Below are 57,671 nucleotides of genomic sequence, written 5' to 3' on the forward strand. Positions count from 1 at the left end.
GCCTTTGTGAGGGCCGTAGTGATCAAACGTATGGTAAAGAAGACCTGAACCTGAAGTCAGTGTCATGAATTCCGTTTGGAAACCGATCAGACCACGTGATGGCATAACGAAGTCCATACGCACACGACCTTTACCGTCTGGAGACATGTCTTTCAGCTCACCTTTACGTAAGCCGATGTTCTCCATGATGCCGCCTTGGTGCTCTTCCATTACGTCGATAGTTACCGTTTCGAACGGTTCCATCAACTGACCATCTTCTTCTTTGATGATTACTTCTGGACGAGATACTGCTAGCTCGAAGCCTTCACGACGCATGTTTTCGATCAGGATAGAAAGGTGAAGTTCACCACGACCTGATACGCGGAATTTATCTGGATCGTCTGTTTGCTCAACGCGTAGTGCAACGTTGTGTACCAGTTCCTTCTCAAGACGCTCAAGGATGTTACGTGACGTTACGAACTTACCTTCTTTACCCGCGAATGGAGACGTGTTTACTTGGAACGTCATTGTTACTGTTGGTTCATCAACAGACAATGGTGGTAATGCTTCTACTGCGTTTTGTGCACAGATAGTGTCAGAAATTTTCAGCTCGCCAAGACCAGTGATTGCGATGATATCACCCGCGTTAGCTTGTTCCACTTCGTGACGCTCTAGGCCAAGGTAGCCCATTACTGTACCCACTTTACCGTTGCGAGTTTTACCGTCAGCACCAATAATGGTTACCTGCTGGTTTGGTTTAACGCTACCACGAGTTACGCGAGCCACGCCGATAACACCAACGTAAGAGCTGTAGTCTAGCTGAGAAACTTGCATCTGTAGTGGACCATCAAGGTCAACATTTGGCGCGTCAACAACATCAACGATAGTTTGGAATAGTGGTTCCATGTTCTCGCCAGTTTCGCCTTCTTCTAGAGAAGCCCAACCGTTAAGTGCAGATGCGTAAACTACTTTAAAGTCTAGCTGGTCATCAGTTGCACCTAGGTTGTCAAATAGATCGAACACTTGGTCCATAACCCAATCAGGACGTGCACCAGGGCGGTCAATCTTGTTGATTACAACGATTGGTTTTAAACCGTGAGCAAATGCTTTTTGTGTTACGAAACGCGTTTGAGGCATTGGACCATCAACTGCGTCAACGATAAGTAGTACAGAGTCTACCATCGACATGATACGCTCAACTTCACCACCGAAGTCCGCGTGTCCCGGAGTATCTACGATGTTGATACGGTAATCGTTCCAGTCGATTGCTGTGTTTTTAGCAAGAATGGTAATACCGCGCTCTTTCTCGATGTCGTTCGAGTCCATGACTCGCTCTTCAGCTTCACCGCGAGACTCAAGCGTGCCTGATTGTTGTAGCAGCTTGTCAACCAACGTGGTTTTACCGTGGTCAACGTGCGCGATGATCGCGATATTTCTTAATTTATCAATCTGTGGAGTAGCCATGGATATTGATTCACTTAGATAGATGAAATGCCCCCACGCTGAGAACGGGTGCTCTCTGGCGACATTTGCTGATTAAAAAAACGGCCATAATGTACCAGATTTTAGCAAAAAGCCTAGAAATATGTGATCTACTCCCGAGCATTTCTGCGATTTTTACGCTTAATGCCCATTTTCTTCCTCAGAACGAATTGATTAAACGCAACTTTATTCTAATCGATGCATAATTCAAATTGACTCTTGCTCAAAAACTGGGCTGAATACGCAATGTACCTGTCACATTATGGTGCAACAATGATTTTTAGCACCATAATAGTGCAATCAAAGATCATTTTGGTGCAAGCAACTGCACCAAACTAGCATTCAAAAACACAATTGCTTGAAATTAATGGAATATTTTTTTTGGCACGGTTTTGGCTTTAGTTAAAACAGCATCGGTTAATGAAAAGTCAAATTGATTAATCAATGCCAGGTTTCATGAATAATTCATAAATCGAGCTTTTACCGCTTATTAACACTGGAGGTTATCCAAGATGTCAGTAGAAAACGTTCTATCGCTGATCCAAGAAAACGAAGTTAAGTTTGTTGACCTACGCTTCACTGATACAAAAGGTAAAGAGCAGCACATTTCGATCCCTGCTCACCAAATCGACGCAGACTTCTTCGAAGAAGGTAAAATGTTCGATGGTTCATCAGTTGCTGGCTGGAAAGGTATCAACGAATCAGACATGGTAATGATGCCTGACGCATCTTCTGCTGTGCTTGACCCATTCACGGAAGACGCAACACTAAATATCCGTTGTGACATCTTAGAGCCTGCAACAATGCAAGGCTACGACCGTGACCCACGCTCTATCGCAAAACGCGCTGAAGACTTCATGCGTTCTACTGGTGTTGCAGATACTGTACTTATCGGTCCTGAGCCAGAATTCTTCCTATTTGATGACGTGAAGTTCTCGACAGACATGTCAGGCTCTTTCTTCAAAATCGACGACGTAGAAGCGGCATGGAACACAGGTTCTGACTACGAAGAAGGTAACAAAGGTCACCGTCCAGGCGTTAAAGGTGGTTACTTCCCAGTAGCTCCAGTAGATTCATCTCAAGACATCCGTTCTGCTATGTGTCTAGTAATGGAAGAAATGGGTCTTGTTGTTGAAGCGCACCACCACGAAGTGGCAACGGCGGGTCAAAACGAAATCGCAACTCGTTTCAACACGCTAACAACCAAAGCTGACGAAATCCAAATCTACAAGTACGTTGTACACAACGTTGCTCACGCGTTTGGTAAAACAGCGACGTTTATGCCTAAACCACTTGTTGGCGACAACGGCAGCGGTATGCACGTTCACCAGTCTCTAGCAAAAGATGGCGTAAACCTATTTGCTGGTGACAAGTACGGCGGTCTATCTGAAATGGCGCTTTACTACATCGGTGGTATCATCAAACACGCTCGTGCAATCAACGCATTCGCTAACCCATCAACCAACTCGTACAAACGTCTTGTACCAGGCTTCGAAGCACCAGTAATGCTAGCTTACTCAGCGCGTAACCGCTCTGCTTCAATCCGTATCCCAGTGGTACCAAGCCCGAAAGCACGTCGTATCGAAGTTCGTTTCGGTGACCCAGCGGCGAACCCATACCTATGTTTCGCAGCAATGCTTATGGCTGGTCTTGACGGTATCAAGAATAAGATCCACCCAGGCGAAGCGATGGATAAAGACCTTTACGATCTTCCAGCTGAAGAAGCAGCAGAAATCCCAACTGTTGCATACTCACTAAAAGACGCGCTAGCAGAGCTAGATGCTGATCGTGAGTTCTTAACAGCGGGCGGCGTATTCTCTGACGACTTCATCGATTCATACATCGACCTTAAGTCTCAGGACGTAGAGCGTGTGAACATGACAACTCACCCTGTTGAGTTCGAACTTTACTACTCTGTGTAAGGTCGACACTGTGTAAAATGTAAACACAGCAATAAAATATTAGGCTCGCCTCGCAGGCGGGCCTTTTTTGTATTCGCCAGTCAAGCTTCGACGTTTAACATGAGAGGATAATAAAAATACACTTAGAATTTTTCCTTACAGGTCAAAGAGCTAAGCCATTGAAACGTGAAATCATCGAACAAGAGAAGGTGAGCAATGAAAGTTCAGCTTATTCCATCACTGTGTGCACTCAGCGGATTGTTAATCGCCTCTATCGCCTTCGCGCAGGTCGCGTATACGTGGGTAGATGAAAATGGCGTGGTTCACTTTAGTGATACGCCAAACAAAGGAGCAAAAGCGATCGCACTGCCAAACCTTGAAGCCAGCGCACCAGCTCCTGAGGTAGAAAGTACTGAATCGCTCGCACCTCAGACTACGCCATCTACTGCATCACAAAACAAGCCAGAGAAAACAACCGAGAAGCCTCTCCCATTACAACTCTCGATGCTGACTCCCAAGCACAACGAGACCATCCGCAGCAATCGAGGCATCATCAATATTCAATTAGAAACCAATCGCAAGCTTGGTATCGGTGAGCAATTGCAATTGTTACTCGATGGAAAACCTTATGGTGCACCACAAAACCATATAGTGTGGCAGTTAAACAATATTGACCGAGGCACTCACACACTTGCTGTGCACGCGAAAAGAAGCGGCAAGCTTATTGCATCTACTAGCCCTATAACGGTGCATTTACATAGAGCAAGTGTTAAGCCGACCGTAAAAGGGGCAAAATAGAATATCTGGTGAAAAAAATCACATCACAGCGATGCTTTTCACTTTTTCTTCTAAGATTTATTCGCCATACTTAACGTTCAATTGCACCATTATTGTGCATCGCACAATCTTAAAGCAAAACAAGGACGTAATGTGGATACCAGTCTTCCTAGTGCCATTCTCAACAATATGGTGACAGCAACGCTGATTCTTGATGATGGATTGGCCATCCGTTATGCCAATCCGGCTGCCGAATTGCTGTTTTCTCAAAGCGCCAAACGAATTATTGAACAATCACTTTCTCAATTGATTCAGCATGCGTCGCTGGATCTCGCGCTGCTCACTCAACCGTTGCAAAGTGGCCAAAGCATCACCGACAGTGACGTCACTTTCGTTGTTGATGGCCGCCCTTTAATGCTAGAGGTGACGGTTAGCCCTATCACTTGGCAAAAGCAGTTGATGCTTCTGGTCGAGATGCGCAAAATTGATCAGCAGCGCCGACTCTCTCAAGAACTGAACCAACACGCCCAACAACAAGCAGCGAAGCTGTTAGTCCGAGGGCTTGCACATGAGATTAAAAATCCGCTTGGCGGCTTACGCGGTGCGGCGCAATTGCTAGAAAAAATGCTGCCAGAGCCCTCTCTCACCGAATATACACACATCATCATTGAGCAAGCAGACCGTTTAAGGGCGCTCGTGGATCGATTACTAGGACCGCAAAAGCCAGGTAAGAAGACACAAGAGAATCTGCACCAAATTCTTGAAAAGGTTCGTCAACTGGTTGAATTAGAGTCACAACGCTCAATCATCATTGAACGAGATTATGACCCAAGCTTGCCAGAGATTTTGATGGATACAGACCAAATCGAGCAGGCAATGCTTAATATCGTCAGCAACGCCGCACAAATTCTTAGCCATCAAGAGCACGGGAAAATAACCATTCGCACCAGAACGGTGCATCAAGCCAATATTCACGGCAAACGCTGTAAACTCGCTGCTCGTGTCGAAATCACAGACAACGGCCCAGGTATTCCACCGGAACTACAAGACACGCTGTTCTATCCCATGGTCAGTGGCCGCGAGGGAGGAACTGGATTAGGGCTATCTATTTCGCAAAATTTGATCGACCAGCACAATGGAAAAATAGACGTAGAAAGCTGGCCTGGTCACACAACATTTACTATTTATCTGCCGATCTGAGTGCGCTAATGGACTTCAAGTCGCGTCAGTTTTTCGGTTTGCTGCAAGGATTACTACATGAGTAAAGGATATGTTTGGGTCGTTGATGACGACAGTTCAATTCGCTGGGTAATGGAGAAAACACTCTCCTCTGCCAACATCAAATGTGAAACCTATGCCGATGGAGAAAGCGTGTTAATGGCGCTCGAACGCGAAGTGCCGGATGTTCTAGTATCAGACATTCGCATGCCAGGTATTGATGGGTTGGAGCTACTAAAGCAAGTACAGCGCGATTACCCAGACCTTCCCGTGATTATCATGACCGCGCATTCAGATTTAGATGCGGCAGTGAATGCGTACCAAAAAGGTGCTTTTGAATATTTACCAAAACCTTTTGATATTGATGAAACTTTAACTCTGGTTGAACGAGCCATTGCACACAGCCACGAAAACAAACGCGAGCAGCTCTCTCCAGAAGACATTCCAGCAGAAACGCCTGAAATTATCGGTGAAGCACCAGCGATGCAAGAGGTGTTTCGCGCCATTGGTCGTCTTTCTCGCTCCTCTATTTCAGTCTTGATTAACGGTGAATCGGGCACGGGTAAAGAACTCGTTGCTCATGCACTGCACCGTCACAGTCCACGTGCTAACAAACCTTTCATTGCGCTCAATATGGCGGCAATTCCCAAAGACTTGATTGAATCAGAACTGTTTGGCCACGAAAAAGGCGCGTTTACGGGGGCAAACAATGTTCGTCAAGGACGATTCGAACAAGCCAATGGCGGCACTCTATTTTTAGACGAAATCGGCGACATGCCATTGGACATTCAAACTCGTTTGCTACGCGTTCTAGCTGACGGGCAGTTTTATCGAGTGGGCGGTCACTCTCCGATCAGTGTCGATGTACGAATTGTCGCGGCAACACACCAGAACTTAGAAAAGCTGGTGCAAGAAGGTGACTTCCGTGAGGACCTCTTTCATCGCTTAAACGTGATTCGCGTGCAGATCCCGGCACTGCGTGAGCGTAAGCAAGACATTGAAAAGCTTACACAGCATTTTCTTATCCGTGCGGCTGATGAGCTTGGTGTGGAAACAAAAACTCTCCACCCATCGACCGTGGAGATTCTTAACCGCCTTGATTGGCCTGGCAACGTTCGTCAATTAGAGAATATTTGCCGTTGGTTAACCGTTATGGCCAGTGGTAGCGAAGTGTTACCAAATGACTTGCCAAGCGAACTACTCGAAGAGAAAAAATCCATTTCAGACTCTGCACATGGTAGTTGGCAAGAACAATTGGCGGATTGGGCACGGCATTCACTCGCAGCAGGAGATAAAGAACTACTTTCTTACGCTTTACCAGAATTTGAACGCATTTTATTAGAAGCAGCCTTAGAGCACACTAAAGGTCATAAGCAAGATGCCGCTAAAGTATTAGGCTGGGGGCGAAATACACTCACCAGAAAATTAAAAGAATTGTACTGACAATCACTTACGTGGTGCGTTAACAACGAGCGTCGTTTGTCACTCGATATTAATAAAAACATCAGTACAATTGTGGCGCACCACCATCTATGTGATTAGGCGATGTCTACTGCTACGACTCAAATTACACTGCGTACTGCTGTTCTGATTCCATTTGTCATGATCTTCTTACTGGCGATCGGTGTCATTGTCTACGTCCAAAAACAAAGTTACGAAGAAGTGGTCACGGATATCAGTGACAAGCAACTTTCCGTGTTAACCGAAAGTGTCCACGACCACCTCAATAGCTATCTACGTAAGCCTTTTACTGCGGTTATGGCTCTCGCGCACAACGTCAGCTATCACAACCTTTATCGCCCTCACGATACCTCAGACATTCAAAACTACCTGCTAAGTGCATTCAAAAATCTTTACCAATCGATACCGCAGTTGGATGTAATCGCATTTGGTTCAGAAAACGGCGACTTTGCAGGCTTTCGCCGCGAACTTTCCGACGATTACACCTTAATGGTGCAAGATCGCCACACCGATGGTGATCTGGTTATTTATGGAACCAACCATGTGAGTAACAACATTCGAACGGTTATCTCCCAATACGATCCTCGCACTCGCCCATGGTATAAGCCCGTTGCAGAGAGCCAAAACGCCACTTGGTCTGAAATTTATACCAACGCTGATGAACGCCAGGATATTACGCTATCAGCCATGACGCCGGTGTACAAACACGACCAATTTGCTGGTGTTTTGGTGACAGACATTCGTATCAATACATTCAACGAATTCCTGCGCGAGTTAAAATACAACACTAAAGCGTCGGTCTACATCATGGACCCAGATCATCGTTTAATCGCTCACTCAGGCCCGGGAAGCGTCATCTCATGGGGCACAAAATTTTCGGATAAAGGGCAGCGTTTGCTTGCCGCTGAAAACGCAGACCCGATCATCAAAATCAGTGCGAGCCGCGTCCGGTCTTTCGATCTCAACAACACCAAGCAACCTTATACTTTTTCATTTGAACATGATGGACAACGTATTTTCAGTCGGCTAACCCCGTATCGAGACCAAGATGGCTTAACATGGTTTATTGGCACCTCCATTTCGGAGTCCGAGCTTCTCGGCCTGTTACCAAAAAGCCAGCAAGAGAGTTGGCTCGTTGGCATTATTGTAAGCCTATTTGGGATCGCCATCAGTTGGATCATTTTCAACCGAGTTACCAGACCAATTAACGCGACGGCCGCCGCCGCTCAGCACCTGGCAAATGGGGATTGGGATAGCGGCATGCCAAAGCCTGGTTATGTGTATGAGACAACCGTACTGGTTCATGCTTTTAATGAAATGGCGAACAATCTAAGAGCTTCATTCAAAGCATTGCGTGAACAGTTAGTTTATGACTCTCTAACACGCTTATATAGCCGTCAGGGTTTGGTCGAAATCTGTGAAAATCAGTCTCATCTTTGTCACGGCAGTTTATTTTTACTTGGTATCAACAAATTTAGAGATATCAACGACAGTGTGGGTCATCACAACGGCGACCAGTTGTTGGTCAGCATCGCTGAAAGGCTAAAACAGCAGTTTCGTGACAACGCATTATTGGCTCGGATTGGTGGTGATGAGTTCGCGGTGTTTCTCTCAAATGTCGACACTGAAACCAAAATTAAACAAACCGAGCGTCGATTACAGCAACTCTTTTCCACCCCATTTATGGTGGAAGGCGAGAATGTAGTGATGAAGATTTCACTTGGTATTGTACAAACCCAGCCAAACGAAACCATGCCTTTATGGTTACGCAACGCCAGCATCGCATTAAGTTACGCTAAACAAGACTCACTGACTGGTGTTTGTCACTACAGCCCAGAACTAGCGAGCGCTTCAAAGTTTCGTACGCAAATGCTGACCAAGATCCAAACTGGCATTGAAAACCGAGAGTTTATTCCTCATTACCAACCGATTGTGGATCTCGTCAGTGGCACAGTGTGTGGCGCCGAAGCACTTGCGCGTTGGCATAGTGACTCAGGTATGGTGTCACCATTAGATTTTATCCCAATCGCGGAAGAAAGCGGCATGATCAAAGCCATCGGCCAACAGATTCTGTTACAAGCTTGTCGCGACACTTACCAAGCGATCGAAAGCAAACAGTGGCCGTCGGACTTCCAACTGCATGTGAATATCTCCGTTAATCAACTATCTTGCCCAAGTTTTGTTGATACGGTGATAAGCGTATTGGATATCACGAAATTACCAGCAAGTAACCTCACACTAGAGATCACAGAATCACGTATCATTGATAGCGCACCGACCACACTAGAAAATATGACTAAACTGCGTGAAATGGGTATTGGTATCGCGATAGATGACTTTGGCACCGGCTACTCATCACTGGGTTACCTCCACTCTCTGCCGTTTACCTGCTTGAAGATTGATCGCACCTTCATCAATCAACTCACACAAGAAAACTTAAACAGTTCAGTCGTCGCTGCCGTCATCAATATCACAGCAGGTCTCAAAACTAATGTCGTCGCGGAAGGTGTCGAGGATAGCAATCAAGCACAATTACTGCGCTCTTTAGGCTGTAATCAGGTGCAAGGCTTCTACTACAGCCGCCCTATGCCACTAGAAGAATGGCCAACACATTTGGTGAACATGAAGTAGAAAAGAGCGAGAATCGTTGATTTCCTAGTCATCCTCTACTGACAATCTACCCAACTGTTATTTATACTTAACTGCAAATCTTACCCATGTATTGTCACAGATGATGTTTGGGCCCTGTTCCAGTTCATAACTATCGGATCGACAAAATGATAACGAAGAACCTTCCTCTTACTGATTTGCACCGTCACCTCGACGGTAACATTCGTACTAAAACGATTCTTGAGCTAGGCCAAAAGTTTGGCATTGCCCTACCAGCGTACGATATTGAGTCTCTCACTCCTCACGTTCAAATTGTCGAAGCGGAACCCTCTCTTGTTGCTTTCCTTTCTAAGCTCGACTGGGGTGTTGCTGTACTGGGCGATCTAGATGCGTGTCGTCGTGTCGCGTACGAAAACGTAGAAGACGCGCTAAACGCACAAATCGATTACGCAGAGCTGCGTTTCTCTCCTTACTACATGGCGATGAAACACAAACTACCAGTAGCGGGGGTTGTTGAAGCCGTCGTGGACGGTGTGCAAGCGGGTATGCGCGATTTTGGCGTGAAAGCCAACCTGATCGGTATCATGAGTCGCACATTTGGCACTGACGCATGTCAACAAGAACTGGACGGCATTCTGAGCCAGAAAGATCACATCGTTGCCGTCGACCTTGCGGGGGACGAGCTAGGCCAACCGGGTGATCGCTTTGTGTCTCACTTCAAGCAAGTACGCGATGCTGGCCTTGGGGTAACGGTCCATGCTGGTGAAGCAGCAGGTGCAGAGAGCATGTGGCAAGCAATCAATGAGCTGGGCGCAACTCGTATCGGTCACGGCGTAAAAGCGATTCACGATCCAAAACTGATGGATTACCTAGCAGAAAACCGCATTGGTATTGAATCTTGCCTGACGTCAAACTACCAAACAAGTACAGTAGAAACGCTAGAAAACCACCCTCTCAAGCAGTTCCTAGAGCATGGCGTTCTTGCGTGTCTGAACACTGACGATCCAGCGGTTGAAGGCATCGAACTGCCATACGAATACGAAGTAGCAGCACCAGCCGCTGGTCTGAGCCAAGACCAGATTCGCCAAGCGCAAATCAATGGCCTTGAGATTGCGTTCCTTTCAGAAGCAGAAAAAGCGGAACTGAGAGAAAAAGTAAAAGATCGCGCTTAAATCCAGCGAAAACATAAAAAATGCCAGCATCTGCTGGCATTTTTTATATCTTGAATCTGTATCTCTGATTAAATAACACGAGAGAATTGTTGCTGACGCGCCTTCGCTCGCAGGTACTTATCGAAGCTCATACAAATATTACGGATCAGCAAACGACCTCGCAGCGTCACACGAATTTCATTGTCATCCACTTCCACCAGCTCATCGTTAATAAAGGTCTGAAGTAGCTGTAAGTCTTCTTTAAAGTACTGATCAAACTTCACTTTAAACTCAGACTCAATGGCTTTCTTGTCTAACTTGAAGTTACAAATCAGCTGCTTAATCACTTCACGACGGAGCAAATCATCGGAGTCCAGCGAGACCCCTTTCCATAGAGCGTGACGAAGTTCGTTGACTTGAGCGTAGTATTTCTTCAGCTCTTTCTGGTTTTGCGCGTAAGCATCGCCGATCATCGAGATTGCAGAAACACCAAAGCCAACCAAGTCACATTCACCTTGTGTGGTGTAGCCTTGGAAATTGCGATGCAAAATACCTTCGCGCTGGGCAACAGCAAGTTCATCGTCCGGCAAAGCAAAGTGGTCCATACCGATAAATTGGTAGCCAGCACCAGTCAGTGTCGCGATGGTGTCTTGCAGAATCGCCATCTTCTCCTCTGCTTTTGGCAGGTCTTCGTCTTTAATCTTACGCTGTGCTGCAAATAGCTGTGGCATGTGCGCGTAGTTAAACACGGATAGACGGCCCGGCTGCATCTCTAGCACTTGTTCTAGAGTCTTGGCAAAAGATTCTTTGGTCTGCTTCGGTAAACCGTAAATCAAATCTAGGTTCGTCGAACGAAAGCCTAACTCTTTTGCGCGCGCAACCATCGCAACGATGAACTCTTCATCTTGCTCACGATTCACCAGTTTTTGCACTTCTTTGTTGAAGTCCTGCACACCGATGCTCAAGCGATTGAAGCCTTCACTACGCAGATGATCCAGCATGGTCAGCTCGATTTCACGCGGGTCAACCTCGATACTGATTTCAGCATCGCTACTAAAAGTAAACTCTTGGCGTAGCAGGCTCATTACACGCGTGATTTGCTTTTCAGAGAGAAACGTCGGTGTACCACCACCAAAATGCAATTGCGTCACAGTGCGACCAACAAGTAATGCAGCACGTTGACGAATTTCGTGTTCAAGCACGTCGAGGTATTCATCCGCTTTGTGCGAGTGGCGTGTAATGACTTTATTACATCCACAGTAGTAACAAAGCTTGTGACAGAACGGAATGTGTACGTACAGCGATAATGGGCGTTCTGGGTATTGAGTGCATGCCATATCATAATCAGAAATGGTGAACGCTTCATGAAACTCCAGCGCCGTTGGGTACGACGTATAACGAGGCCCGGAATAGTTGTACTTATCCAATACCGCTTGATCCCAGACGATTTGCTGTTTCGATTCAGTGTGTTGATTCGACATGGTGGTACTTTCCGTTAAATGCTAGGGCAACGAAAGCCGTCACCCGATATTCAGAGCCGCTATTTTGCCATACGACGATGACAAGCGTGGCAACGCCGACTGGCTTTTTAAGTATAAAACTAAAGAAGTGCTAGCGTGATCACGATACCCCCATTAGCCATAAGGAGACTATTGGGGGTCGCGCTTAAATCATCTGAATATTGATTTGATTATTCAGTGGCTGGACGTTTTTCTGCAACACTTTGAGCTCCTCAATAATCGCATCAGTGAGGCGGCTTTCCGCTTTATGACGCGTCAAGTTCTGTTGCATACGCTCTTTCTTGGCAAGTTGTTGGCGTTCTTCGCCACGCGCCATATCTTTCACGATGTGGTAAAGCTCAGAAATCGCAGGGTACGTTTTATCGAAATCAACGCGGTCTTCACCTTGTACATAATCCATGATGTTATACACACGGATACTGATTTCAGATAAATCGCACTGGCCTTGAATGCCCGCCTGACACAAGGTATGCACATTCTCAAAAATGTTGGCGTTACGTTTGTCTATCGCCAATTTTTGATGCTTCAGCTGCAATTCCTTTTGCTTTTTCAATTGAAGCAGAAGGTAACCTGCATAAGAAGCGAGTGCGATGATAATCACAACACCAGCAATAGCTAATAAGGTTACATTCATAGCTTAATTATCCTTTATAGTCGTCGAAATTAATGTCGTCGAAATCTGCCAGCAAGTCATCATCGTTGCGCGTGCTTTTCTCAGCAGGTGCAGTGAAGTCTTCCTCTTCTTCAGGTTCCAACAAACCTAGTTGGTCCATTAGCTTCTCAATGCGATCGAGCTTCTCATCGACGAATTTCTGTAGACCTGTGCCCAGGTTTTCACCCGCTTCAATACGGTCTAGCAACACGTTCAATTGCGCGTCATTTTCTAGCATCTCTAGTTCTTGCTCTGCCGACAAACGACGCTCTTGCTTCGTCATTTTCTTCGCAGGTTCAACAATCAGAGGTATTTTCTTTTTGCTGCCTAAGCGCGGGTCGCGATTTTGTGCAGCAGCTTGCTTTTTCTGCTCGTTAACTTCTGAGTTACGGTTACCCGTTTTCAGACCTTTACGCTTTTTAGCACGCTTGCGTAAGCGGCCTTCCACATCAGATTCTGTACGGTTACGAGTTACAACAAACTCAGGTGCACCAGCGGCACCCGGTTTTCTAGATTTTTTACTACGGCTCATTACTGGGCTTTCCTCAGTAAAATTACATCATTACCAATAAATTCGAGTTCGAGCTTATCCCGCTCAGCTAGGAACTGGAACGTTTCACGGCTAAAGAACACCACATGAGTTGGATCGTTCTTGTAGTGCCATGATTGAAAGGCTTCAACATCGATGACCATTTTCGTCATCAGGCCTATCCAGCCCCCTGGCTTAACTAAATTCAACCATTGCTTCCACACCAAATCTGGGTGGTAGAGGTGCTCTATCACCTCTGTTGCTGTCATGAAGTCGTACGTTTTTTCTAAAACCGACGTATCAGGGTGGTAGTAGAGATCGTACAACGCCATGTTGTGCCCCGCCTCTTCCAGCATCAAGGAGAGCGTTGGGCCAGGACCACAACCAAAGTCGATACCATTTGATTGTGGAGAAATTCGCTCTGTGATCGGGTCAGCAATACGCGACAAAAAGCTTCGGTAACCCAAATCATCGGGGTTGTTCTCATGCAAATCATAGTGAGCTTTTTCGCTTTCCGCATCCAAACGTTGGTCTGGATTTACGAATACCAAGCTGCACTGCTCACATTGAAGATATTCACGACGCTTATCTTCAAAATAATGGTGAGTGCGCTGATTTTGGCATAAAGGACAGGTATGCATGCTGACTTCCTCAAACAGGGATGCGAAACATACCAGAAAGTGAACTCGGATTGGAGTGTTGTTGAGTATTTTTTCAGCAATTTTTATTAAAAAACTTTGTTTACAACCTATAAAGCTAAATAAGTGCAGTAATCTCAATTCAAGTTACGACTGAGCAAGTCAACGGATATAAAAAAAGCGACAGTCAGACTGTCGCTTTCTAAGTGCCATCAATTGGCGAAACTGTGTTGCACACATTTGGTGCACCAATGATCCCTTTGTTTTTAGAGCTTTCCCTGCCAAAAAGAGTTGTTTTTCATCTTCCTGATGAGTTTTGGCTATCCGTTTACTTCCTGTCTACTGAGCAACTTCCTGTGCCTGATCCGTTTCACTGTCTTAACCGTCAGACGAGATGACCATCCTTATCTGATAGGCTCCCTACCTATCTAAATCCCTTTCTAAATCACCAAGCATCCGAGCTACATCCTTGGAGACCTAAACCGTGGTCTTAAATCCTTACATTCACTCCCTGTGAACGACTTCTACTTTACGCCATCCCGTTATGCTCACAAGTAATGGGTTGAAAAAATAATCCGCCTATTTTTCTAAAAAATCAAAATTATCATTTAATCAAAAGCTTAAAAACACTAACAAGAAAAAGCCAACATCAAGTATGGCAAATGTCTCACAAACTGCCGAGCCAACTATCGCTTTCGCATCCAAACTCGACTGTGATATCTGTCACGAACAAAAATGCCCTAGTGGATTCACTAGGGCATTTTTGTACAAGTTGCTCGAACGATGTAGGGACATCTACCCAACCAGCTCAAGATGCAGGATCTTGAGCGATTTAGGTATATTAGTGCAGACCGCCAACGTATTTAGACAGCACTTCGATATCTTCGTCTGTCATTTTCTTCGCGATGTCGCGCATCATGGCATTCATATCATTGCCACGGTCGCCATCACGGAATTTTTCTAGCTGAGCTTTGATGTAGTCAGCATGCTGACCAGAAATTTTCGGGAAACCTGAAAGCTCAGTACCGTTGCCACGAGGACCATGACATGCAATACATGCGGTTAGGCCACGCTCGGCATCACCAGCGGTATAAAGCGTTTTGCCTTTTGCTACTACATCTTCAGGTGTTGAGTTTTCTGAAACTGGTAGCGAAGCGTAGTAAGCAGATAGGTCTGCGATATCTTCATCGCTCAGTGGCATTGCCATACCACTCATTACAGGATCGTAACGACCTTGTTTACCACCACTTGTCATGCCTAGCTTAAGTTCTTTTAACTGCTTCTCAAGATACTTAGCGTGTTGGCCTGCGAGTTTCGGGTACGTTGTTATTGCACTGTTGCCATCTGCTCCGTGACAGGCGACACAGGTTTGTGATTTTGCTTTACCAGCCTCAATATTACCTTGGGCCCATACTGAGCAACTGGCTAAAAGACTCAAAATTAGCGCTAATTTCTTCATGACATTCCATTATAATTATCAAGCTTCCAGTACCACGGAATGTGAACATACCGCGTACACTCATGGTACAATAGGCGACCTTATGCCGAGCACGGTTATTTTACACATTTTCACAAAAAAGTAATCAATCGACTACACAAAGTCGAGATGGAGTTAACAGTGAGCGTAAAAATTCATTACCAAAATACGCATTTCATCACCAGCGCACCCGATATTCGTCACCTGCCGGAAGACGAAGGTGTCGAAATTGCGTTTGCAGGACGCTCAAACGCTGGTAAATCGAGTGCACTTAACCGTCTAACTAATCAAAAAAGCTTAGCCAAGACATCAAAGACACCTGGTCGTACGCAATTAATCAACCTTTTCAAAGTAGAAGAAGGTTGTCACATTGTCGATCTACCTGGATACGGTTTTGCTCAAGTACCGGTAGAGATGAAAAACAAATGGCAGAAATCTTTGGGTGAATACCTACAGAAACGCGAGTGCCTAAAAGGCTTAGTGGTTCTAATGGACATTCGTCATCCAATGAAAGATCTCGACCAACAAATGATTTTCTGGGCCATCGATAGCCACATTCCTGTGCAGGTTTTGCTAACCAAAGCAGATAAACTAAAAAGTGGTGCACGCAAACAAACTCTACTGAAAGTTCGTAAGCAAGTAGAAACTTTCGGTGGTGACGTTTCTGTTGATGTGTTCTCTTCACTTAAAGGATTAGGTGTCGATCAGCTACGTGCAAAACTGGATACCTGGTTTGCACCAGCACTAGCGCACCTGATAGAAGAAGACGAACAAGAGACACCAGCGAGCGATGAAGAATAATTAACAATATTTGTTAAATTTCTTCGACACGGCCCTGCCATTTGGTGGGGCTTTTGTTTATCTGAACTAAATAACAGGCAATAAAAATCCCCGCCTTCCTGGCAGGGATAACGGGAGAGAAAAATTGGTAATTATTGTTATGTGACGAAGCATTGCTGAACTGAGATTCGATTTCAATAGGTTAAAAAGCGCTCTTGTTTCCTGTGTATCACCAAACATTCACTCCAAAAACACCCAATAGCGTTACAATTCAGACAGTTAAGCCAAGCAAATCTTCAAAAAGATGTAACTTAGTTTCTTTCAAGAAAAAATAATAGTGTGACTGGCGTAAATTTACAGGATGAATAACGCAATAAATTTGAAGGAAAAATCGAGATTTTGCAGTGACTTAGAAAGGTCAAAAAAGAAGGTTTTTGAAGGCTAACTTTAAGCTGCTGATCCAAAAGAATAATTTTCTTTCGCCCAATAAAAAACGCCCCAGTCAAAAACTGACTGGGGCGGCTGAATCAGCCTAATCCAATAACGTGAAACAAAAGGTCTGAAAGATAGAACATCTTACCTCTGTACCCTACGAGTATTAATGTACAACAATTGGTCAGAATTGCAAAGAATTTTTGTAGTTTTTTTTCATGAAATTTTTATTAAGCAACATCAAAGTTAACTTTGCGCTAGCTTTTTTAATCTCAAAAAAAAGCCAGCGTTTGTGCGCTGGCTCATAATTAATTGGTTATTTTGGTCTAAAAGTGACTAATGAGCTTGATCCCAGTTATCACCGTGACCTGCTTCTGCAACCAACGGTACTTTTAGCTCTGCTGCAGATTCCATCAATTTCTGTACTTTACTTTCAATTTCGGACAATGATGACTCTTCAACTTCAAAGACCAATTCATCGTGTACTTGCATTAATAACTTCACACGACCATTGCCTTCTTCCTGAATCCACTGATCAACCAACAGCATCGCTTTCTTAATGATGTCCGCAGCCGTACCTTGCATTGGTGCGTTGATTGCCGCACGTTCAGCAGCTTTACGACGCATCCCGTTGCGCGATTTGATTTCTGGTAAATGCAAACGTCGACCAAAAATCGTTTCAACATACCCTTTATCTGCTGCCGTGCTGCGTGTGTCTTCCATGTACTGCATCACGCCTGGGTAACGTTCAAAGTATGTATCCATGTACGCTTGAGCCTCACCACGAGGAATGCCTAATTGCTTCGCCAAACCAAACGCACTCATGCCGTAAATAAGACCGAAATTAACCGCTTTCGCACGACGACGTTGCTCACTTGAAACGTCCTCAATAGAAACACCCATGATTTCTGCTGCGGTTGCCGCGTGGATATCTTTGCCATCACGGAATGCATTCAATAAAGCTTGGTCGCCAGAAAGGTGCGCCATGATGCGCAGTTCGATTTGCGAGTAGTCGACCGCTAAGATTTTATGCCCTGATGGCGCGACAAACGCTTGACGAATACGACGGCCAGCTTCGTTACGAATTGGAATGTTCTGTAAGTTCGGATCAGTAGAAGATAGACGACCCGTTGCAGTCACTGCTTGGTGGTAAGAAGTATGCACGCGACCCGTTGATGGGTTGATCATCTTCGGCAGTTTGTCGGTGTAAGTTGATTTTAGCTTCGCCAGACCACGGTATTCCAAAATCAGTTTTGGTAGTGGGTAGTCTAGCGCGAGTTCTTGCAGAACTTCTTCATTCGTCGATGGTGTGCCTGATGGCGTTTTCTTCACAACCGGTAAACCCATTTTTTCAAATAGGATGGCTTGTAATTGCTTTGGCGAGTTCATATTAAACTCTTGCTCAGCAATTTCGTACGCTTTCTTTTCAAGCTCATCAAGGCGAGCGGTAATCTCGACCGACTGCGCACTCAGCTTCATTTCATCGATAAAGACCCCAGTGCGTTCAATGCGCGAAAGAACTGGCACTAACGGCATTTCAATCTCTTCGTAAACTGTCTTCAGGCTTTCATCCTGCTCGATATTAGCAAACAAGCGATTGTGCAGACGAAGGGTCACATCCGCATCTTCTGCCGCGTATGGCGATGCTTGTTCCAGTTCGATTTGGTTAAACGTAAGCTGATTTTTGCCTTTACCTGCAATTTGCTCAAAAGAAATGCAGCTGTGCTGTAGGAAGCGAAGCGCCAAGCTGTCCATATCGTGTTTACCGCCGACACTGTTGTAGATATACGATTCCAACATCGTGTCGTGCTTGATACCTTTTAGCTCAATGTCGTAACGAGCGAGTACAGACGCATCATACTTTAAGTTTTGACCGACTTTTGCTTTCGCTGCATCTTCAAGAATTGGCTTCAGCTGTTCTAGTACCCAATCACGATCAAGCTGTTCAGGCGCATCTAAATAGTCATGTGCAACTGGCACATAAGCCGCAATACCTTCATCGACAGCGAATGACAAACCAACTAGATTCGCTAGCATGTAATCTAGGTTATCGGTCTCCGTATCAAATGCAAACAGCTCAGCCGTTTGAAGTTTATCTAGCCAAGCATTGAAGGTTTCTTTATCCAGAATTGTTTCATATTGGCTGCGATCGATTGTTACCGCAGAAGTTTCCATCTCGGCTTGAGAAGAAGAAGCTTGTGAAGATCCTGCAAGCTCTACGGCCTCCACAGATCCAGAACCGCCTTCAAGTAGTTCATTCAACCAAGATTTAAACGTCAGTTGACCATACAGCTTCACTAATTCGTCTTTATTTGGTTCCGCTTTCAGCAATGATTCTGGCGTTTCCTCAAGCTCAACATCCAATTTGATGGTCGCGAGCTCATACGAAAGCATGGCATTTTCTTTGTTGTCGATGAGCTTTTTCGCCATGGTTTTAGAACCACGGAAACCAAGCCCTGCAATATCATCGAGGTTTTCATACAACTTCGTCAGACCACCAATACCTTGCAGTAGTGCGGTCGCTGTTTTATCACCGACACCCGGTACACCAGGAATGTTATCTACTTTATCGCCCATCAGTGCTAAGTAGTCGATGATCAACTCAGGTGGAATGCCAAACTTTTCAACCACACCTTCACGATCCATTACGACGTTCGTCATGGTGTTGATCAAGGTAATGTTATCATCCACTAGCTGCGCCATGTCTTTATCACCAGTACTGATCAATACAGGCATGCCCTTTTGTGATGCTTGGTATGCTAACGTACCGATGACGTCATCCGCCTCGACGCCAGGAACACAGATCAGCGGCAAACCCATTGCACGAATAACATTGTGTAATGGTTCAATTTGACAACGCAGGTCATCCGGCATTGGCGGACGATTCGCTTTGTATTCTGCATACATATCATCACGAAAGGTTTTTCCCTTTGCATCGAAAACCACCGCGATGCGCTCAGACGCAAACTGACGCATCATGCTGCGTAACATGTTCACGACGCCGTAAACGGCATTAGTTGGAATTTCACCATTGCTCATGGTGCCCGGGTAGGCGTGAAAAGCGCGATATAGGTAAGAAGAGCCGTCGATAAGGATCAACGGATTTTCAGGAATACTTGCCATAATTGTCTGTATCCAATTCAGTACTTGAGAGATCTGCCTAGGATGCCATGACTGCTGATCTGAATCTATCTTGTTCGCTCGATCTAGGTCGCGTAAATTTTTCCGACTTTATTCACGAAAACACCACCCCCTGTGGATAACTCTGTTTATAGAAATTATCCACTGGTTATCCAATAACAAAAAACACAAGAAAACACCAACTCAAACTATTGATTTATAATAATAAATCCACATAACGGCGAGAAGATCAACGATCCTAAAATGATCATCGCATGTGGAAAAGATATTAATAGTGACGTCAAATAGAAATCGTAGAAAAGAAAAAAGCGACCCGAATGGGGTCGCCTAGCAGAAGTGGTAAAGCAAATTCTGTAAATAGAGCAGCTTAACCAAGAAGCTATAAATTACACTGGAAGCAATGTGAGCAATGTCGTGTCAAAAAGAATTCGTGCAAGTTCTCGGAAAAATGTTTCATCACTTCTCAACTTTCAGTTAATTAACTTCTGTTAATAAGTCACTCAACGTCCTTGTGAACTTTCCTCATTCCCTAAGACAGGTTTAATAATAATGATTCTCATTTCGTAGTCAACAGTTAAATGAGAAAAAATCTCATTTATTTTCACATTGCTTTAATGAAATGCACTCGAGACTCTCGAAGATTTACTTTTTCTTCAAACTTTTCAATGATATAGCCATTTCTCAATAACAAGCGAAGCATAGCCGGAAACTGGTTTCGAGATTTCACTTTTAATGTGTTGTAGCCTTGTTCTGCCACCCAATCCTCTTGAGCTTCCAAAAGCAGCTGTGCCACGCCTTCATTTCGAGCTTCAGGGACAACACCACCTAACCAGCTATAGAAAACACCATCCTCTAATTCGTAACCTATTTTGAAGCCGACAATCGTGCCATTTTTTTCTGCAACGAGGATTAAACTGTTTTTCTCTTCTAAACGTTGAGTCATGGAGTCTACCGTTTCTCCTTTCGAAAACTCGGTAACACGCGCCACAACTTGAAGTGCTTCTTCCAATGTGCCTTCACGAATCAGCATTGTCATTGTTCTCTTCTCCAAAATAAAAATACCCAAGCACCTTGGATTGTTACTGTTGTAATCCGCCTGAGGTTACTTGGGTATATACAGACGAACAACTCTTGTTGGTCTGGTATTTCTCACTGAGCGATAATTACTCTTCTGTCGCTTCCGGAGTACGATTTAGGTGTTGAGCAGTTTGTGCATTCTCTTCTGCCAACCACTCAGCAACGTCTTTCGCAAAGTACGTTAAGATGCCATCTGCACCTGCACGTTTGAAGCACAATAGTGATTCCATCACAATTTCACGCTCTTTGAGCCAGCCATTCATGATCGCCGCTTTATGCATCGCGTACTCGCCAGAGACTTGATAAGCAAATGTCGGTACTTGAAGTTCAGTTTTTACTCGGCGAACTACATCTAAGTATGGCATACCAGGTTTAACCATCACCATGTCCGCACCTTCATTGATGTCTAGCGCCACTTCGTGAATCGCTTCATCAATGTTTGCTGGGTCCATTTGGTAGTTTTTCTTGTTGCCGCCTTTTAGATTTGAAGAAGAGCCAACCGCATCACGGAATGGTCCGTAGTAGTTCGATGCGTACTTAGCCGAGTAAGCCATGATTTGAGTATGAATATAGCCCGCGTTTTCTAATGCTTCGCGGATCTTACCAATTCGGCCATCCATCATGTCTGAAGGCGCGACTACGTCAGCACCCGCTTCTGCATGAGACAAAGCCTGCTTAACCAATACTTCTGTGGTTTCATCATTCATTACGTAGCCATCTTCATCGATGATGCCGTCTTGGCCATGTGTCGTGAATGGGTCAAGTGCCACGTCTGTGATTACACCAATTTGAGGAATGTGTTCTTTAAGCGCTCGTACTGCTCGCTGAACCAAACCTTCTGGGTTGTAGGCTTCAGTAGCACATAGGCTTTTAGCGTCTTGGTTTACGACAGGGAAAAGCGCGATTGCTGGAACGCCTAGATTTGCAAGGTATTGTGCTTCTTCTAGCATTAAATCAATCGACAAACGCTCTACACCCGGCATGGACTCCACGCTCTCACGACGATCTTTACCCATAAGAATGAACATTGGGTAAATCAGATCATTAACAGAAAGTTGGTTCTCAGCCATCAAACGACGACTAAAATCGTGCTTACGTAAACGACGCATACGGCGTGCAGGGAATGGACCTTGAATTGATACAGACACCATTTTCTCCTTGTCTGGACGGTTATGATGATCAAATCATCTGGTGAACAAAATCATATCACTCTTGATGCATGTTGCGAGTGACAATCTGGAAAAAGGTAATGAAAAAAACTGAAAATGACCCAGCACTCACACTCAAGTATACTTCGAATACGAAACCAACCATGAAGCACAGAGAGTAACGATGATCGATACCCACGCGCACATCTATGCTAGCGAATTTGATAACGACCGCGATGAAGTAGTACAACGCGCCTTAACGCAAGGCATTAATAAAATCCTGTTGCCAAACATCGATCTGGACTCTATTGAGCCCATGCTACAAACCGAAGCGGCATATCCTGACGTATGCCACTCAATGATGGGGCTGCACCCTTGTTATGTGGACAGCAATGTTGAACAAACGTTGGAGATCATCCGCGGTTGGTTTGAGAAACACAAGTTTATTGCGGTGGGCGAAATCGGTATCGACCTATATTGGGATAAAACCTATCGTGCTGAGCAAGAAATGGCGTTCGTAGCTCAACTTAACTGGGCAAAAGAGATGGATTTACCGGTCGTTATCCACACTCGTGATTCGATTGAAGAAACACTCACTTTGCTACGACAAGAGCAAGATGGTCGTCTGCGTGGTGTATTCCACTGTTTTGGAGGCAGCTTAGAAGAAGCACAAGCAATCAATGAGCTAGGCTTCCACTTAGGCTTAGGTGGCGTATCAACCTTTAAGAATGGCGGGATGGATAAAGTCATTCCACATTTGGATATGCAGTGGGTCATTTTAGAAACCGACTGTCCATATTTAGCGCCGGTGCCACACCGTGGCAAACGTAATGAACCAGCCTACACTTCTCTCGTTGCACAACGTGTTGCCGACTTGCGTGATGTCGACATCGCAACCATCGATGCCATAACGACTGAGAATGCCAAAAAGCTGTTTAATATTTAATTCACGAGAATTGAAAAAGCGACGAAATCAACGTCGCTTTTTTATCACCTAAACTATTGAATGAACGATTCAACCCGTTGAAATAGTAGAACAATCCATACAAAATTATTGATAAACATAATAATTAACTAGCAACTCTACTTACTTCTCATATCGTCACTTTACTTCGTCCGCTTTGCAAAACTGTCGACAACTCGACACATTATTTTTCTATACTGATTTACGCCCATTAATTAGCACAAATGTAAAACAGCATGAATATGGAAGTTGAAGTGTGTACACATGGTGCTTACTTACAACGCGTACCGCGCAGTTTTTTTCAAAAGCTGCTGGGCATCAAGGAAGTATACGTATGCACAAAATGTGGTTACGTCATGAAAGTTAAGTAATTAGCCCAAGAAAAAACCAACCGCAAAAAAAGCGGCTCAATTGAGCCGCTTTTCACATCTAGATTAGCCTTATTCTTCGGTTTCCGCTTCTACTTCTTCGCTTCGACGAGTATAAAAACGCGCGAAGAACAAACCGACTTCAAACAGTAAACACATCGGAATAGCGAGTAAGGTTTGCGAGATCATGTCTGGTGGCGTTAACACCATACCTACGACAAACGCAGCCACTATAATATAAGGACGTTTCTGTCTTAAATCTTCTGGTGTAGTGGCCCCAGTCCAACACAACAAAATAATCGCAACAGGCACCTCAAATGCGATACCAAACGCCATAAATAGCGCCAGCACAAAGTCGAGATAGCTAGAAATGTCGGTCGCAAACTCTACACCACCCAATGAGATAGCAGTAAAGAAGCCAAACACTAGTGGAAACACCACAAAATACGCAAATGCCACACCGCAATAAAACAGCAGTGAGCTGGAAAACAGCAACGGCATAATCAAACGACGCTCATGTTTGTATAAGCCAGGAGCAACAAAGGCCCAAACTTGATACAAAATAAACGGCACCGCAATAAATACCGAAGCAATTAACGTCAGCTTAAGTGGCGTAAAAAAAGGTGACGCTACATCCGTAGCAATCATGGTCGCGCCTTCAGGTAGACGCTCTACTAAAGGTGCGGAAACAAACTCGTAAATGTGGTTAGAGAAATAAATTAGTCCAACAAACACGACCAACACTGCGAGGATTGAACGCAGTAGTCGGTTGCGAAGCTCCAACAAATGACTAATTAAAGGTTGTGTCTGCTCGACGGTAGACATGGCAAACCTCTTATTAAAAACCAGATCAAAAAGGAGCTACCAATCACTAGTAGCTCCTCCTAATGAGACTATTCGGCTTTCTTATCTGCCGCTGTAACCTTGCTCTCTTGCGCTTTCTCTACCTTTTCTGCTGCTGGCTCTGTTTTTACAGGCTCAGCCTCTGAATCGGTGTTCTTTGCGTAAGGACGATTTACAGATTGCGCTGCCTTCTTCAACTCTTCAACTGAAGATTTCAACTCAGGGGACAAATCATCCATCCCCATTTGTTCTGCTTTGCGCAAGTTTTCTTGCAGCTCTTGGACTTTCAGCTCGTGTGACAATTCGTCTTTGACGCTATTTGCCATACTCTTAGCGGCACCGATAAAGCGAGACACGCTGCGAATAGCATGAGGCAAACGCTCCGGCCCAAGAACGACCAGACCAACAACAGATATTAATACCAGTTCCCAAAAACCGATATCAAACACGTTTTACGCCTGCTCTTTGTCTTTTTTCGTTTCAGGAGCAGCTTCTTTTTTCTGCTGCTCTTCTAGACTTTTTGGTTCGAAGTCTGCGTCTTTGTCATTTTTCGCAGGTTCATCTTCGCTCATCGCTTTTTTGAAGCCCTTAACGGCACCACCCAGATCGCCACCGATACCGCGTAGTTTCTTTGTTCCGAATAGCAATACAACAATTACAGCAATGATTAGAAGTTGCCAAACACTGATACCACCCATTCTCTTTACCTCGGGTCTTTAAACAAACAAAAATATTTCAAGAGTTTAACGTCTATTGACGATAAGCTCGCCAACTAAGCAGCCAAAATGTGACACCTGCGATACCGCAGGCCAACGAAAGCTGCTCAAAAGCATCGTTCACCAATATTGCCGAGCATACGACTAAAGTAGCGCCAACGCCAAACAAAAACTTTCCTGTCGCCTGCTGGCGCTTGCTCTGGCGATACCCTTGATAAAGCTGATCCATACGTTGATTCATCGCTTTACCTTGTTTCAGGCTATCGTAAAGTAGCTCTGGCAGTTCAGGTAATTTCTCTGCCCAAAATGGTGCGCGGTCTTTAATCGCATTCACTAGAGCTTGTGGCCCAACTTGATTCATCATCCATTCCTCCAGGAATGGTTTTGCGGTCTCCCACAAATCAAGTTGAGGATATAGCTGCCTACCAAGCCCTTCCACGTACAACAGCGTTTTTTGCAACAGTACAAGCTGTGGCTGAACCTCCATATTGAATCGACGTGCCGTATTGAACAAATTCAACAACACATGACCAAAGGAGATTTCGCACAATGGCTTAGCAAAAATAGGCTCACACACAATGCGAATCGCGAACTCAAACTCATCGACATTGGTATCCGCAGGCACCCACCCTGAATCCACATGTAACTCAGCCACTCGGCGGTAGTCACGATTGAAAAACGCCAGGAAGTTTTCCGCCAGATAACGCTTGTCTTCGCTATTAAGTGTACCAACGATTCCGCAATCTAGCCCTATCCACATTGGGTTCTCTGGATGTTCGGGTTTGACGAACACATTACCCGGATGCATATCGGCATGGAAAAAGCTGTCTCGGAACACCTGAGTGAAGAACACACTCACACCGCGTTCCGCGAGCAATTTCATATTGGTGCCATTTGCTTTCAAGCCTTCAATATCAGAGACTTGAATGCCATATATTCGCTCAGAAACCATGACAGTTTCATTACTGAAGTCGGGAAAAACTTCAGGAACATACAATTCTTCGCTGCCCTCAAAGTTGCGGCGCAACTGAATGGCATTCGCCGCCTCACGTCGCAAGTCGAGTTCATCAAGCAGGGTTTTCTCGTACTCACGCACGACTTCAACTGGTTTTAAACGACGTGCTTCAGGCATCGCTCCGGCGACTATACGCGCCATTCGGTGCATCAGTTTTAGATCTGAATCAATGACTGGGCGAATATCTGGGCGGATAACCTTTAATACCACTTCTTGGTTAGTGTCTTTTATGCGCGCAGTATGTACCTGAGCAATCGACGCAGACGCCAGTGGTTTGATATCAAACTCGGTAAACCATTTTTCTAACGGACCACCTAATGCTTGCTCCATCTGCTTTTTTGCCAACTCGCCATCAAAAGGCGCGACTTGGTCTTGAAGTAAAGCTAGGGGATCAGCGATATGCGGAGGAAATAAGTCACGGCGCGTCGACATCATCTGACCGAACTTAATCCAAACCGGCCCCAGCTCTTGCAGTGCTAAACGCAGACGTTCACCGAGTGGTTTTTCTGGATGCTTGTTCTTAATCCAAAACAAGCTTTTGCGCAGTAAAAGCGGAGCTTTGGTCAGTTGGTGATCGGGAAGCAGCTCATCTAAGCCGTATTCCAGTTGTACTTTGGCGATGTGGTATAAGCGCTTTAGTTCTGCTGGCGTCATGGTTTCTCCAATGCAGGCTTATCTGCATCCAGCTTATTCAGCAAAGCCGTTAAACGAGCTTCAATGCGAGAAGCCTGGCTGCGAACCTCATCAACTTGGTCGCAGAAATAGGCCACTTCTAACGGAGCGGGAGCCAGTTTCCATTCTTCAGTCACTACTTGTGCAAGATGACGCTGGTGTTTTTCTGCTTGAGACGCAAGAAAGTTGCCGATGTTTTTTGAACCTTGCACAAAGGTATGTGCGGCGACATCGCCAGTCACGCGAGACAACCACTCTTCAACATCTGGTTTGCAATCCACCATCAACTGAGAGAATTTCTGCGCCAATTGAATATCGCCTTCAAGTTCAAGTTTATCTTGTTTAATAAGACGAGTGATGTTGGCCTGATCGCGCAGCTCTGGTAATACACTCAAGTTGAGCGATAGATAGCAGTTAGGCTGCCCTTCGTAATGACCGAGCACATCAATTTGCTGACTAAAAACGAATGTCAGTGTTTTATTGATCTCTTTCAGGTGAACTTGAATAACTTGACCTTTTAGACGCGCTAAACGACGGCCCAATGCAGGGTCGTCTTTGATCAGTGTATTCAGTGACGTTTCAATCACAGCGGTGATAAGTGGTTCAAATGGCATGCCGTTAACCCTTAGAATTTATAACCGCGATGCAAAGCCACAATACCACCAGTTAAGTTGTAGTATTTGGTGTTTTCAAAACCTGCGTCTTGCATCATGCCTTCCAGCGTTTCTTGGTCTGGATGCATACGGATTGACTCCGCTAGGTAGCGGTAACTCTCTGAGTCATTCGCAACTAGCTCACCGATTCTCGGCAACAAGTGGAATGAATATGCATCGTATACTTTAGATAACGGCTCTAGCACTGGTTTTGAAAATTCCAACACCAATAGGCGGCCGCCTGGCTTCAGTACGCGGAACATTGAACGAAGCGCTTTGTCTTTGTCAGTCACATTACGCAAACAAAAACTGATGGTGATGACATCAAAATAATCATCTGGGAACGGCAGTTCTTCTGCGTTGGCTTGAACGTAATGCACGTTACCCACAATACCGTTATCACGCAGTTTATCGCGACCAACGTTAAGCATTGAGTTATTGATATCGGCAAGGATGACATGGCCTTCATCGCCAACAATGCGCGAGAATTTCGCCGTCAAATCCCCCGTACCACCACCTAGGTCAAGAATACGTTGGCCAGGGCGAGCGCCACTACAATCGATAGTGAAGCGCTTCCAAAGGCGGTGAATACCACCTGACATCAGGTCATTCATGATGTCGTATTTTGTTGCCACGGAGTGGAATACTTCGGCAACCTTAGTCACTTTTTCGTCTTTTGCCACTGTAGAGAAACCAAAGTGAGTGGTTTCATTCTCTAACGCTGTATTGGATTGCAAACTTGTGTCCGTCATTCTAATTCCTCTTAGGCAGCGCTTTCCTCTACGGGGCGTTTGTTGACAAATAAAATCGCCCACTGCACTGCGGGCGATTAGTTTACTTTATCCTCAGCCGGATGTCTTTCTACTAACGGGTCATTTTCTGAAAATGCATCACTCTGCGCTAACTGCGCGAGTTCGGAAGAAATCGGTCGTTTAATTTCAACTCCCAAGTGTTTAAAGCTTTCGGCTTGGCGAATCACATTTCCGCGCCCTGTGGCAAGCTTGTTCATCGCACCTTGATAGCTTTGATTCGCCTTATCCAGCGCACCGCCGAGCCCCTCCATGTCGTCTACAAACAATCGTAATTTGTCGTAGAGTTTTGTCGCACGCTGCGCAATCATTTTGGCGTTTTCATTTTGGCGTTCATTGCGCCATAGATTATCAATGGTGCGCAGTGCCACCAGCAACGTTGTTGGGCTCACCAAAATGATGTTTTGCTCCATCGCGTCTTTAATCAAGCTCGGATCGGCTTGAATCGCGACTTGGAACGCCGGCTCAACCGGAATAAACATAAGTACATAGTCCAAACTCTGAATACCTTTGAGTTTGTGGTAGTCTTTCATGCTTAACCCTTTGATATGTGCACGTAGAGCAGCTAAGTGCGCATTCAAAGCCTGATCGCGCTCAGCATCAGTTTCGGCGTTGAAGTAGCGCTCATAGGCAACCAACGCCATTTTGGAATCTACAACCACTTGTTTGTTCTGTGGGAGATGAACAATGACATCAGGTTGGTAACGCTTGCCTGCTTCATTTTGTAAGTTCACCTGAGTCTGATATTCGTGCCCTTCACGCAAGCCAGATTCGGCAAGTACCCTAGCGAGCACCACTTCGCCCCAGTTACCTTGTTGTTTGTTGTCCCCTTTCAACGCTTGGGTCAAATTAACCGCTTCGCGCGTCATTTGCTCGTTCAAACGTTGCAGGTTTTTCAGCTCATGCACTAGGGTATGGCGCTCTTTAGCTTCTTGGCTAAAGCTGTCATTAACGTGCTTTTTGAACCCTTCTAACTGTTCTCTAAGCGGTGACAACAAGCCTTCTAAACTCTGACGGTTTTGCAAATCGACCTTCGCGGTTTTTTCTTCAAACAATTGGTTGGCCAAGTGCTCAAATTGTTGTTTCAAGCGTGCTTCCGCTTGTTCTAAAATTTGCAGTTTTTCGGCATTAGCTTGGTTAATTTGCTCATGGCGAGCTTGCTGTTCACGCAGCTGCGTTTCTAGACGTGATTTGTGTTCACGCATTTGACCAAGCTCATCAAAGTATTGCTGGCGCTCTTGCTTTACAGCCTCGAAGTAACGTAGTTTTTCCATTGCTGCCATCAGCTTTCCATGTGTTTGGCGTACTTCAAACGCGGCTTTATCGCGCTCATCATCTAATTCATCCAACTCTTGCTGGGCATCGGCAAGGCTTTGCTTGACCTGTTCAAGTTGCTGTTGATGAAGCTGTTTTTCTGAAACAAGTTGTTGCTCGAGAAGCTGAGTTTGGGTGATAAAACGCTGTTTCACCCACCAACCGGCAGCGACACCACTAAGCGTGGCAGCACAAAGAGAAGAGAGAATGAGAGATTGGTACTCAAGAATCCATTGCATAATAGCGAGTTAGCCTGTGTTTTGTATCTATAACAATGGTATTTAGACACTGGATAAATGTCCAGTTTGTTGGATGAAAAATCCTCGCATACACTAGGCCTTCCTATAATATTCTTTCTTCCGCTCAAATTATCCAAACCGAGCGGCACATCATCACGCAGAGGCATCATGAACGAGCGTCGCGCCCTAGGATTTGGGCTCTCAGCAGTATTACTTTGGTCTACCGTTGCAACCGCATTTAAACTCACGCTGGCAGAATTTACGCCGATTCAAATGCTATGCATTGCCAGCATCGTCTCTGCGATTGCACTAACAGTAATCTGTGGTGTGCAAGGTAAACTGGGCCAGTTAAGCGCTACATTTTTCTCAAACCCTTGGTATTACCTACTGCTTGGGTTGATTAACCCTTTGGCGTATTACGTTATTCTGTTCAAAGCATATGACTTGCTGCCCGCATCTCAGGCTCAAGCGATCAACTACAGCTGGGCCATCACCTTAACGCTAATGGCCGCTGTTTTCTTAGGACAAAAGATCCGTGGTAAGGACTGGCTGGCTTGCGGTTTTAGTTATGTCGGCGTGATAGTGATTGCCACACAAGGCAATCTTTTAGGCATGGAATTTGAGAGCCCGTTGGGTGTTGGTCTTGCGCTGCTATCAACACTGCTGTGGGCCGGTTACTGGATTTTAAATACCAAAAATAAGGCCGACCCTGTGGTTGGCGTTCTGCTCGGCTTTTTGGTCGCTATTCCATTCGCCATTGGTTTAAGTCTTTATGAAGGTGCTGACTGGCAGATGATCTCAGCTAAAGGCTGGGCAGCGGTGACGTATGTCGGACTGTTTGAAATGGGGATCACTTTCGTTTTGTGGCTGAGCGCACTCAAATCAACGCAAAACACCGCGCGTATCAGTAATCTGATCTTTGCTTCTCCATTTATCTCACTCATGTTGTTAGCTACCATCATCGGCGAAGAAATTCATCCTTCAACCTTGATTGGCCTGGTATTGATCATCAGTGGCTTAGTCATTCAGCAAGTCTCATGGGGCAAGAAAACCAAAGCGGTAAACGCTTCTTAATCACCTATCAAAAGCCCTAAAAAACGATGCAATAAGTTGGATAAAAAAGAGATATAGATAACATTTTAATGATAGAAAGCACTTTACGCTGCTAGGATTTAGCTACGCGTTGGATACGATACTCACAAAGCCCAATAGCTTACGCTAGATTCTAATATAATTACCTTTGGGCGATTTAGGACTCGTTATTAATTATGTTTCGCTTCGCTATTCCTTCGCCTTTGATGGCAGACTGGCAACACGTTCTGCGACAATGCTGTGATGTAACTCAAGCTCAGGGACAGCTTTATACTCTGAGCGATACTCAGCAGTGGCTATCGACTGAGGTGTCCACCTCAACCCAAAATCATCGTGCTATCGTCGATGTGATAACGCAAGTTGTCGATCACTTTACGCCGACAGATTTTACAGTTAGCCATACCCCCTTTGAAGAGCAAACCTTGAGCATTGGACCGATTTGGCTACCTAATGGCGAATTGCTTGCCGTACTGACATTGACTCACCCTAATGATCAATCAACGGTTGTTTCGGCATGGCTAAGCGCAATCGCGGGGCGGATCAGCTTTGATATCAACTTGCACTGTCAGCAAGAACAAACGCGACATCAAAGCGCGGAAATAAAGCCAACACCAACACTACAAGAGTTTATCGACTGCCTTGAAGACCACGTGTGGATAAAAGGCATGGATGGCCTTTATTCGATGACCAACCGAAGCGTAGAAAACGCGTGGCAAAAAACCAACAGTGAAATCATTGGAAAAGACGATTTTGCCCTGTTTAGCCATGAACGTGCGGAAAAATTCATTGATGCCGATAAATTGGTGGTAGCCACTGGCACGCAAAATATTGTTGAAGAATGCCGTCAAATTGATGAAAACAATAACCCCACTTGGCTAGAAACCATTAAGTCTCCTGTCCGTGATCATGCGGGAAACTTAATCGGCATTCTGGGGATGACACGTAACATCACCCGCCGAAAAATGGTAGAAACGCAGCTCTCCTTAGCGTCCCAAATTTTCAACAATTCGCAAGAAGGCATGGTCATTACAGACCGCAATGCCAACATCATTGATGTAAACACGGCTTTTACCCAAATTACAGGCTACCGCTCTGAAGAGGTGATAGGAAAAAACCCACGAATTCTGCGCTCAGGCCATCATGATCAAGGTTTCTATCAACAGTTGTGGCATCAACTCGAAAACAAAGGCCAATGGAAAGGCGAATTCATCAACAGAAAGAAAGATGGCAGCATTTATCCGCAATTAGCGACCATTAGCGCCGTAATGGACGATAAAAACCACCTTATTAACTACATTTGTGTGTTTGAAGATATCTCTGTGCGTAAGGCACACGAAGAAAAGCTGCAGCGCATGGCTTTTTACGATCCATTAACCAATCTACCTAATCGCACCCATTTACTTAGCTTACTCGAGCAACACATCGAAACCGGACACAAAAACCAGCAGACGTTTGCCACCCTATTCTTAGATATCGACCATTTCAAACACATCAACGATAGCATGGGCCACTTCTGTGGTGACCAATTGCTGTCTAAGTTAGCGATTCGTTTGCAAGATGTGCTTCACCTCAATGCGCATGTGGCTCGCATTGGCGGCGATGAATTTGTGATTATTTTGCCAGACATCCATAGTGATGTTGCCTTATTGGAAACCGTCGGCGATATTCTAAGCGTATTCCAGCAACCATTCGACTTGGCAAATCACGACTCACTTCGTGTCTCGACCAGTATTGGTATTGCCTTGTACCCAAGAGACGGTCAAGACAGTGAAACCTTACTGAAAAACGCAGACACCGCGATGTACTTAGCGAAGAAAAATGGACGCAACGGCTACGCGTTTTACTCACCGGATTTGACCGATAAATCCGTATCCCATGTACGCATTCAATCCGCTTTGCATCAAGCAATAGAAAAACAACAACTCCGGTTAGAATTCCAACCGCAATACAACTTGGAACAAAATTCGATTGTCGGCGTGGAAGCTTTATTACGCTGGCAGCATCCAGAGTTTGGCCTTGTACCACCAGCAGACTTTATTCCAATTGCAGAAAAAACAGGGCTGATTCAAAGCATTGGTGAGTGGGTGTTACAACAAGCTTGTTTGCAAGGTAATGCTTGGCTGGACCAAGGCATCGAGTTTGGCAAAATCGCCGTCAATGTTTCTGCGTTGCAGCTTCAGCAGTCAAATTTCATTCAGCGATTAAGTACTATCCTCGATAACACCGGATACCCTGCCCAACGGTTAGATTTGGAGATCACAGAGAGCTTTTTACTGATCGACCCTCAACAAGCCATTGCATCGTTAAATCAATTACGAGAACTGGGTATTGAGATTTCTCTGGATGACTTTGGAACTGGCTATTCGTCTTTGTCTTACTTGAAAGGTTTGCCAATCAACAAACTGAAAATTGACCGCTCATTTGTCAGTGATGTCCCAAGTAATAGTGACAGCAACGCGATTGTGAATGCCATTATTGCCATGGGAAAAACGCTGTCGTTGAAAGTCGTCGCGGAAGGGATAGAAACTCGGGAACAAGCCGATTATTTATTCGAAAAAGGCTGTATTTATGGTCAGGGATATTTATTTAGTCAGCCAGTGAGCGCTGGAAAACTGTTTCGTTGAACCAGCTTGACCCTCAAGTCACTCTCGCGGTGCCACGTCCGCGGAGGTGATTTGCTTTGCTTGATTTTGGGTTGATTGGCATAGCTCTAGGCGATCAACCAAAATATTGATACAAACCAGTAACGGCACGCCGATCAATAGTCCCATTCCGCCCCAAAGCCAGCCCCAAAAAACAAGCCAAACAAAAATCACTAACGGGTTTAAGTTAAACCTTTTCCCCAATAGTGTTGGTGTAACAAACTGACTTTCAATCAAATTGAGCAGTAAATAGATAGACACCACCGTCAGCATAAAACTGACCGACTCCAACTGAAGATAAGCAACAAAGCCAAAGCTCACCACGGATATGACAGGGCCGAGGTACGGCGCAAAATTCATCACGCCTGCAAATGCGCCCCATAGAAATGGATCTTCAAGGCCTAGAACAAAAAACACGGCCCCAACACTCAACCCCAGCCCCGCATTCACTAAAGTGATGGTGCCAATGTATCGAGATAGGTCTTTCTGTAGCGCTTTGACCAACTCAATCGCTTGGCGCTGTTTGGCGAACCCATGTAAGTAAGACACTGACTTTCGAAATAAGCTTCGTCCATGATTGAGCATAAAGTAAACCATAAACAGCACGATCATCGCTTGTGTCAAAATCGTCGGCGTAGTGGTCGCGAGCGTTTTTACCAAAGAAAATACGGTGTTGTTCCCGACCTCATCCATACTCATATCGTTGGCGATATTCAATGGAGTATTAAGGTGATCAGCCGAAGCTTTAGTAACTTCGCTTACTTCTTGCGACACATTTTTCACGATACTGGGCAGCTCAGACCACCATTGCTTGGCGGGCTCCGACATGGCGGCAAGACCAATAATTGAGGCGCCAACGAGGAATGACAGCGTCAACACGACGGTAATAGCACGTGGTAAACCTTTGTCTTCAAGATAATTAATGAAAGGGCTGCACAGCAGAGAAATAAAGGTGCTAAGCACAATAGGTAACAATATTGGCTTGGCAAAATACAGCCCTGGGACGAGTAACAGGACGAGAAGCGTTGCACCAATCGCAGTGTTGGCAGGAATGTTCAATTTCGCTGTCATAATAAGCTCAGAATCGGTAAGAAAATTTTGCGGTGAAATCCGCTATTAGAGTGGTTCGCCCTCTGTCGTCGCAGCGTTGCTTACTTGTGTTGCTGCATTTCCATTTTGCTCCGCATCTGACTCATCCAGAGAAGCTGCCGCGACCGGCTTTGTGAGCGAATCGGTAATATCAGACACGCTGCTAACCAATAGCCCCATTGACGAAATAGAAGAAGTCAGTCGAGACAATCGACCTGCTTTTGCTGCGGTAACGGCAACGACAGCACTAATGCCTAATGTCGTCCAAGGGTTTTCTCTCACAAACTTCTTGGTGGTAAACGTGAACATTTCCATCGACAAACAGCATTGCTCTAGAGACGCTTTACCTTCCATCCGCTTGATCCGCATGGCTCGATTGAGCTTTTGTAGCGAGCGCATCCCACCCCTCCTGTAATTGTTCTGTCGTATTTTTGAATCCAAGAAATCCAACTAAACGCTTCTGCCACCAGGCTAAAGCAAATAATGCCAAGCCTAATGATGTGATAAATACACCCACGGCAACATATACGTTGGCAGTTAACTGATAAGCCACCACCCCAGAGGCAAGGCACAAACTGAATACGAACAATACCGACAATAGGGTAAAAACAACGGTACACAGCAAAATCTGACGCACTGCGGACACGTTAACTTTCATCTCCAAGAGGAACAAATCCAACGTTGAACCTGACCATGCTTTTAGCGATTTCGTCAGTTGGTCCAATTGCGCAAGAATGCTACTCAAACCATTAATGGTTTGTTGGATATCCTGTTCTTCTGCCCCATCAGGGGCTCGGCCGCTGTCTGAAGCCGCCGAGCCTGATTGCTGATTGGTAACTTGCCCTGAGTTATTCATGTGAAGCCTCGCCTTTCTGTTGTGTGGCTTAATCCTTGGTGACCACTATTATTTGATCAGCTTCGAAACCGCCCAACCAGCAAGGAAGGCACAGCCTATGCTCAGCAATGGGCGCTCCTTGATTACATTTTCTGCCGACTTAGTCGCCTGCTGAACTTGCTGTGCACCGACATCCAGCTTCTCTTTGGCTTGGTCTTTCATCGCGCCAACGGCTTCCGTCGTGGCTTGTTCCGCTAAGTGATATGCTTCTTCTAACTGCTCTTGAGGTTTTACTGTGCTTTCTTTTGTAGTAGCCATAACTAGCCTCCATTAATGAGTTGAATAGTGAATCAAGTGAAACAATGTTTGACCTCACTTACTCCCTACAAAGCCATATCCATGCCAGAATTTTAAGTTATTGTTTTTTATTGATTTTATTTTCATTTCGATAAAAAGCCGTATCTGTACGTGTAATTCTTTCCAAGCTTTCCCCGCCATTCTTGTAATTTTTTCTTAGCGCCTTACCGACTGTTAGCAAGTTATTGCAAAAAAAGATATTAAGTCACTGATTAATAAGACTTAAAATTCATTGGCATACAACCTGCAATTAAAGATGAAACATCGTGTTTGTATTCCATACGCTCAAACACCCCTATCACCAGTAAATAAGGAGTGGCATATGAAAAATGAAAACATCGCCTCAATCATTGAGCTTATCGAAAGCGGAAATGAAATTTACAACAAGGCCATCGAGAACATCGACAACACTTCTTTGAATAATGTGTTGGTAGAACTGCTCAGAGTACGTGAGCGTGCAGTCATTGAGCTCACTCCCTACTCTCTAGCAAGTAACAATGAAGAATCTGCCGACGACACTCCGGTTTCCTACACCATCAAGGCGCGTGAGGTCTACAGCGACGTGATGAAGGAAGTGTCCTCTGACAAAGAGTCTATGTATTTAGAACAGCTTGAAGGTGTCGAAAGCAAGGTACTCAAAGAGATTGAGAATTTGATTACTTCCCACCCAGAGCAGGCGGATAACTCGGTTCTGCTGAAAGTTCGTAGCGATATAAAAAGCTGCAAAGAAAAACTCAGCAGCATCAGCCTTATTAGCTAAAACCTGGTGGTCGCCTTTGCAATAAAGCTCGGTATTGAGCAAAGAACAAAGAAATGGCCAACTTGCTTTGGCCATTTCTGACAAGCCCACAGGCGCATTAACATAACCATCACGAGAAATGTCCCACGACAATAGTCATAAATAAAGAGGTCACTATGACATTGGATAACAATCGAGTAAGGGAGCTACTCGTAAAAATGACACACCATCGCCAAACGTGTTTGCCTCTCGTTAACCCGCAATCACATATGACACTCGCAAGAGCGGCATATCGATTCGTGAAAATAGAAAAAGTGATGATCAAAAAGATGGCGAAGCTGTTTTTCGACCAAGATGGTGAACAATTCATTGCAGAAAATGCCACCGAATACGGCGTTGCCGAGCTAGGTAATTACAAAGAAATGCATTTTATGAATAAATTACTGTTAGATGATTTAAAAGCCCTGCTTAGAGCCATTGACGACACCAACTTAACCGCACTTGTTTCTTATTGGTTAGCTGCTTTACAAGTTGAAAACGATGAAATTGAAAAGCACTTACCTCAGGGTGAGTAATTATACTCGCCCTTCTTTCTTCACTTTGTTTAACCCTCATCCCCAATCAACCTAGTAAAAGGTGCAGATAGAAAAAAGCCGCTGCATCTACTACGCAGCGACCTTGATAGCCTTTTTACGACGCACACCAAATCATCAAACAGCACAGAAAAAGCGCCATGTAGAATACGAAGCAAATGGCGCGTTATCCGCGGATTATCTGTGTTAAAGCGAAGCTGATTTACGTCTCTGGCTTGGAACAAATACGTTCAATGACTTTGGACGCAGCTTGATTGCCAGTTGCTCATCAGAATACAGTTCACCATCAATCACATACTCAATCGGTTTATTCGCAGAAATAGTGACGCTCTGAGCCGTCGCGTATTGAAAATGTGTCGATTCTTCCTGTGCGCCTACGCTCGTTAATGTCAGATCCGACAATGCGATAAGACGTCCGCCTAAAGACTCGGTGTTATCTAAATATGTGATATGTAGCTTGCCATCATCAGGCTGCGGCGCATCACCACCTTGGGCAAGCAACGTACTAAATGGGGCGATATTCGCAACAACAAAACTATGGACTTCAAGCGTTTGTGTATTATTGTCGTGGTTTCCATCTTCAGTGGGAGCGTCTAACGAAACGGTTAAAGCTTGCGTTTCTTCCGCCACTACAGCATTAAAAAAGCCGGTGAGGTAAGCGAGTTGTCCAAAAACATTTTTCTCTTCTCGCTGAGCGTGCTCGATCATTTTCTGTTCTAGCCCAATGCCTAAGACCAATAAAATAAGCCGCTGATTGCAGTCCGCAGTATCAATACGTTGGCAGTGTCCGCCAAGCAACGCTTCACACGCTTTTTCGACCGGTGAGAATTTTGCGCCAACGCCATAGAGCACATGACATAACGCATTGGCAGTTCCGAGCGGAACAATACCGAGTTTGAGGTCGGTATCCACCAATTGGCTCGCCACCTCTGTTACTGTGCCATCGCCACCAGCTACGATGATTTGCTTAGCTCCACTTTCTTTTGCCTGTTGTGTTAGCTGCTCGGCGCTGAGGTTTGTGGTGGTTTGATGAATACTCAAGCGATATTTTTTGGTTAGTTCACGAATCAAGTGCTGTTCGTTTTCCACCCATTTGCCGCCACCTGCAACAGGGTTAACCACCATCCAAGTGGATTGATCCAGCCCTAGTACGCCTTTTTCACTGATCGCTCGTAACGTTCTAATCTGTAATTTATTCAATCTCGCGGTACTACGTACGTCATTGATTTTTTTCATCACGGATTCAACCGTCAGTGACGGGTCTTTACTTAATAAATACGCCGCCACAACAAACACTGAACGACCACGCCCTAACGCACAATGCACAACCACGGCCCGCGAGCACGAGATTTGAGTATCAATCCAGTTAATCGCATGGCGAAGACGCTCTAGCGTTGGGGCTTTGTGGTCGAGTACCGGAATCGAAAGGTAATGAAACTGCTTGTCGGTCATCGCGCTTTCAAGGCCTGCAAATTCTGCGGTGACATCGACAATACAAGAGATCTCATTGGATTCGAGAAAATCTAAGTCACTCTGAAACAAACGGCGAGATAGGTATAAATTGTCACTGACTTTTTGGATTGGAGGCACTGTATCACGCCGTCTTTCCCAGGCGTTATACGCTCTAGCCCCCAATAAAAATGGGATGAATGCCCAGCGAATCCACCTGACAATCTTGCCATCTTGGTTTTTTCTAAAAATAGAGGGAATGTCGAATACGTAGGCTACGCTGACCAACGCTAAAGAAAGCGATATCCATAAGAACAGCAAACTAACGATAATTTGAGGCGTATAGATAGCGGCCAATAAACTGATCAGAGCGCCAAGAATATAATATTTGATGATAAACATTCGCTCTCCTTGCCTTCAGCGAGTGCACTTTTTAGTGGAAGTTAGAATACGCGGGGGATTGAGCTTGGATACATGAACTTGAGTAAACGCCTTGATTGAGTGCCTTCCCGTGCCGAAATGGCACGAAAAGGTCCAACACTCTACCTAGCTTGCCATCTCTTCAACATAACCATCCGCTAGTTTCATTTTCTGCTTATCGGTCATTACCTTACCGGCTAACTGGAAGAAACGCTGCTCTTCTTCCTCAAGATGGTGCAACACTTTGTGACGCAAGGTTTTCATTAGGTTGAGCCACGCTGGCGAGCTCATATCGGTTGCATCAAGCTGTGCAATCACTTTATCAATTTCATGATGCTCTGCGATGCCATGGCGAGTGAGATCAATGGTCTTATCGCTATCTATTAAAGGCGCGTAGAAAAACCGCTCTTCTGCCGCTGCGTGCTGTTCGAGTTCCTCTTTAAGGTTGTGATAAAACTCTTCACGAGCGGGGGAATCTCCAGACGTTTCCATCAGAGCATCGAGTAAAAGGCGTTGCTTTTCATGACTCTCTTTCAGTACATCAAATATGTTTTTCATCTTTGACTCCTTATCTGATTGTAAACAATTGGGACAAAAGGAAGGGCGGTGATTGACCGCCCCTCTCTTACATAGCTATGCGTAAAAAACCTAACCTAATTCGGCTAACAGTCTTGGTCTTCAGCGTTTAGGTTTTCTTTAATGTTTTCACATTCATCTTCAATCGCATTTTGGGTTTCTTCGGCGGCTTCATCTATCTTTTTGCCGGCCTGTTCCATTGGCCCTTCTTCACTACAAGCTGCCAACGCAAACACCAAACCGAATACTGCGGCGATACGGTAAATAAATGACGTAAGTCGCATGGAATCTCCTATCTATTTACGTTTTTTCTTCCCAGCAGAACAATCACTATTGATACAATTAATGACAGTAGGAATAGGTAAAATATCACTTGCGCGATAGAGGCAGCAGCTCCTGCAATACCGGTAAAGCCTAATAGTGCAGAAATTAGTGCCAGTGCCAGAAAAATAAACATCCAACGAACCATAGTGTTACCTCCTAATAAAAGTGGGTTAAATCACTCGGCTCGCTATTATTGAACCACTTCTAGCTTATCAATCACCTTATTTACGTCATTGGTGTTATTTGCAATTGAAATTGCAAGATCATGCTCCGCATCTGAATTAACTTTACCTGCCAACGTTACCGTTTTTCGTTCTGTCGTTACATCAATATCCGTACCACTCACATTGGTATCCATTAGTAGGCGCGTTTTAACTATAGTCGTGATTTTAGAATCGGTCAGTGTAGCTAAAGCTTCTGAATCAGTTTCTTTCTTGCCTTCATTCACTACTGACAATTCGTTGTTTACTTTTTTCACACCATCAAGACCAGTAACAAGCTCTTCGGCAAGTGATTTTTCAAGATCATTGTTTACCGAACCAGAAAGGGTAACGACCTGATTCTCAACATCGGTATTGATATCAAAAGAGTTGAGATTGCTGTTTAGCAGTAGCGTGGTTTCAGCTTTACCATCTAGCCAAGCGTCCATGGATTCTTTTTGCCATTTATCACTCGCTAAGACTGCTGTAGATGAAGTAGCAAGAACTGACGTAAGTACAATTTTAGCTGCGATGTTATTCATGGTAATTCTCCTTTATTGACGTTGCACTTCCCTAGGAGCAAACCATGTGCCAACTTTATAACTTATTGTTTTTAAGCAACTAATAAGGGAAAGAGGTAAAAATGAGATGAGCAATAAAGTATAAGCATGAATTATTTACACGTAATAAATGTAATTTTTAATCGGTGATAAAGCCTCCGTCACTTGTGCCTAAATAACCTGATAAAACAGAAAGGCTATTTCTCCAGAATCAATTAATAGCAAAATTATTATTTTAAATAAAAAAATCAGAACAAAAGGAAATATCTACTGATGGCTCTCACCGATATATATCAAAAAGGGGCTAACAACATAAAAATATCGAACAAATCCTTAAATCTATGCTGACAATATTTTGTCTTGTGAAGTGAGAATAATCCACGTACATTGTTTCTGTCATAGTAAAGAGGACATTTCTATGTCGATGCCAAGCCTGTTTCTAAGAATACAAGATCCATCACTTAAAAATGCCATCGCTTCTTGCCAGGAACTGAACAAATTTCGTCTGCATGACATCGATGCCGCAGACCAATGGATTGAAGATTTTCTACAACTCAAACCGGAAGTTGCGATTGTTGAAGTCGCCCACTTTACTAGTGCAGATTATCAACGTCTTTCTAATATCGAAGACATCTACGATATGGACTTGATCATCATTAGCTCAGGCGCTCCAAATGAGAACTTGGATAAGCTGATGAACTTGGGTGCTATTTTTCACTACAGAAAGCCCGTTGATATTGCCATTCTGACGGACACCCTGGGCGAAGTCAGCCAGTACTATCAACACAAACAAGATCAAGGGCGTAAAGTGTCCACCAGCGATCTTGACCAATTTGGTCTTTTGGTCGGCTCTTCCTCTCCGATGCATCAGCTCTATCGTATGATCAGGCGCGTTGCAAAAACCGAAGCCAACGTCCTTATTGTCGGTGAAAGTGGATCAGGCAAAGAACTGGTGGCGCAGACCATCCACTTAGCGAGTGAGCGTAAACAACAGCCCTTTATAGCGATTAACTGTGGTGCCATTAGCCCTGAATTGGTTGATAGTGAACTGTTTGGCCATGAGAAAGGCGCTTTTACCGGAGCAAATAAAACTCACAAAGGTGTATTTAAGCAGGCAGAGGGCGGCACCCTATTTTTAGATGAAATCACCGAGATGCCTATCGAGCATCAAGTGAAGCTATTGCGGGTGCTAGAAACCGGAGAGTATCGCCCAGTTGGCAGTAATACAGTTCATATCGCTAATACTCGCATCATTGCTGCTACAAACCGTGATCCTAAAATCGCCATTGAGGAGCAGTTCCTGCGTGAAGATCTGTTTTTCCGCTTATCGCATTTCCCATTAACGATACCGCCACTGCGAGAACGAGGCGGTGATATCGTCGGTCTGGCCAAGCACTTTATTGCGCACCGCAACGCCAATGAGGCAAAAACCAAAACGATTCTTGACTCTGCGATCCAAAAAATCGCTGCACACGACTGGCCAGGTAATGTCCGTGAGCTCAAACACACGATCGAGCGTGCATTTATTTTGGCTGATGACACCATCCGAGATGAACACCTGATCTTCGACACACCACCATTGGAAACAGGCACCAGCATCGAAGACCTTGTTCCGGCGGGCGTTTCGCTAGAAGAGCTAGAAAAAGCCGCCATTCTCAATACCCTTGAAGAGAATCAAGGCAATAAAACGGAATCAGCGCAGGAGTTAGGCATTAGCGTGAAAACGCTCTATAACAAACTCGAAAAGTATCAAGACGAGTAACTCGCTATGGGAATACAAAAAGAGCACTGGCTTTTATTCACTGCTCTTTTTGTATCTTATCTTTTATGCAGTTAGGCTGCGTTTGGTGTTTGATTAAACCCACTGCCCCGCAACAAAGCCGCTCGACCAGCACCACTGAAAATTGTAGCCCCCTAGCCAACCAGTCACATCCATCACTTCACCAATAAAATAAAGCCCTTTAATGTCTTTGCATTCCATGGTTTTCGAGGATAAGTGATCAGTATCGACACCGCCGAGTGTCACTTCCGCAGTTCGGTAGCCTTCGGTGCCATTCGGGGCGATATCCCAATGCTCTAGACGCTCCACAATCGCCGCAAGCTCCTTTTGATTGAACTGTTTTAGCGGTTTATCGACTAGCTCTTTACGTTCAATTAAGACTTCAACCAGACGCTTAGGCAGCACTTTGGCAAGCGTATTCTTGAGTGACTGATTTGGATGCTTCTCACAACTGCGTTCTAATAACTCAGCAACATCATCGTTTGGCACAAGATTGATCAACACCTTTTGTCCGGCCCGCCAGAATGAAGAAATCTGTAACACTGCTGGACCAGATAACCCACGATGTGTGAACAACAGGGCTTCTTTGAACATGGTGCCATCTTCAGCCGTAATTTCCGCAGGTACCGCGATACCAGATAACTCAGCAAAGTCTTCTTTGTCTTCTTTATGCAGAGTAAATGGTACAAGCCCTGCCGTGGTTGGGATAACTCGAAGACCAAATTGTTCCGCGACTTTATAACCAAATGGTGTCGCTCCCAGTTTTGGCATCGACAAGCCACCTGTTGCGATAACTAAAGACTCACATTCGACAATCTCAGTACCAGCATGCAAACGAAAGCCTCCATCAATTTTTTCAATCGAATGAACATCGCATTGGTAACGCTGCTCGATGTTCGGCATGTCACACTCAGCTAACAACATCTTCACGATATCTTTGGCCGTAAATGCATCGACACAAAACAACTGGCCGTGATCACGCTCTTCGAACTCAATGCCATGTTTACACACCATCGAGATGAAATCCCAGTTAGTGTATTGGGAGAGCGCCGACTTAACAAAGTGCGGGTTTTGACACAAATAGTGATTAGCTGAAACGTCGTAGTTAGTGAAGTTACAACGACCACCGCCCGAGATAAGGATTTTACGTCCTGGCTTTTTAGCATGATCGAGCACCAAAACACGGCGACCTCGCTTGCCAGCTTCTGCAGCACACATTAAACCTGCTGCGCCTGCGCCAATTACAACAACATCAAATTTCTTACTCATCGGTAGCTCTTAGACTGATTGGTATCGAATCAAAATAAAAAAGGATGTGCACATTGCACATCCTTGCTTTCTAGGCGCGACATTCTACCGACAAATACCGAAAGGGAAAAGCGCTTAAACTCTAAGCGCTCTGTATGTCCGCAAAATCTCAGACAGAACAACTATCTAGATTATTGACTCTTAGAGAATGAAGGCCGCAAGTAGCGTCACGCCGAGCAACGCGGTCGATAGAACAAACAGTTCACGCACTCTTTCACACTTACCAGTAAAAATTTCATCGTGGTGATGATGATATTCTTTACTTTTAATGTAGTGATACAACCTCACCTGCTTGGTGACATTTCCATGAGTGGTAAAAAAACCATTACCATCAACTTGCTGATATAACAGCGGGTGCGCTTCACGCATGATATAAATTAGAGAACGAAGAGCGGTGAGATACCGGACCATATTAACTCCAGTTACCACCATTAGCGCAAATAAGATTGTGTCTCCACTGATCATCTTTTCCTCCCTACATCTTCAACAATGCTCAAGAGAAAAAGACGATCAACACTTCGTCTTTACCCGCTACTTACAACGTCCCAAAACGCGTTTACGCAGCTGGAGCATCCATGATTGAAGATGAACCTTCTTTCGCCATTTGTGCTAGATCTTTGTCAATGAAGAACAACGCTTTACCGTCTTCACCTACCAATTCGATCTTATCTAAAATCCCTTTAAACAACTTCTCTTCTTCGTGCTGTTCTGACACGTACCACTGTAGGAAGTTAAACGTTGAGTAGTCTTGGCTAGTAAATGCAACGTGCGCCAGTTTGTTGATTTTTTCCGTGATCATTTGCTCATGTTCAAATGTCTCGCGGAAAACGTCACCTAGGCTCGCAAAGTCATGCTTAGGCGCATCAATAGCGCCTAAGATTGGCATTGAGCCAGTTTCACTCACGTAAGTGAATAGGCGTTGCATGTGCTCCATTTCTTCTACGGCGTGAGCGCGTAAAAATTCAGCCGCACCTTCAAAACCTTTGTCTTCACACCAAGCACTCATTTGTAAGTATAGATTGGATGAGAAAAATTCTAGGTTAATTTGCTCATTCAATTGTTCGACCATAGTTTGAGACAGCATGTTAACTCCTATTATTGTGCATGCAATATACCCAAGTAACCTCGAAATAAGTGACGCTGCGAGAATAGCTTGGTCGGCAGACACGGCGAAGTTTCACTTCAACTCTAGTCAGTAACACTACGCTTATTTCAGCATATCAAAGTCACTTGGGTATAACGCCACTATAACATGATTACTGAGACAAGACTTTGTACCTACGGCACCGATATGAGATCACTTCAGCAAATTTTTTTTGGGGTTGGTGCTAATCTAAAACTATGACCTTACAAGGAGATAGCAATATGAGTTACAAACACATACTTGTGGCAGTCGACCTTTCAGACGACAGTAAAGTGTTGATTAAGAAAGCCGTATCACTGGCTAAACCTCTGGATGCGAAAGTCTCTTTTATTCACATCGACGTGAACTACGCAGAACTCTACACCGGGCTTATCGATATCAATATGGCAGAAGCGCAACATCAAGCAATGGAAGCATCGCGCACACAATTGGCAAACTTCGCTGAATATGCGCAATACCCAATTGCCCATACTTTAGTCGGTAGTGGCGATTTGAGTAATGAGCTGTGCGATACCATTCAAGACTACAGTATCGATTTGGTGGTTTGTGGTCATCACCAAGATTTCTGGAGCAAGATTCTATCTTCGACTCGACAGCTGATTAACTGCTCACCAGTCGATATGCTGGTCGTACCGCTAAAAGACTGATTGGCGCAACGATAAAACTTGGTTAGACTGCGGGCACATTTGTTGTTGATAAAGATTCTCATCCATGGCTTATCTATCCGCAGTTACCCTACTTTGGGCATTCTCATTTAGCCTGATCGGCGTTTACCTCGCCGGTCAGGTTGATTCTTGGTTCTCGGTGTTCATGCGCGTGGCACTGGCGAGCCTGGTTTTCATTCCCTTTTTGAAATTCCGTGGCGTTAGCAAATCCCTGATCGCGAAACTGATGACCGTCGGTGGCTTCCAGCTCGGTTTGATGTATTGCTTCTACTACCAATCTTTTTTGCTTCTTTCCGTGCCAGAAGTATTGCTGTTCACCGTATTCACACCCATTTACGTCACGCTAATCTATGACTTCTTGAAAGGTCGCTTTTCACCTTGGTACTTAGTTACCGCAGCAATAGCCGTATTTGGTGCCGCCTGGATTAAATTTGCAGGCATTAATGAAGATTTCCTACTGGGCTTTTTGGTCGTACAAGGAGCAAACCTCTGCTTTGCCATCGGTCAGGTGGGCTACAAATATATCATGGAGAGTGAACCCGTCGATTTGCCACAACACACCGTGTTTGGCTACTTCTACTTAGGTGCACTTTGTGTAGCAACCGTGGCTTTCGCGCTCATGGGTAACCTAGACAAATTACCAACCACTACAACGCAATGGGGCATTCTGACATACCTTGGTTTGATTGCTTCTAGTTTTGGTTACTTTGCTTGGAACAAAGGCGCGACCATGGTGAACGCAGGGGCACTGGCAGTAATGAACAATGCATTGGTTCCGGCGGGCTTGATTGTAAACATTGTGATTTGGAACCGCGATGTTGATGTCATGCGACTCGCCATTGGCGGTGCGATCATCATGCTATCCCTATGGATTAACGAAACCTGGGTGAAAAAGCGCGTCGAAATGAGCTACGCCAAGAAGTAAAGCGACCGCTCCCAACACACATACCGACAATAAAAAACGCTCTCCAACTGGAGAGCGTTTTTTTGGATTAGATTAATGCACTTTGACTTGCGAGCTTGCGCTCATCAACGCCTTGGGCGACGTTGGCAGCAACACTTCTAGCTTCGCATTGCGCGCTTCAAGCTTGCGCTGACGCTTAAGTAACTTTTGTTGTTTTTTCGCCACTTTTAGTAACTTCTTTTGCTGCTTATAGTGCTTTTTCAGTGCTTTTTTCGCTTTCTTGAGCGATTTTTTATCCGCTAAATCAAACCATACTGGTGCGTCGGCTCTTACTGGCTCCAGAGATTTTTCGGCTTGTTTTTTCTCTTTCACACGCTCAACAACACGCTTCACAATCGCGGCTTTTTCGTTGCTTTGTTTAGTGGTCACTGGAATCGCTTGTGATGGCAGAGCTTCAACCAATAAGCCACATGCTTGTTGCTCACTCAATGGCTTGTCTTGGCATTTTTGTGGAGGAATTGCGGCTGGCTTACAAAGGGTATCTTTGGCCGATGAAGAGCGTGCGCAAGAACGACAAACGAATTTTGGTGCGACAACTAAACGATGGATATCACCAAGTTCTGCCGCGATCTGTTTGCGACTCATTTTACATAAACGTTTAGCCATTCTACTACTCCAGCTTCCCAGTTATCGACCGCATCACAACAAGTGAAATAATAATAATTCTTAGTTAGATATACAGTCAGGGAAGGGAATTAGCAAGAGAAAACTATCAATAGAGACGAGGAAAGAGAGGCTGAGTCACAGCACGATACACCATACTGTGACAAGAAAAGTTGAGCCGTCAGGAAGTTATGCCATCGATGCTTTAACGTAGACATCGAAGCGATTTTTTTTCGTTTCAATCGCCATGGTCGGTTTTTTCTCGTTCAGCCAGTTAGCATAGTCTGGGCGTTTAACTACTACACGCTTTGTGGCTAACGCCATGGCTGGTTCTAGTAGGCCATCGGCGTCCAAATCGGCGCCAACCAACGATTGGAAAACGCGCATTTCTTTTTTTACGAGCGCCGACTTCTTTTTATTTTCTGGGTGCGGATACATCGGGTCAAGATACACCACATCTGGCTGGACAAAGTCTTTATCTTGCGCCAATTGTTCCAGCGCATCATGGCTAGAAGCATGGATTAGCGACATGCGCTCAGATACCCAGGTGCCGATTTCTGGGTCTTGTTTCGCTCGATCCAAGCCATCATCTAACAAAGCCGCTACGACTGGATGACGCTCGACCATCTGCACTTTACAACCTAGCGAGGCGAGCACAAACGCATCACGACCAAGACCTGCCGTGCCGTCTAACACGGTTGGCGTTGCCCCTTTGTTCAACCCCGCAGCTTTCGCAATTGCCTGGCCTTTACCACCACCGAACTTGCGACGATGACCGACCGCACCACCAATCAAATCCACAAAGATTGCACCCAGCTTTGGCTCATCCACTTTACGTAGCTCCAAACGCTCGGTGGTTAGCACCAAAGCAAAATCGCTATCGTCAGTGTGTGAAAGCTGCCAACGCGCAGCGAGTTCATCAAGATGAGATTGTTGAGACGGGTTTTCACAGATCAATTGCAGTTGCAAAAGGAGGCTCCAATAAAAATCGAGGTAACTGGCGCTGAGTGTATACCTAAGTTACCTATTAATGCTAGGTTGAGCTTGCTACGCAGAGGTTATACAGCCGTCAGTTGCTCCACTAGCTCAGAAAGCGGCTTAGGATGGCCAATACCGTAGCCTTGGCCGTAGTCCACACCGAGGTCTATCAAATGCTGCATAACCTGGTCATTTTCGACAAACTCCGCCACCGTCACTTTGCCGAGCTGTTTCGCCAAGTCATTGATTGAACGAACCATCACGCGGTCCATTTCATTTATGTTGATATCTTGCACGAAAAGACCATCAATTTTCACGATATCGACAGGAAGTTTCTTTAAGTAACCAAATGAAGACAATCCAGATCCGAAATCATCCAATGCAATCATGCAACCCAAAGACTTTAGCTTGGTAAACAGCTCAATGGCTTGATCCAGATTGCTCATCGCTGCTGTCTCGGTGATTTCTAAGCAGATTTTTTCACACGGCAGAGTCGAACTTTCCAATCGCTCCAATAAGAAGTCAATAAACTCTTGATTCCCCATAGATTGACCTGAAAGGTTTATCGAACAGCGACCAAGCTGTTCAATCACCTCAGGACGCTGTTCAAACCACTCTAGCGTTTGAGTAATAACCTGCTTATCAATCCAATGGGCAATGTTGTAGCGCTCGGAAGCAGGGATAAACAGCGCAGGAGAAACATAATCACCGTACCCATTGCGAATACGCACCAAAATCTCAAAATACATTTGAGTCTCGTGCTTTTGTAAGCTTTTTATCGGTTGAGCAAACAGTTCTAAACGTTGATTCGACAATGCCTCATGCACCAAATTGACGCTCTGCATTTCCATCTGACGACGCTGCAACTCTTCGTTATCTAAGCTGAATAGATTATAGCGGTTACGGCCTTGCTCTTTAGCGGCGTGACAAGCAGAGTCTGCTTGAGCGTGCACCATTTGTGGCGTATCAGCGGTATGATCGATGATACGGATACCAATTGAGCAACTGATGAACAGGCGTGTGTCTTCCCAAATAAAGAGGTGTTCGCTTAGTGTCGAGATGATCAGTTTGGCAATATTGATGGCGCCATATTCGTCACAGTCTTTGAGTAACACCGCAAACTCATCGCCTCCCATTCGAGCCAAGATGGAATTGTACGGCAGAACGCCTTCCAGCATACTTGCGCAGAATTGAATCGCCGCATCACCTGCATCATGCCCAACCGTATCATTGAGGACTTTTAGTTGATCTAAGTCGAGGTACAACATGGCGTGGACTCGACGATGGCTGTCCACTTCGCACAGTGCGGTCTTAAGCTCTAGTTCAAAGTGGTTTCTGTTGTAAGTCCCCGTCAGTAAGTCATAGCGAGCTTGGTATTCCAATTTCTCGGAAAGCAGTTTGGTTTCGGTAATATCTTCGCCCACAATCAGCAGTTGCTCAGATTCACTCAGCGGACGAATATTCTCGCGCACCCAAACACGATGACCATTTGCATGACGATACTCGACTTCACGTCGCCAAACACCATGCACTTGCTGGTTGGGTTGCAATAACACTTGGCGAGGGAACAGCACTTTGTCATCAAAATAGAACTCCCTCAGGCGATGTCCGAGCATGTCCATCGGTTTGTAGCCAAGAAGTAGTTGAGCAAATCGATTCACTTCTTGAATTCGGTTATTACTATCAAGCGTCACCATCATCACGGGCTGCTGCTCATAATAGTTGCGTAGGGTTGACTCACGTTGGTAGAGCTTGTCCTCCATCAATTTACGACTGGTAATATCGCGCGCTTCAAACAAGTATTGCTTATGATTCCCTACTTGCTGAGAAAAAGGCTTGAGCGAAACTTCTAACACCAATGCGCCGTGTTCTTTACTCCAAATTTCAGCTTCAAACGTCGACACTTGATGGTGAGGCGCGTGGAAATACTCCTCAAGCAACGCTTGTGCTTTTTCACTCCAGTTGGGGTGAAACCAAAGTGGTCGGTCTAAACGCAGTCCTTGGTGATAAAGTAAGGATTGAAGGTGATCGTTGCCCGATTTAAGCACACCGTTGGCATCCAAAATGCCCATATACTGCATGCTCTGATCGAAAATCGATTCTAGAATAGCCTGGCTTTCTCGCGCAGCGCTCTCACTTCGACGCATCCGCTGTAAATAATAACCCATCAGCAAAATGACCACCGACATCACCACAAACAGGCTACCAAACAGGCGAATTTCCTTGGCAAAACGTTCAGAAAGCTTCATTGGCTTATTAAAAAATACCGCAGAAACCTCTTGTTCAGCCCCCAATCCCCAACGCGCTACCGCTTGGTAATCGAGCTTTATTTCAGAATCACTTTTTTTCACGGCAGGCAGAGGCTGATCAGGGTTATCCAAAACGAACTCAAGCATCTCTGCGCTCTCAATACCATGCCGATAACCACTTTGAATAACCCCTCCAACTGCGCCATGACCCAAACCAATGTCATGCACCATAAACAGCGGCGCGTTTGAGACTTTGTTGACACCAACCCAGTCACGCTCGCTGCCAACCATACCTTGTTTATCTCGGTAATAGGTCCAGAACAAGACGACTTTATCGGAACTCAGTTTTGCGACTTGTTGTTTTAGATCGATGATACTGTCTGGGACAACTTGTACGATTTTGTCTCGATATTGCGGGAACTTGAGGACAAAATTGTCGATTTGATAACGCAACACCTCACCGGTCACCGAGTGGTCACTGACGATGAGAACTTGTGTGTAGTTCGGATGTAAGCGCTCAATAAGAGCGAGATTCGCTTCCAAATCGACATCTTCCATGACTCCGGTTGCATTCAGAGAACGATGTAAAGAAGGATGGTAGTTATTAATGCCGTTAAATATAACTGGGGTGTCTTTGATGATTGGGGCTAAACGCTGCATGAGTTCAAGCGCATTGTTATCGCTCACTAAAATGGCATCGAATCGCTCTTTGCGTAATTTCGTAAGATATAAGGATTTTAGTTGTGCAAAAAACTGCTCACTCTGGTTACGTTTCGAGTCTAGATAGAGCACACGCATGTCCAGCGCTCGATCGCCCAGCTGTTGCTCGATGCCTCGCTGTATGGAGTCCGTCCAGAAAAAACCCTGATGATAGGAGTGCACGACCAACACCTTCGGATCTGAGGCCGTAGCAAACGCGCTCCAACATAGCGCGGCAATAACCAGAAAACGCTGCACATTATCTCCATAGCTCGGAGTTAACCCGCAGTTACTCCTGCCAAACCTTGTGAATCCTATCCGCTATGAGTATAAAAGGGAGGTAAAACTCTATCCCTAACGGAAATCATAGTATGAATGCGAGCCTGCCGAAACTCGACGACCTTGACCGCGCAATATTAAAAACACTGATGGCTGACGCCAGAACGCCCTACGCAGAAATGGCAAAGCAGTTCGATGTCAGCCCTGCCACTATCCATGTGCGTATCGAGAAGATGAAGTCGGCGGACATCATCGAAGGAACGGAGGTGATCATCAATACCAAAAAGCTTGGCTACGATGTGTGCTGCTTTATTGGTATTAACCTCAATGCAGCTCGTGATTACCACTCCGCGTTAGAAAAACTCAACGCGCTCGACGAAGTCGTTGAAGCTTACTACACCACGGGCGCGTATAACATATTCGTCAAATTGATGTGCAAATCGATTGAAGAGCTGCAATTTGTACTGATCGACAAGCTGCAAGCCATTGATGAGGTTCAGTCCACGGAGACATTGATATCGTTGCAGAACCCGATCAACCGAAACGTAAATCCGTAAAATTTTTTATAAAAAATGTACAAAAAAGGCCAACCGTTCGGTTGGCCTTGATGTTTTTTGCTCAATTTACGCCGCAATACCCGAATGGCGCAACAGTGCATCGATTTGTGGCTCGCGGCCACGGAAGCGCTTAAACAGCTCCATTGGCTCTTCACTGCCTCCCCTTTCTAGGATGTTGTTCAGGAAGCTTAGGCCCGTCTCTTTGTTGAAGATGCCTTCTTCTTCAAAGCGAGAATACGCGTCTGACGACAGCACTTCAGCCCACAGGTAGCTGTAGTAACCCGCACTGTAGCCACCAGCAAAAATATGGCCGAAGCTGTGTGAGAAACGCGCCCACTCAACCGCAGGAACTACCGCGACTTTCTCTTTCACTTTCGCCAGAGTTTCCAGTACACGCGCACCCACTTCTGGGTCATATTCGGTGTGAAGCGTGAAGTCGAACAAGCCGAACTCTAGCTGACGCAAAATACCCATCGCAGATTGGAAGTTTTTCGCTGCGAGCATTTTGTCTAGCATCGCTTTAGGTAGCGGCTCACCTGTCTCATAGTGACCAGAAATGAACGCCAGCGCATCCTCTTCCCAACACCAGTTTTCTAGGAACTGACTTGGTAGCTCAACCGCATCCCAAGGCACGCCATTAATACCTGAAACAGCACCTGTATCAACTTGCGTCAACATGTGGTGGATTCCATGACCAAACTCATGGAATAGCGTCACGACTTCATCGTGCGTGAACAGTGCTGGTTTGTCGCCCACTGGACGGTTGAAGTTACACGTTAGATACGCAACCGGCGTTTGCAGCTCGCCAGATAGCGTAACGCGACGACCACGACAATCATCCATCCACGCGCCGCCACGTTTGTGTTCACGAGCGTAGAGATCTAGGTAGAAACTGCCACGGAGTGTGCCTTCAGCATCAAAGATATCGAAAAAGCGCACAGATTCGTGCCAAGTGTCTACGCCTTCGCGCTCAGTAACGGTCATACCAAACACGCGGTTTAGCACTTCAAACAGACCGCTCACGACTTTTGACTCTGGGAAGTATGGGCGCAGTTCTTCATCCGAAATTTGGAACAGGTGCTGCTTTTGTTTCTCGCTGTAGTAAGCGATATCCCAAACGTTCAGCTCTTCAACACCAAACTCACTTTTCGCAAACTGACGTAACTCTTCGACTTCACGTTCACCTTGCGGTTTCGCTCGTGTCGCTAGGTCATTCAGGAAGCCCAGCACTTGATCCGGCGTTTCAGCCATCTTTGTTGCTAACGACTTTTCACTATAAGTATTGAAACCTAGCATACGTGAAATTTCATGGCGCAGTTTTAGCTGCTCAGTAATGATTTCTGAGTTATCCCATTTGCCTGCGTTTGGACCTCGATCAGAAGCGCGCGTCACGTACGCTTCGTACACTTCTTTACGCAACTCTTGGTTATCGCAGTACGTCATGACAGGTAGGTAAGATGGGATATCTAGCGTAATGAGGTAACCATCTAACTCTTTTGCTTCTGCGGCAGCTTTCGCTGCTGCCAGCGCCGATTCTGGCATACCTGCTAGGTCTTTCTCGTCTGTGATGTGCTTGGTCCAACCCATGGTGGCATCCAGCACATTGTTAGAGAATTTAGAGCTCAGCTCAGACATACGTTTGCTGATCTCGCCGTAACGGTGCTGCTCATCGGATGGCAAACCAATGCCTGATAACTCGAAATCACGCAGTGCATCAGTGATGGTTTTCTGCTGGGCACGAGTTAACGTTGCAAATTCTTCGCTCGCTTTGATGGTTTTGTACGCTTCGTACAACCCTTTGTGCTGACCAACCCAAGTGCCGTACTCTGACAAAATTGGTAGGCAACTTTCGTAAGCTTCACGTAGCTCTTCGCTGTTCACTACCGAGTTCATGTGACCCACTGGCGACCAGATGCGGCTTAAGCGATCATCCGCTTCTTCAATTGGCGCAATCACACTGTCCCAAGTTGGGTGAGCGTTGTCTTGTAGAACTTCATCGATTTTTGCTCGGCAGTCAGCAATCGCTTGCTCAACGGCAGGCTTGATGTGTTCTGGTTTAATTTGAGAAAACGGAGGTAGGTCCGTAAACGTCAGAAGAGGATTAGACATGAATAATTCCTTTTGTGTTTTGACTCTGTGATTGCCTGTCTATTTTGTGTAGATAGGCCAACTCAATGTACAGACGAGCCAGCAACATGGATTGGGGGAGCTCCGTTCCCTTTCTCTATGCCGCGATGACCATCTTATAGTCAACCAGCGCTACTCTGTCCTTGAGTCTTGTTATACCTAAATGAGATTTCACACCCTTTTGAGTGCGAGAAACTCACCTAGTTCAATTCGATTACCAATAGTAAGTGTGGGTGACTTAAAGAAATTTCAATAGCGTCCCCTTATCAGAGGAACAGATTTGATTGGAAGTTCTACATCTTTAAGTTACTTGAGTATAATACCGCCATAGAGTGAAAATCACAGACCACACTCAGCCAAAGAGTGTTTCGAGAGTTTAATTTGTTAAGTTACCGCCACAGCTTCCACGCTGGCAACCATGCCGACGTGGTCAAACACATCGTTCAAAGCCTCATTCTTGATGCGCTGAAACAAAAAGATAAGCCATTCGTTTATCACGATACCCACTCGGGTGTGGGCCGTTACGATCTGACTCACGAATGGTCTGAAAAAACGGGCGAATACAAACAAGGCATCGCACGTATTTGGGATAACCCAAGCATTCCTGAAGACATCAAAAGCTACATCGATGCCATTAAAGTGCTCAACAATGGCGAGAAGCTGCGTTACTACCCAGGCTCACCACGTGTGGCGCGCGCGCAAATCCGCCCACAAGATCGTATGGTGCTGACCGAGTTGCACCCGGCCGATCACCCATTGTTAGAGCAAGAATTCCATCGTGATCGCCAAGTGAGCATCTTCAAAGAAGACGGATTCCAACGCCTCAAAGCAAGCTTACCGCCACAAGAGCGTCGTGGTTTGGTGCTGATTGACCCACCATACGAACTCGCGAAAGAGTACCGCGATGTGGTGCGAGCGATTCATCAGAGCCATAAACGTTGGGCAACCGGTATCTACGCGATTTGGTACCCAGTGGTAAACCGCCACGACATCGAAGATATGATCGAAGGCTTGGAAGCACTGGGCATTCGTAAAATTCTGCAAATCGAGTTAGGTGTTGCACCAGATACCAACGAGCGCGGCATGACGGCATCCGGCATGATTGTGATTAACCCGCCATGGAAACTGGAAAGCCAGATGAAAGAGATTCTGCCATTCCTGCAAGACGCGATCGCACCAGCAACTGGCCACTGGAAAGTGGACTGGATTGTGCCAGAGTAAGCACTTCAGTACTGCTATCTTCAAGCGCAACGATATTCTCGTTGCGCTTTTTTATGCTCTCACCTTCTCCCTCCAATCGTGCTTATTCTTCTTTTTGTGCCTCTCATCGCTATTTGTCATAAGTATTGTCGCTTTTTCCCATTTAGGAATTAGTCGAATTCGATTTATGATAGTGGGATAACGGTGGCATTGAGTTCGGGCAAGGTCATCCCAATCTATCTATGTACCAGATAAAATTTATAAGCTCTTGGAGAAAGTAATGGCGACTCATTTTGACTATATCTGTATCGGTGGCGGCAGTGGCGGCATCGCATCTGCAAACCGTGCGGCGATGTACGGCGCGAAAGTTGCGCTAATCGAAGCTCAAGACCTTGGCGGTACCTGTGTAAACGTAGGTTGTGTACCGAAAAAAGTGATGTGGCATGGCGCGCAAATCGCAGAAGCAATGAACCTGTACGCAGAAGATTACGGTTTTGATGTCGACGTGAAAGGTTTCGACTGGAGCAAACTGGTTGAGAGCCGTCAGGCATACATCGGTCGTATTCACCAATCTTACGATCGCGTTCTTGGCAACAACAAAGTAAACGTGATTAAAGGCTTTGCTAAGTTTGTTGACGAAAAAACTGTCGAAGTAAACGGTGAACACTACACAGCAGATCACATCCTGATCGCGGTTGGTGGTCGTCCTACTATTCCAAACATTCCAGGCGCTGAATACGGCATCGATTCAAACGGCTTCTTCGACCTAGCAGAGCAACCAAAACGCGTTGCGGTTGTGGGTGCTGGCTACATCGCAGTTGAAATTGCTGGCGTACTGCACGCGCTAGGTACAGAAACGCACCTGTTCGTACGTAAAGAGTCACCACTGCGTAGCTTCGATCCAATGATCATCGATACGTTGGTTGAAGTGATGGACGCAGAAGGTCCAAAACTGCACACCCACTCTGTACCAAAAGAAGTGGTAAAAGAAGCCGATGGCAGCCTAACTCTGCACCTAGAAAACGGTGAAAGCCAAAACGTTGACCAACTGATTTGGGCAATCGGTCGTCACCCTGCGACAGACGCAATCAACCTAGCGTCAACCGGTGTGGCAACGAACGAAAAAGGCTACATCAAGGTAGACGAATACCAAGAAACCAACGTGAAAGGCATCTACTGTGTGGGTGACATCATGGAAGGCGGTATCGAGCTAACGCCAGTCGCAGTGAAAGCGGGTCGTCAACTTTCTGAGCGTTTGTTCAACAACAAACCAAACGCGAAGATGGACTACGATTTGGTACCAACTGTGGTATTTAGCCACCCACCAATCGGCACTATCGGTCTAACGACGCAAGAAGCGGAAGAGAAGTACGGCAAAGACAATATCAAAGTCTACACGTCTGGCTTTACGGCGATGTACACCGCCGTTACTAAGCACCGTCAACCATGTAAGATGAAGCTTGTATGTGCGGGCGAAGAAGAAACGGTTGTTGGTCTGCACGGCATCGGTTTCACGGTAGATGAAATGATCCAAGGCTTCGGCGTAGCAATGAAGATGGGCGCAACCAAAGCAGACTTCGACTCTGTTGTGGCTATCCACCCAACGGGCTCTGAAGAGTTCGTAACGATGCGTTAATTACGCGCTAATCGCATTGCTGATTTCAGCGAATCATTTGAAAAGGTCATCTTAGGATGACCTTTTTTTGTTATCCCATGCTTAACTCGCATTCTCTAATAATGTGCGAATAAACTCGGCTTTAATAGCACTCTCCTGCTTACCATCATGAATCAGACACAAGTCTGCACACAGTGACTCTTTCAGCTTGATAAAACGAATCCCATGCCAATGATGCTGAGAAAACGTCGACGGAACCAACGTCACGGTATTGCTGTTTGCTACATATGCCATCAAGGTGCTTGGCTCCACCACTTGTTTGCCAATATGGGGTGAAAAGCCTTCTTGCAGACAGGCATTGATGATGAAGTTTGCCGAGGCAGAATTCGCCAAACTCATAAACGCAAACTCACACGCCTTTAAATCTTGGAGCCGCAGCAAAGATTTGCTGGCTAACTCATGTTGCTCCGACACCGCCACCACAAACACATCTTTGCCCAAAGATACCGACTGATACGGATAAATGTTGAGTGCATCAGCAAAACGCACAATGCCCACATCGATTTTCTTCTCGCTCAGATGCTTCTTTTGCGTCTCTGGGTTAAGGTCAAAAATGTCGGCGTGATAAGTGTCATGCTCAGCATGGAAACGCTGTAACAGACGATCAAATCCACCCCAAAATGCGCTACTTACCACACCAACTCGCAGGATATTTCTCTGGTTCAACCCCACTTGCTGCACTTGATTGAGCGAGACATCCAAGGTCTGAAAAATCAGTTGGCATTTGGACTCCAACAATCGCCCGGCCTCCGTCAGCATGACATTTCTTGAATCGCGCTCAAACAGTTTGACGTTAAGCACCTCTTCCAACTCTTTGATGCGATTGCTCAACGGCGAATTGGTGATATTGAGATTCTCAGCCGCCTTAGTGAAATGCTTGGTTTGTGCGACCTCGTAAAAGTAACGCAGCATCTTCAGCGTCACGCGCTCAAATGGTTCTGACTTCATGCATTGAGTCCTAGCGAATTTCATCATCCTCTTTTTAAGGATGATAGTAGCGA

51 protein-coding genes (1 of these 51 cut by a window edge) are annotated in these 57,671 nt (G+C 45.4%); 18 read left to right on the top strand and 33 right to left on the bottom strand.

The features are described from left to right. Positions 1-1,443, bottom strand: the 5' portion of a protein-coding gene (gene typA, locus R8N47_RS14140; protein ID WP_005379276.1) for a translational GTPase TypA. 387 nt of this gene lie to the left of the window's left edge; the window shows 1,443 of its 1,830 coding nt (coding positions 1-1,443); the start codon lies at positions 1,441-1,443; its stop codon lies beyond the left edge, outside the window. Positions 1,444-1,973: 530 nt separating this feature from the next. Here typA and glnA point away from each other — a divergent pair. From glnA to add, 6 genes are all read left to right on the top strand, one after another. Then, on the top strand, positions 1,974-3,383 hold the full coding sequence (glnA, locus tag R8N47_RS14145; RefSeq protein ID WP_005379275.1) for a glutamate--ammonia ligase: 1,410 nt from the start codon (positions 1,974-1,976) through the stop codon (positions 3,381-3,383). 195 nt (positions 3,384-3,578) lie between these two features. Next, the gene (locus R8N47_RS14150) at positions 3,579-4,160 is read left to right on the top strand and encodes a DUF4124 domain-containing protein (RefSeq protein WP_064353518.1); all 582 of its coding nucleotides are present in this window, start codon (positions 3,579-3,581) and stop codon (positions 4,158-4,160) included. Between the two features lie 132 nt (positions 4,161-4,292). Further along, positions 4,293-5,339 (top strand): nitrogen regulation protein NR(II), encoded by a 1,047-nt coding sequence (glnL, locus tag R8N47_RS14155; RefSeq protein WP_017821940.1) that lies wholly within the window; start codon positions 4,293-4,295, stop codon positions 5,337-5,339. A 57-nt stretch (positions 5,340-5,396) separates the two neighbouring features. Then, positions 5,397-6,800 (top strand): nitrogen regulation protein NR(I), encoded by a 1,404-nt coding sequence (gene glnG / locus R8N47_RS14160; RefSeq protein WP_017821941.1) that lies wholly within the window; start codon positions 5,397-5,399, stop codon positions 6,798-6,800. Positions 6,801-6,902: 102 nt separating this feature from the next. Beyond that, the gene (locus R8N47_RS14165) at positions 6,903-9,449 is read left to right on the top strand and encodes an EAL domain-containing protein (RefSeq protein WP_054579550.1); all 2,547 of its coding nucleotides are present in this window, start codon (positions 6,903-6,905) and stop codon (positions 9,447-9,449) included. Between the two features lie 146 nt (positions 9,450-9,595). Continuing rightward, positions 9,596-10,600 carry an adenosine deaminase gene (gene add, locus R8N47_RS14170; protein ID WP_005379257.1) on the top strand — a complete coding sequence of 335 codons (1,005 nt, stop codon included), beginning with the start codon at positions 9,596-9,598 and terminating at the stop codon, positions 10,598-10,600. A 68-nt stretch (positions 10,601-10,668) separates the two neighbouring features. On the opposite strand, the gene hemN is transcribed toward add, so the two are convergent. The 5 genes from hemN to R8N47_RS14195 form a co-directional block, all read right to left on the bottom strand. After that, a complete protein-coding gene (gene hemN, locus R8N47_RS14175; RefSeq protein ID WP_017635016.1) occupies positions 10,669-12,060 on the bottom strand; it encodes an oxygen-independent coproporphyrinogen III oxidase in 1,392 nt (463 codons plus the stop codon). 184 nt (positions 12,061-12,244) lie between these two features. Next, positions 12,245-12,733, bottom strand: coding sequence for a DUF2489 domain-containing protein (locus R8N47_RS14180; protein ID WP_005379254.1), 489 nt, complete (start codon positions 12,731-12,733; stop codon positions 12,245-12,247). 7 nt (positions 12,734-12,740) lie between these two features. Continuing rightward, entirely contained in the window at positions 12,741-13,283 is a 543-nt protein-coding gene (gene yihI / locus R8N47_RS14185) for a Der GTPase-activating protein YihI (RefSeq protein ID WP_005379252.1), read from the bottom strand. Further along, entirely contained in the window at positions 13,283-13,921 is a 639-nt protein-coding gene (locus R8N47_RS14190; RefSeq protein WP_064353517.1) for a class I SAM-dependent methyltransferase, read from the bottom strand. The genes yihI and R8N47_RS14190 overlap by 1 nt, the downstream gene beginning before the upstream one ends. A gap of 838 nt (positions 13,922-14,759) precedes the next feature. Next, positions 14,760-15,377, bottom strand: coding sequence for a c-type cytochrome (locus tag R8N47_RS14195; protein WP_005379248.1), 618 nt, complete (start codon positions 15,375-15,377; stop codon positions 14,760-14,762). A 159-nt stretch (positions 15,378-15,536) separates the two neighbouring features. Here R8N47_RS14195 and yihA point away from each other — a divergent pair, with 159 nt between their 5' ends. After that, positions 15,537-16,196: a ribosome biogenesis GTP-binding protein YihA/YsxC gene (gene yihA, locus R8N47_RS14200; RefSeq protein WP_064353516.1), complete on the top strand. Its 660-nt coding sequence runs from the start codon at positions 15,537-15,539 to the stop codon at positions 16,194-16,196. Between the two features lie 747 nt (positions 16,197-16,943). Here yihA and polA read toward each other — a convergent pair. The 3 genes from polA to hemB all read right to left on the bottom strand — a co-directional run bounded on the left by polA (position 16,944) and on the right by hemB (position 21,973). Next, a complete protein-coding gene (polA, locus tag R8N47_RS14205) occupies positions 16,944-19,730 on the bottom strand; it encodes a DNA polymerase I (protein ID WP_053303417.1) in 2,787 nt (928 codons plus the stop codon). Positions 19,731-20,349: 619 nt separating this feature from the next. Then, positions 20,350-20,784 (bottom strand): GNAT family N-acetyltransferase, encoded by a 435-nt coding sequence (locus tag R8N47_RS14210; protein ID WP_005379245.1) that lies wholly within the window; start codon positions 20,782-20,784, stop codon positions 20,350-20,352. Between the two features lie 127 nt (positions 20,785-20,911). Further along, the gene (hemB, locus tag R8N47_RS14215) at positions 20,912-21,973 is read right to left on the bottom strand and encodes a porphobilinogen synthase (protein ID WP_031777176.1); all 1,062 of its coding nucleotides are present in this window, start codon (positions 21,971-21,973) and stop codon (positions 20,912-20,914) included. Positions 21,974-22,157: 184 nt separating this feature from the next. Between hemB and R8N47_RS14220 the strand changes: the two genes are divergently transcribed. After that, entirely contained in the window at positions 22,158-22,919 is a 762-nt protein-coding gene (locus R8N47_RS14220) for a TatD family hydrolase (protein WP_017821949.1), read from the top strand. 458 nt (positions 22,920-23,377) lie between these two features. On the opposite strand, the gene tatC is transcribed toward R8N47_RS14220, so the two are convergent. The 7 genes from tatC to rmuC form a co-directional block, all read right to left on the bottom strand. Beyond that, a complete protein-coding gene (gene tatC / locus R8N47_RS14225; RefSeq protein ID WP_005379234.1) occupies positions 23,378-24,130 on the bottom strand; it encodes a twin-arginine translocase subunit TatC in 753 nt (250 codons plus the stop codon). 68 nt (positions 24,131-24,198) lie between these two features. Then, the gene (gene tatB / locus R8N47_RS14230; RefSeq protein WP_033905892.1) at positions 24,199-24,597 is read right to left on the bottom strand and encodes a Sec-independent protein translocase protein TatB; all 399 of its coding nucleotides are present in this window, start codon (positions 24,595-24,597) and stop codon (positions 24,199-24,201) included. Between the two features lie 3 nt (positions 24,598-24,600). Then, positions 24,601-24,846, bottom strand: coding sequence for a Sec-independent protein translocase subunit TatA (gene tatA / locus R8N47_RS14235; RefSeq protein WP_005382958.1), 246 nt, complete (start codon positions 24,844-24,846; stop codon positions 24,601-24,603). Between the two features lie 52 nt (positions 24,847-24,898). Beyond that, entirely contained in the window at positions 24,899-26,533 is a 1,635-nt protein-coding gene (gene ubiB / locus R8N47_RS14240) for a ubiquinone biosynthesis regulatory protein kinase UbiB (RefSeq protein WP_005379226.1), read from the bottom strand. Then, complete coding sequence (locus R8N47_RS14245) at positions 26,530-27,165, bottom strand: SCP2 domain-containing protein (RefSeq protein ID WP_005379213.1); 636 nt, start codon at positions 27,163-27,165, stop codon at positions 26,530-26,532. The genes ubiB and R8N47_RS14245 overlap by 4 nt, the downstream gene beginning before the upstream one ends. An 11-nt stretch (positions 27,166-27,176) precedes the next feature. Continuing rightward, positions 27,177-27,956 (bottom strand): bifunctional demethylmenaquinone methyltransferase/2-methoxy-6-polyprenyl-1,4-benzoquinol methylase UbiE, encoded by a 780-nt coding sequence (gene ubiE / locus R8N47_RS14250; protein ID WP_005379210.1) that lies wholly within the window; start codon positions 27,954-27,956, stop codon positions 27,177-27,179. 77 nt (positions 27,957-28,033) lie between these two features. Next, positions 28,034-29,566, bottom strand: a complete 1,533-nt coding sequence (rmuC, locus tag R8N47_RS14255; protein ID WP_064353515.1) for a DNA recombination protein RmuC — start codon at positions 29,564-29,566, stop codon at positions 28,034-28,036. A gap of 168 nt (positions 29,567-29,734) precedes the next feature. Here rmuC and R8N47_RS14260 point away from each other — a divergent pair, with 168 nt between their 5' ends. Beyond that, on the top strand, positions 29,735-30,640 hold the full coding sequence (locus tag R8N47_RS14260; protein ID WP_005379208.1) for a DMT family transporter: 906 nt from the start codon (positions 29,735-29,737) through the stop codon (positions 30,638-30,640). A 194-nt stretch (positions 30,641-30,834) separates the two neighbouring features. Beyond that, the gene (locus R8N47_RS14265) at positions 30,835-33,282 is read left to right on the top strand and encodes an EAL domain-containing protein (RefSeq protein WP_064353514.1); all 2,448 of its coding nucleotides are present in this window, start codon (positions 30,835-30,837) and stop codon (positions 33,280-33,282) included. Between the two features lie 18 nt (positions 33,283-33,300). Here R8N47_RS14265 and R8N47_RS14270 read toward each other — a convergent pair whose 3' ends face one another. Genes R8N47_RS14270 through R8N47_RS14285 form a run of 4 tightly spaced genes read right to left on the bottom strand, consistent with a single transcriptional unit; the run spans position 33,301 to position 35,542 of the window. Next, a complete protein-coding gene (locus R8N47_RS14270; RefSeq protein ID WP_064353513.1) occupies positions 33,301-34,371 on the bottom strand; it encodes an AI-2E family transporter in 1,071 nt (356 codons plus the stop codon). A gap of 45 nt (positions 34,372-34,416) precedes the next feature. After that, positions 34,417-34,743 (bottom strand): hypothetical protein, encoded by a 327-nt coding sequence (locus R8N47_RS14275; protein WP_005379200.1) that lies wholly within the window; start codon positions 34,741-34,743, stop codon positions 34,417-34,419. Continuing rightward, on the bottom strand, positions 34,733-35,245 hold the full coding sequence (locus R8N47_RS14280; RefSeq protein WP_005379198.1) for a phage holin family protein: 513 nt from the start codon (positions 35,243-35,245) through the stop codon (positions 34,733-34,735). The genes R8N47_RS14275 and R8N47_RS14280 overlap by 11 nt, the downstream gene beginning before the upstream one ends. Before the next feature lie 48 nt (positions 35,246-35,293). Then, positions 35,294-35,542, bottom strand: a complete 249-nt coding sequence (locus tag R8N47_RS14285; RefSeq protein ID WP_005379196.1) for a hypothetical protein — start codon at positions 35,540-35,542, stop codon at positions 35,294-35,296. Positions 35,543-35,903: 361 nt separating this feature from the next. On the opposite strand from R8N47_RS14285, the gene R8N47_RS14290 reads away from it, so the two are divergent. Both R8N47_RS14290 and R8N47_RS14295 read left to right on the top strand, forming a co-directional pair. Then, on the top strand, positions 35,904-36,341 hold the full coding sequence (locus R8N47_RS14290) for a DUF2383 domain-containing protein (protein WP_005379194.1): 438 nt from the start codon (positions 35,904-35,906) through the stop codon (positions 36,339-36,341). A gap of 155 nt (positions 36,342-36,496) precedes the next feature. Beyond that, positions 36,497-36,895, top strand: a complete 399-nt coding sequence (locus R8N47_RS14295; protein WP_005379193.1) for a hypothetical protein — start codon at positions 36,497-36,499, stop codon at positions 36,893-36,895. A 204-nt stretch (positions 36,896-37,099) separates the two neighbouring features. On the opposite strand, the gene R8N47_RS14300 is transcribed toward R8N47_RS14295, so the two are convergent. From R8N47_RS14300 to R8N47_RS14320, 5 genes are all read right to left on the bottom strand, one after another. Beyond that, positions 37,100-38,764 carry a diacylglycerol kinase family protein gene (locus R8N47_RS14300; protein WP_064353512.1) on the bottom strand — a complete coding sequence of 555 codons (1,665 nt, stop codon included), beginning with the start codon at positions 38,762-38,764 and terminating at the stop codon, positions 37,100-37,102. A 144-nt stretch (positions 38,765-38,908) separates the two neighbouring features. After that, positions 38,909-39,340, bottom strand: coding sequence for a hemerythrin domain-containing protein (locus R8N47_RS14305; RefSeq protein ID WP_005379185.1), 432 nt, complete (start codon positions 39,338-39,340; stop codon positions 38,909-38,911). 104 nt (positions 39,341-39,444) lie between these two features. Continuing rightward, positions 39,445-39,642, bottom strand: a complete 198-nt coding sequence (locus R8N47_RS14310; protein ID WP_005379178.1) for a hypothetical protein — start codon at positions 39,640-39,642, stop codon at positions 39,445-39,447. 8 nt (positions 39,643-39,650) lie between these two features. Continuing rightward, the gene (locus R8N47_RS14315) at positions 39,651-39,827 is read right to left on the bottom strand and encodes a DUF1328 family protein (RefSeq protein ID WP_005379177.1); all 177 of its coding nucleotides are present in this window, start codon (positions 39,825-39,827) and stop codon (positions 39,651-39,653) included. 45 nt (positions 39,828-39,872) lie between these two features. Beyond that, positions 39,873-40,424, bottom strand: a complete 552-nt coding sequence (locus R8N47_RS14320; RefSeq protein WP_017821109.1) for a BON domain-containing protein — start codon at positions 40,422-40,424, stop codon at positions 39,873-39,875. 436 nt (positions 40,425-40,860) lie between these two features. Between R8N47_RS14320 and R8N47_RS14325 the strand changes: the two genes are divergently transcribed. Further along, on the top strand, positions 40,861-42,204 hold the full coding sequence (locus R8N47_RS14325) for a sigma-54 interaction domain-containing protein (RefSeq protein ID WP_017821110.1): 1,344 nt from the start codon (positions 40,861-40,863) through the stop codon (positions 42,202-42,204). Positions 42,205-42,297: 93 nt separating this feature from the next. Here R8N47_RS14325 and R8N47_RS14330 read toward each other — a convergent pair whose 3' ends face one another. The 3 genes from R8N47_RS14330 to ftnA all read right to left on the bottom strand — a co-directional run bounded on the left by R8N47_RS14330 (position 42,298) and on the right by ftnA (position 44,614). Further along, entirely contained in the window at positions 42,298-43,491 is a 1,194-nt protein-coding gene (locus R8N47_RS14330; protein ID WP_017821111.1) for an NAD(P)/FAD-dependent oxidoreductase, read from the bottom strand. A 180-nt stretch (positions 43,492-43,671) separates the two neighbouring features. Then, complete coding sequence (uspB, locus tag R8N47_RS14335; protein ID WP_005379169.1) at positions 43,672-43,995, bottom strand: universal stress protein UspB; 324 nt, start codon at positions 43,993-43,995, stop codon at positions 43,672-43,674. 91 nt (positions 43,996-44,086) lie between these two features. Beyond that, positions 44,087-44,614, bottom strand: coding sequence for a non-heme ferritin (gene ftnA / locus R8N47_RS14340; RefSeq protein ID WP_005379167.1), 528 nt, complete (start codon positions 44,612-44,614; stop codon positions 44,087-44,089). Between the two features lie 281 nt (positions 44,615-44,895). Here ftnA and uspA point away from each other — a divergent pair, with 281 nt between their 5' ends. Together uspA and R8N47_RS14350 are read left to right on the top strand one after the other, a co-directional pair. Beyond that, positions 44,896-45,321, top strand: a complete 426-nt coding sequence (gene uspA, locus R8N47_RS14345) for a universal stress protein UspA (protein WP_005379165.1) — start codon at positions 44,896-44,898, stop codon at positions 45,319-45,321. A gap of 64 nt (positions 45,322-45,385) precedes the next feature. Further along, positions 45,386-46,264 carry a carboxylate/amino acid/amine transporter gene (locus R8N47_RS14350; RefSeq protein WP_318070297.1) on the top strand — a complete coding sequence of 293 codons (879 nt, stop codon included), beginning with the start codon at positions 45,386-45,388 and terminating at the stop codon, positions 46,262-46,264. 72 nt (positions 46,265-46,336) lie between these two features. Here R8N47_RS14350 and R8N47_RS14355 read toward each other — a convergent pair whose 3' ends face one another. From R8N47_RS14355 to R8N47_RS14365, 3 genes are all read right to left on the bottom strand, one after another. Continuing rightward, positions 46,337-46,909 (bottom strand): hypothetical protein, encoded by a 573-nt coding sequence (locus tag R8N47_RS14355; RefSeq protein ID WP_005379163.1) that lies wholly within the window; start codon positions 46,907-46,909, stop codon positions 46,337-46,339. Positions 46,910-47,095: 186 nt separating this feature from the next. Continuing rightward, a complete protein-coding gene (locus tag R8N47_RS14360; protein ID WP_005379162.1) occupies positions 47,096-47,875 on the bottom strand; it encodes a class I SAM-dependent methyltransferase in 780 nt (259 codons plus the stop codon). Between the two features lie 89 nt (positions 47,876-47,964). Next, positions 47,965-51,090, bottom strand: coding sequence for an EAL domain-containing protein (locus R8N47_RS14365; RefSeq protein ID WP_213913876.1), 3,126 nt, complete (start codon positions 51,088-51,090; stop codon positions 47,965-47,967). A 113-nt stretch (positions 51,091-51,203) separates the two neighbouring features. Between R8N47_RS14365 and asnC the strand changes: the two genes are divergently transcribed. Continuing rightward, positions 51,204-51,668: a transcriptional regulator AsnC gene (asnC, locus tag R8N47_RS14370; RefSeq protein ID WP_005389595.1), complete on the top strand. Its 465-nt coding sequence runs from the start codon at positions 51,204-51,206 to the stop codon at positions 51,666-51,668. 66 nt (positions 51,669-51,734) lie between these two features. Here the strand turns inward: asnC and prlC are convergent, their stop codons facing one another. After that, positions 51,735-53,777 carry an oligopeptidase A gene (gene prlC / locus R8N47_RS14375; protein ID WP_064353509.1) on the bottom strand — a complete coding sequence of 681 codons (2,043 nt, stop codon included), beginning with the start codon at positions 53,775-53,777 and terminating at the stop codon, positions 51,735-51,737. A 399-nt stretch (positions 53,778-54,176) separates the two neighbouring features. Between prlC and R8N47_RS14380 the strand changes: the two genes are divergently transcribed. Beyond that, positions 54,177-55,016: a 23S rRNA (adenine(2030)-N(6))-methyltransferase RlmJ gene (locus R8N47_RS14380; RefSeq protein WP_005379158.1), complete on the top strand. Its 840-nt coding sequence runs from the start codon at positions 54,177-54,179 to the stop codon at positions 55,014-55,016. Positions 55,017-55,275: 259 nt separating this feature from the next. Beyond that, positions 55,276-56,631 carry a glutathione-disulfide reductase gene (gorA, locus tag R8N47_RS14385; RefSeq protein WP_005379157.1) on the top strand — a complete coding sequence of 452 codons (1,356 nt, stop codon included), beginning with the start codon at positions 55,276-55,278 and terminating at the stop codon, positions 56,629-56,631. Between the two features lie 81 nt (positions 56,632-56,712). On the opposite strand, the gene R8N47_RS14390 is transcribed toward gorA, so the two are convergent. Then, entirely contained in the window at positions 56,713-57,618 is a 906-nt protein-coding gene (locus R8N47_RS14390; protein WP_017635035.1) for a LysR family transcriptional regulator, read from the bottom strand. Positions 57,619-57,671: the final 53 nt, after the last annotated feature.

It is taken from the genome of Vibrio sp. 2132-1 (assembly GCF_033344315.1).

Bases quoted from the DNA above. Each gene is read 5' to 3' on its own strand.
- yihI (WP_005379252.1), bottom strand. From the start codon at position 13,283: ATGAGCCGTAGTAAAAAATCTAGAAAACCGGGTGCCGCTGGTGCACCT.
- prlC (WP_064353509.1), bottom strand. From the start codon at position 53,777: ATGTCTAATCCTCTTCTGACGTTTACGGACCTACCTCCGTTTTCTCAA.
- polA (WP_053303417.1), bottom strand. From the start codon at position 19,730: ATGGCAAGTATTCCTGAAAATCCGTTGATCCTTATCGACGGCTCTTCT.
- R8N47_RS14245 (WP_005379213.1), bottom strand. From the start codon at position 27,165: ATGCCATTTGAACCACTTATCACCGCTGTGATTGAAACGTCACTGAAT.
- R8N47_RS14265 (WP_064353514.1), top strand. From the start codon at position 30,835: ATGTTTCGCTTCGCTATTCCTTCGCCTTTGATGGCAGACTGGCAACAC.
- uspB (WP_005379169.1), bottom strand. From the start codon at position 43,995: ATGATCAGTGGAGACACAATCTTATTTGCGCTAATGGTGGTAACTGGA.
- R8N47_RS14390 (WP_017635035.1), bottom strand. From the start codon at position 57,618: ATGAAGTCAGAACCATTTGAGCGCGTGACGCTGAAGATGCTGCGTTAC.
- R8N47_RS14260 (WP_005379208.1), top strand. From the start codon at position 29,735: ATGAACGAGCGTCGCGCCCTAGGATTTGGGCTCTCAGCAGTATTACTT.
- R8N47_RS14295 (WP_005379193.1), top strand. From the start codon at position 36,497: ATGACATTGGATAACAATCGAGTAAGGGAGCTACTCGTAAAAATGACA.
- ubiB (WP_005379226.1), bottom strand. From the start codon at position 26,533: ATGACGCCAGCAGAACTAAAGCGCTTATACCACATCGCCAAAGTACAA.
- R8N47_RS14300 (WP_064353512.1), bottom strand. From the start codon at position 38,764: ATGTTTATCATCAAATATTATATTCTTGGCGCTCTGATCAGTTTATTG.
- R8N47_RS14190 (WP_064353517.1), bottom strand. From the start codon at position 13,921: ATGCATACCTGTCCTTTATGCCAAAATCAGCGCACTCACCATTATTTT.
- R8N47_RS14325 (WP_017821110.1), top strand. From the start codon at position 40,861: ATGTCGATGCCAAGCCTGTTTCTAAGAATACAAGATCCATCACTTAAA.
- tatC (WP_005379234.1), bottom strand. From the start codon at position 24,130: ATGTCTACCGTCGAGCAGACACAACCTTTAATTAGTCATTTGTTGGAG.
- R8N47_RS14150 (WP_064353518.1), top strand. From the start codon at position 3,579: ATGAAAGTTCAGCTTATTCCATCACTGTGTGCACTCAGCGGATTGTTA.
- add (WP_005379257.1), top strand. From the start codon at position 9,596: ATGATAACGAAGAACCTTCCTCTTACTGATTTGCACCGTCACCTCGAC.
- R8N47_RS14195 (WP_005379248.1), bottom strand. From the start codon at position 15,377: ATGAAGAAATTAGCGCTAATTTTGAGTCTTTTAGCCAGTTGCTCAGTA.
- R8N47_RS14220 (WP_017821949.1), top strand. From the start codon at position 22,158: ATGATCGATACCCACGCGCACATCTATGCTAGCGAATTTGATAACGAC.
- R8N47_RS14330 (WP_017821111.1), bottom strand. From the start codon at position 43,491: ATGAGTAAGAAATTTGATGTTGTTGTAATTGGCGCAGGCGCAGCAGGT.
- glnA (WP_005379275.1), top strand. From the start codon at position 1,974: ATGTCAGTAGAAAACGTTCTATCGCTGATCCAAGAAAACGAAGTTAAG.
- gorA (WP_005379157.1), top strand. From the start codon at position 55,276: ATGGCGACTCATTTTGACTATATCTGTATCGGTGGCGGCAGTGGCGGC.
- R8N47_RS14275 (WP_005379200.1), bottom strand. From the start codon at position 34,743: ATGGAAGGTAAAGCGTCTCTAGAGCAATGCTGTTTGTCGATGGAAATG.
- tatA (WP_005382958.1), bottom strand. From the start codon at position 24,846: ATGGGTGGTATCAGTGTTTGGCAACTTCTAATCATTGCTGTAATTGTT.
- R8N47_RS14210 (WP_005379245.1), bottom strand. From the start codon at position 20,784: ATGACAATGCTGATTCGTGAAGGCACATTGGAAGAAGCACTTCAAGTT.
- R8N47_RS14285 (WP_005379196.1), bottom strand. From the start codon at position 35,542: ATGGCTACTACAAAAGAAAGCACAGTAAAACCTCAAGAGCAGTTAGAA.
- glnG (WP_017821941.1), top strand. From the start codon at position 5,397: ATGAGTAAAGGATATGTTTGGGTCGTTGATGACGACAGTTCAATTCGC.
- rmuC (WP_064353515.1), bottom strand. From the start codon at position 29,566: ATGCAATGGATTCTTGAGTACCAATCTCTCATTCTCTCTTCTCTTTGT.
- R8N47_RS14355 (WP_005379163.1), bottom strand. From the start codon at position 46,909: ATGGCTAAACGTTTATGTAAAATGAGTCGCAAACAGATCGCGGCAGAA.
- ftnA (WP_005379167.1), bottom strand. From the start codon at position 44,614: ATGCTGTCTCAAACTATGGTCGAACAATTGAATGAGCAAATTAACCTA.
- R8N47_RS14310 (WP_005379178.1), bottom strand. From the start codon at position 39,642: ATGCGACTTACGTCATTTATTTACCGTATCGCCGCAGTATTCGGTTTG.
- asnC (WP_005389595.1), top strand. From the start codon at position 51,204: ATGAATGCGAGCCTGCCGAAACTCGACGACCTTGACCGCGCAATATTA.
- ubiE (WP_005379210.1), bottom strand. From the start codon at position 27,956: ATGACGGACACAAGTTTGCAATCCAATACAGCGTTAGAGAATGAAACC.
- R8N47_RS14270 (WP_064353513.1), bottom strand. From the start codon at position 34,371: ATGACAGCGAAATTGAACATTCCTGCCAACACTGCGATTGGTGCAACG.
- R8N47_RS14290 (WP_005379194.1), top strand. From the start codon at position 35,904: ATGAAAAATGAAAACATCGCCTCAATCATTGAGCTTATCGAAAGCGGA.
- R8N47_RS14350 (WP_318070297.1), top strand. From the start codon at position 45,386: ATGGCTTATCTATCCGCAGTTACCCTACTTTGGGCATTCTCATTTAGC.
- R8N47_RS14305 (WP_005379185.1), bottom strand. From the start codon at position 39,340: ATGAAAAACATATTTGATGTACTGAAAGAGAGTCATGAAAAGCAACGC.
- R8N47_RS14315 (WP_005379177.1), bottom strand. From the start codon at position 39,827: ATGGTTCGTTGGATGTTTATTTTTCTGGCACTGGCACTAATTTCTGCA.
- R8N47_RS14320 (WP_017821109.1), bottom strand. From the start codon at position 40,424: ATGAATAACATCGCAGCTAAAATTGTACTTACGTCAGTTCTTGCTACT.
- R8N47_RS14180 (WP_005379254.1), bottom strand. From the start codon at position 12,733: ATGAATGTAACCTTATTAGCTATTGCTGGTGTTGTGATTATCATCGCA.
- hemN (WP_017635016.1), bottom strand. From the start codon at position 12,060: ATGTCGAATCAACACACTGAATCGAAACAGCAAATCGTCTGGGATCAA.
- R8N47_RS14280 (WP_005379198.1), bottom strand. From the start codon at position 35,245: ATGAATAACTCAGGGCAAGTTACCAATCAGCAATCAGGCTCGGCGGCT.
- R8N47_RS14165 (WP_054579550.1), top strand. From the start codon at position 6,903: ATGTCTACTGCTACGACTCAAATTACACTGCGTACTGCTGTTCTGATT.
- uspA (WP_005379165.1), top strand. From the start codon at position 44,896: ATGAGTTACAAACACATACTTGTGGCAGTCGACCTTTCAGACGACAGT.